Annotated in this window: 55 protein-coding genes, 1 tRNA gene and 1 pseudogene (1 of these 57 cut by a window edge); 38 read left to right on the top strand and 19 right to left on the bottom strand. The window is 32.4% G+C overall.

Annotated elements, in window-relative coordinates; all coding sequences use genetic code 11:
• Positions 1-121 precede the first annotated feature (121 nt).
• The 8 genes from ACFSSB_RS02885 to ACFSSB_RS02850 all read left to right on the top strand — a co-directional run bounded on the left by ACFSSB_RS02885 (position 122) and on the right by ACFSSB_RS02850 (position 9,360).
• On the top strand, positions 122-5,125 hold the full coding sequence (locus tag ACFSSB_RS02885) for a DUF4132 domain-containing protein (protein ID WP_379900763.1): 5,004 nt from the start codon (positions 122-124) through the stop codon (positions 5,123-5,125).
• 119 nt (positions 5,126-5,244) lie between these two features.
• Complete coding sequence (locus tag ACFSSB_RS02880; RefSeq protein ID WP_379900761.1) at positions 5,245-5,658, top strand: hypothetical protein; 414 nt, start codon at positions 5,245-5,247, stop codon at positions 5,656-5,658.
• A 9-nt stretch (positions 5,659-5,667) separates the two neighbouring features.
• Positions 5,668-5,985 carry a hypothetical protein gene (locus tag ACFSSB_RS02875; protein ID WP_379900759.1) on the top strand — a complete coding sequence of 106 codons (318 nt, stop codon included), beginning with the start codon at positions 5,668-5,670 and terminating at the stop codon, positions 5,983-5,985.
• A gap of 24 nt (positions 5,986-6,009) precedes the next feature.
• Positions 6,010-6,495 carry a phosphoribosylaminoimidazolesuccinocarboxamide synthase gene (locus ACFSSB_RS02870; RefSeq protein ID WP_379900757.1) on the top strand — a complete coding sequence of 162 codons (486 nt, stop codon included), beginning with the start codon at positions 6,010-6,012 and terminating at the stop codon, positions 6,493-6,495.
• Positions 6,496-6,559: 64 nt separating this feature from the next.
• On the top strand, positions 6,560-7,291 hold the full coding sequence (locus ACFSSB_RS02865) for an SIMPL domain-containing protein (RefSeq protein ID WP_379900755.1): 732 nt from the start codon (positions 6,560-6,562) through the stop codon (positions 7,289-7,291).
• Between the two features lie 180 nt (positions 7,292-7,471).
• The gene (locus ACFSSB_RS02860; RefSeq protein ID WP_379900753.1) at positions 7,472-8,086 is read left to right on the top strand and encodes a hypothetical protein; all 615 of its coding nucleotides are present in this window, start codon (positions 7,472-7,474) and stop codon (positions 8,084-8,086) included.
• Between the two features lie 121 nt (positions 8,087-8,207).
• The gene (locus tag ACFSSB_RS02855) at positions 8,208-8,537 is read left to right on the top strand and encodes a hypothetical protein (RefSeq protein WP_379900751.1); all 330 of its coding nucleotides are present in this window, start codon (positions 8,208-8,210) and stop codon (positions 8,535-8,537) included.
• A gap of 148 nt (positions 8,538-8,685) precedes the next feature.
• Entirely contained in the window at positions 8,686-9,360 is a 675-nt protein-coding gene (locus ACFSSB_RS02850; protein WP_379900749.1) for a hypothetical protein, read from the top strand.
• A gap of 81 nt (positions 9,361-9,441) precedes the next feature.
• Here the strand turns inward: ACFSSB_RS02850 and ACFSSB_RS02845 are convergent, their stop codons facing one another.
• The 7 genes from ACFSSB_RS02845 to ACFSSB_RS02815 form a co-directional block, all read right to left on the bottom strand.
• Positions 9,442-9,873 carry a hypothetical protein gene (locus ACFSSB_RS02845; protein ID WP_379900747.1) on the bottom strand — a complete coding sequence of 144 codons (432 nt, stop codon included), beginning with the start codon at positions 9,871-9,873 and terminating at the stop codon, positions 9,442-9,444.
• A gap of 19 nt (positions 9,874-9,892) precedes the next feature.
• Positions 9,893-10,402, bottom strand: a complete 510-nt coding sequence (locus ACFSSB_RS02840; protein ID WP_379900745.1) for an endonuclease V — start codon at positions 10,400-10,402, stop codon at positions 9,893-9,895.
• Between the two features lie 37 nt (positions 10,403-10,439).
• Positions 10,440-11,195 carry a DUF2314 domain-containing protein gene (locus tag ACFSSB_RS02835; protein ID WP_379900743.1) on the bottom strand — a complete coding sequence of 252 codons (756 nt, stop codon included), beginning with the start codon at positions 11,193-11,195 and terminating at the stop codon, positions 10,440-10,442.
• Between the two features lie 69 nt (positions 11,196-11,264).
• On the bottom strand, positions 11,265-11,972 hold the full coding sequence (locus ACFSSB_RS02830; protein WP_379900740.1) for a DUF1963 domain-containing protein: 708 nt from the start codon (positions 11,970-11,972) through the stop codon (positions 11,265-11,267).
• A gap of 111 nt (positions 11,973-12,083) precedes the next feature.
• On the bottom strand, positions 12,084-13,025 hold the full coding sequence (locus ACFSSB_RS02825; RefSeq protein ID WP_379900738.1) for a hypothetical protein: 942 nt from the start codon (positions 13,023-13,025) through the stop codon (positions 12,084-12,086).
• 345 nt (positions 13,026-13,370) lie between these two features.
• Entirely contained in the window at positions 13,371-13,907 is a 537-nt protein-coding gene (locus ACFSSB_RS02820; protein WP_379900736.1) for an HD domain-containing protein, read from the bottom strand.
• A gap of 20 nt (positions 13,908-13,927) precedes the next feature.
• Entirely contained in the window at positions 13,928-14,833 is a 906-nt protein-coding gene (locus tag ACFSSB_RS02815; RefSeq protein WP_379900734.1) for a DUF6892 domain-containing protein, read from the bottom strand.
• A 163-nt stretch (positions 14,834-14,996) separates the two neighbouring features.
• Between ACFSSB_RS02815 and ACFSSB_RS02810 the strand changes: the two genes are divergently transcribed.
• From ACFSSB_RS02810 to ACFSSB_RS02765, 10 genes are all read left to right on the top strand, one after another.
• The gene (locus ACFSSB_RS02810) at positions 14,997-15,347 is read left to right on the top strand and encodes a hypothetical protein (protein ID WP_379900732.1); all 351 of its coding nucleotides are present in this window, start codon (positions 14,997-14,999) and stop codon (positions 15,345-15,347) included.
• A gap of 2 nt (positions 15,348-15,349) precedes the next feature.
• Positions 15,350-16,216: a hypothetical protein gene (locus ACFSSB_RS02805; protein ID WP_379900730.1), complete on the top strand. Its 867-nt coding sequence runs from the start codon at positions 15,350-15,352 to the stop codon at positions 16,214-16,216.
• Entirely contained in the window at positions 16,217-17,350 is a 1,134-nt protein-coding gene (locus ACFSSB_RS02800) for an adenylosuccinate synthetase (protein WP_379900728.1), read from the top strand.
• A 61-nt stretch (positions 17,351-17,411) separates the two neighbouring features.
• On the top strand, positions 17,412-17,828 hold the full coding sequence (locus ACFSSB_RS02795) for a hypothetical protein (protein WP_379900726.1): 417 nt from the start codon (positions 17,412-17,414) through the stop codon (positions 17,826-17,828).
• Positions 17,829-17,919: 91 nt separating this feature from the next.
• Positions 17,920-18,966: an SMI1/KNR4 family protein gene (locus tag ACFSSB_RS02790; RefSeq protein ID WP_379900724.1), complete on the top strand. Its 1,047-nt coding sequence runs from the start codon at positions 17,920-17,922 to the stop codon at positions 18,964-18,966.
• A gap of 22 nt (positions 18,967-18,988) precedes the next feature.
• Positions 18,989-21,541: a hypothetical protein gene (locus ACFSSB_RS02785; RefSeq protein WP_379900722.1), complete on the top strand. Its 2,553-nt coding sequence runs from the start codon at positions 18,989-18,991 to the stop codon at positions 21,539-21,541.
• 4 nt (positions 21,542-21,545) lie between these two features.
• Positions 21,546-22,205: a DUF1266 domain-containing protein gene (locus ACFSSB_RS02780; protein WP_379900720.1), complete on the top strand. Its 660-nt coding sequence runs from the start codon at positions 21,546-21,548 to the stop codon at positions 22,203-22,205.
• On the top strand, positions 22,202-24,445 hold the full coding sequence (locus tag ACFSSB_RS02775) for a tetratricopeptide repeat protein (protein WP_379900718.1): 2,244 nt from the start codon (positions 22,202-22,204) through the stop codon (positions 24,443-24,445). Before ACFSSB_RS02780 ends, ACFSSB_RS02775 begins: the two co-directional genes overlap by 4 nt.
• Before the next feature lie 23 nt (positions 24,446-24,468).
• Positions 24,469-26,436: a tetratricopeptide repeat-containing sensor histidine kinase gene (locus ACFSSB_RS02770; protein WP_379900716.1), complete on the top strand. Its 1,968-nt coding sequence runs from the start codon at positions 24,469-24,471 to the stop codon at positions 26,434-26,436.
• 6 nt (positions 26,437-26,442) lie between these two features.
• The gene (locus tag ACFSSB_RS02765; RefSeq protein ID WP_379900714.1) at positions 26,443-27,078 is read left to right on the top strand and encodes a response regulator; all 636 of its coding nucleotides are present in this window, start codon (positions 26,443-26,445) and stop codon (positions 27,076-27,078) included.
• A gap of 68 nt (positions 27,079-27,146) precedes the next feature.
• Here the strand turns inward: ACFSSB_RS02765 and ACFSSB_RS02760 are convergent, their stop codons facing one another.
• Positions 27,147-28,139 carry a hypothetical protein gene (locus ACFSSB_RS02760; protein ID WP_379900712.1) on the bottom strand — a complete coding sequence of 331 codons (993 nt, stop codon included), beginning with the start codon at positions 28,137-28,139 and terminating at the stop codon, positions 27,147-27,149.
• Positions 28,140-28,290: 151 nt separating this feature from the next.
• Here ACFSSB_RS02760 and ACFSSB_RS02755 point away from each other — a divergent pair, with 151 nt between their 5' ends.
• Complete coding sequence (locus ACFSSB_RS02755) at positions 28,291-28,686, top strand: hypothetical protein (RefSeq protein ID WP_379900710.1); 396 nt, start codon at positions 28,291-28,293, stop codon at positions 28,684-28,686.
• A 161-nt stretch (positions 28,687-28,847) separates the two neighbouring features.
• Here ACFSSB_RS02755 and tssD read toward each other — a convergent pair whose 3' ends face one another.
• Entirely contained in the window at positions 28,848-29,240 is a 393-nt protein-coding gene (gene tssD, locus ACFSSB_RS02750; RefSeq protein ID WP_379900707.1) for a type VI secretion system tube protein TssD, read from the bottom strand.
• Positions 29,241-29,257: 17 nt separating this feature from the next.
• Entirely contained in the window at positions 29,258-29,947 is a 690-nt protein-coding gene (locus ACFSSB_RS02745; protein WP_379900705.1) for a hypothetical protein, read from the bottom strand.
• Between the two features lie 382 nt (positions 29,948-30,329).
• On the opposite strand from ACFSSB_RS02745, the pseudogene ACFSSB_RS02740 reads away from it, so the two are divergent.
• The 9 genes and pseudogenes from ACFSSB_RS02740 (at position 30,330) to ACFSSB_RS02700 (ending at position 41,741) form a co-directional block, all read left to right on the top strand.
• Positions 30,330-32,264 (top strand): annotated as a pseudogene (locus ACFSSB_RS02740) (oleate hydratase).
• Positions 32,265-32,626: 362 nt separating this feature from the next.
• Positions 32,627-33,496, top strand: coding sequence for a helix-turn-helix domain-containing protein (locus ACFSSB_RS02735; RefSeq protein ID WP_379900703.1), 870 nt, complete (start codon positions 32,627-32,629; stop codon positions 33,494-33,496).
• 91 nt (positions 33,497-33,587) lie between these two features.
• Positions 33,588-34,484 carry a 3-hydroxyacyl-CoA dehydrogenase gene (locus ACFSSB_RS02730; RefSeq protein ID WP_379900701.1) on the top strand — a complete coding sequence of 299 codons (897 nt, stop codon included), beginning with the start codon at positions 33,588-33,590 and terminating at the stop codon, positions 34,482-34,484.
• 191 nt (positions 34,485-34,675) lie between these two features.
• Positions 34,676-35,335, top strand: coding sequence for a spermine/spermidine synthase domain-containing protein (locus ACFSSB_RS02725; protein WP_379900699.1), 660 nt, complete (start codon positions 34,676-34,678; stop codon positions 35,333-35,335).
• Positions 35,336-35,408: 73 nt separating this feature from the next.
• Positions 35,409-36,380: a bile acid:sodium symporter family protein gene (locus ACFSSB_RS02720; RefSeq protein ID WP_379900697.1), complete on the top strand. Its 972-nt coding sequence runs from the start codon at positions 35,409-35,411 to the stop codon at positions 36,378-36,380.
• Between the two features lie 232 nt (positions 36,381-36,612).
• Positions 36,613-38,091, top strand: a complete 1,479-nt coding sequence (locus tag ACFSSB_RS02715; RefSeq protein ID WP_379900695.1) for a carbon starvation CstA family protein — start codon at positions 36,613-36,615, stop codon at positions 38,089-38,091.
• 263 nt (positions 38,092-38,354) lie between these two features.
• Positions 38,355-39,980: an AMP-binding protein gene (locus ACFSSB_RS02710; protein WP_379900693.1), complete on the top strand. Its 1,626-nt coding sequence runs from the start codon at positions 38,355-38,357 to the stop codon at positions 39,978-39,980.
• Positions 39,981-40,009: 29 nt separating this feature from the next.
• Positions 40,010-40,759 carry a YoaK family protein gene (locus ACFSSB_RS02705; protein WP_379900691.1) on the top strand — a complete coding sequence of 250 codons (750 nt, stop codon included), beginning with the start codon at positions 40,010-40,012 and terminating at the stop codon, positions 40,757-40,759.
• Positions 40,760-41,042: 283 nt separating this feature from the next.
• Entirely contained in the window at positions 41,043-41,741 is a 699-nt protein-coding gene (locus ACFSSB_RS02700) for a hypothetical protein (RefSeq protein ID WP_379900689.1), read from the top strand.
• A gap of 120 nt (positions 41,742-41,861) precedes the next feature.
• On the opposite strand, the gene ACFSSB_RS02695 is transcribed toward ACFSSB_RS02700, so the two are convergent.
• The 7 genes from ACFSSB_RS02695 to ACFSSB_RS02665 all read right to left on the bottom strand — a co-directional run bounded on the left by ACFSSB_RS02695 (position 41,862) and on the right by ACFSSB_RS02665 (position 47,050).
• A complete protein-coding gene (locus ACFSSB_RS02695) occupies positions 41,862-42,857 on the bottom strand; it encodes a hypothetical protein (RefSeq protein ID WP_379900687.1) in 996 nt (331 codons plus the stop codon).
• On the bottom strand, positions 42,832-43,878 hold the full coding sequence (locus ACFSSB_RS02690) for a cytochrome-c peroxidase (RefSeq protein WP_379900685.1): 1,047 nt from the start codon (positions 43,876-43,878) through the stop codon (positions 42,832-42,834). Before ACFSSB_RS02690 ends, ACFSSB_RS02695 begins: the two co-directional genes overlap by 26 nt.
• 68 nt (positions 43,879-43,946) lie before the next feature.
• Positions 43,947-44,750 carry an MbnP family protein gene (locus tag ACFSSB_RS02685; RefSeq protein WP_379900683.1) on the bottom strand — a complete coding sequence of 268 codons (804 nt, stop codon included), beginning with the start codon at positions 44,748-44,750 and terminating at the stop codon, positions 43,947-43,949.
• Positions 44,751-44,920: 170 nt separating this feature from the next.
• On the bottom strand, positions 44,921-45,316 hold the full coding sequence (locus ACFSSB_RS02680; protein WP_379900680.1) for a hypothetical protein: 396 nt from the start codon (positions 45,314-45,316) through the stop codon (positions 44,921-44,923).
• A gap of 68 nt (positions 45,317-45,384) precedes the next feature.
• Complete coding sequence (locus ACFSSB_RS02675) at positions 45,385-45,582, bottom strand: hypothetical protein (protein ID WP_379900678.1); 198 nt, start codon at positions 45,580-45,582, stop codon at positions 45,385-45,387.
• Between the two features lie 145 nt (positions 45,583-45,727).
• Positions 45,728-46,528, bottom strand: coding sequence for a TIGR00266 family protein (locus ACFSSB_RS02670; RefSeq protein ID WP_379900676.1), 801 nt, complete (start codon positions 46,526-46,528; stop codon positions 45,728-45,730).
• Between the two features lie 60 nt (positions 46,529-46,588).
• Entirely contained in the window at positions 46,589-47,050 is a 462-nt protein-coding gene (locus ACFSSB_RS02665) for a DUF4442 domain-containing protein (protein WP_379900674.1), read from the bottom strand.
• A gap of 144 nt (positions 47,051-47,194) precedes the next feature.
• Here ACFSSB_RS02665 and ACFSSB_RS02660 point away from each other — a divergent pair, with 144 nt between their 5' ends.
• The 4 genes from ACFSSB_RS02660 to ACFSSB_RS02645 all read left to right on the top strand — a co-directional run bounded on the left by ACFSSB_RS02660 (position 47,195) and on the right by ACFSSB_RS02645 (position 51,012).
• On the top strand, positions 47,195-47,641 hold the full coding sequence (locus tag ACFSSB_RS02660) for a DUF4870 domain-containing protein (protein ID WP_379900672.1): 447 nt from the start codon (positions 47,195-47,197) through the stop codon (positions 47,639-47,641).
• 91 nt (positions 47,642-47,732) lie between these two features.
• Positions 47,733-48,077, top strand: a complete 345-nt coding sequence (locus ACFSSB_RS02655) for a PadR family transcriptional regulator (protein WP_379900670.1) — start codon at positions 47,733-47,735, stop codon at positions 48,075-48,077.
• The gene (locus tag ACFSSB_RS02650; RefSeq protein WP_379900668.1) at positions 48,070-49,884 is read left to right on the top strand and encodes a PspC domain-containing protein; all 1,815 of its coding nucleotides are present in this window, start codon (positions 48,070-48,072) and stop codon (positions 49,882-49,884) included. The genes ACFSSB_RS02655 and ACFSSB_RS02650 overlap by 8 nt, the downstream gene beginning before the upstream one ends.
• Positions 49,885-50,163: 279 nt before the next feature.
• Positions 50,164-51,012, top strand: a complete 849-nt coding sequence (locus ACFSSB_RS02645) for a GIN domain-containing protein (protein ID WP_379900666.1) — start codon at positions 50,164-50,166, stop codon at positions 51,010-51,012.
• 81 nt (positions 51,013-51,093) lie between these two features.
• Here ACFSSB_RS02645 and trxB read toward each other — a convergent pair whose 3' ends face one another.
• Positions 51,094-52,077 (bottom strand): thioredoxin-disulfide reductase, encoded by a 984-nt coding sequence (gene trxB / locus ACFSSB_RS02640; RefSeq protein WP_379900664.1) that lies wholly within the window; start codon positions 52,075-52,077, stop codon positions 51,094-51,096.
• A gap of 163 nt (positions 52,078-52,240) precedes the next feature.
• Here trxB and ACFSSB_RS02635 point away from each other — a divergent pair, with 163 nt between their 5' ends.
• Entirely contained in the window at positions 52,241-53,605 is a 1,365-nt protein-coding gene (locus ACFSSB_RS02635; RefSeq protein WP_379900662.1) for an NAD-dependent succinate-semialdehyde dehydrogenase, read from the top strand.
• Positions 53,606-53,654: 49 nt separating this feature from the next.
• Here ACFSSB_RS02635 and ACFSSB_RS02630 read toward each other — a convergent pair.
• Positions 53,655-53,729 (bottom strand) — tRNA-Pro (locus ACFSSB_RS02630).
• A gap of 97 nt (positions 53,730-53,826) precedes the next feature.
• Between ACFSSB_RS02630 and ACFSSB_RS02625 the strand changes: the two genes are divergently transcribed.
• The 5 genes in view from ACFSSB_RS02625 to ACFSSB_RS02605 are tightly spaced (at most 35 nt apart) and all read left to right on the top strand, a layout consistent with a single transcriptional unit that may run on beyond the window.
• Entirely contained in the window at positions 53,827-54,933 is a 1,107-nt protein-coding gene (locus tag ACFSSB_RS02625) for a PQQ-dependent sugar dehydrogenase (protein WP_379900660.1), read from the top strand.
• A 35-nt stretch (positions 54,934-54,968) separates the two neighbouring features.
• A complete protein-coding gene (gene udk, locus ACFSSB_RS02620) occupies positions 54,969-55,577 on the top strand; it encodes a uridine kinase (RefSeq protein WP_379900658.1) in 609 nt (202 codons plus the stop codon).
• Positions 55,577-55,879: an FtsB family cell division protein gene (locus ACFSSB_RS02615; protein WP_379900656.1), complete on the top strand. Its 303-nt coding sequence runs from the start codon at positions 55,577-55,579 to the stop codon at positions 55,877-55,879. Before udk ends, ACFSSB_RS02615 begins: the two co-directional genes overlap by 1 nt.
• On the top strand, positions 55,872-57,239 hold the full coding sequence (locus ACFSSB_RS02610) for a methylmalonyl-CoA mutase subunit beta (protein WP_379900654.1): 1,368 nt from the start codon (positions 55,872-55,874) through the stop codon (positions 57,237-57,239). Before ACFSSB_RS02615 ends, ACFSSB_RS02610 begins: the two co-directional genes overlap by 8 nt.
• 3 nt (positions 57,240-57,242) lie before the next feature.
• Positions 57,243-57,671: the 5' portion of a hypothetical protein gene (locus tag ACFSSB_RS02605; protein WP_379900652.1), read on the top strand. The gene runs 237 nt beyond the window's last position; only the first 429 of its 666 coding nucleotides appear in the window; its start codon is at positions 57,243-57,245; the stop codon falls past the right edge of the window.

The raw sequence follows: 57,671 nt of genomic DNA, 5'->3' as shown, positions 1-57,671 counted from the left end.
AAATCACTAAATACCGTGAGTTTAAACAAACAGATTTCTTTTACCTTGCCATCAGTAATTCAGTTTGTTTAGAAAAAGACAAATTATTGTTAATGACCATAGTTAAAAATATTTAAGAGATATGATCCCTATAGAAGATGCTAGAAAACACTTGGAGCAATACGCAAAACCAGCCGTAGACCGGTTTGAATTTCGTGCCTATTCTGAGCCTTATCGTGTTTTAGCAAAAGTACTTGGTAGTATAGAAAAAGAGAAACGCGTCTATTATAATCAGCACGATTTTATTGCCGCCTTTGAAGATCCATTCAATATAAATCCTTGGACCACACCAGAAGGGATGCGTTTAGGGATGCAATTATATGGTGTTATTCAAGCGCCATATTTAGCAGCAATGTGGGATTTTATAAACACCTTACCCTATCAAGATTCTTATAACAGGCAAGCCTTTAGATCGCGAGATGGTGAAGATGTGATACACAAAAAAATAGTCAGTTTTAGAGCATTTCTGAATTCCAGCAGAATGGGATTTGGTGGCTTATCCTTAGTAGAACACTTTCAATACAATACGTATTTTTCTGGGAACCAAGACCTTTTTCTAGCCATTGTTTTACACAATGCAGAAGGCGCGTTTGATGCCCTGCTAGACGATATTATTCAGGGAGAAGATGAGATTGGTGGCGTAAGTTCAGATATTATCAAGGCCTTGTTGTATTCCGAAGAGGAGAAACATTGGGAAATGGTTGCTAAATTACTACTTGCAGCGCAACGTCAAGAAGGTTTACGTCAAACTATAATAGAAGCGTTAGATAGCTGTAGCCTTGCTGCATTTAAATATATGTTACAGGTTATTATAGATAATGACTTAGCCCGTTTTAGTAGTGTGAATAGAGCGGTTTGTACCTGGTTTAATTTGAATTGGGAAACCCCTAAAAAAGCGCTTATCAATCGTATATTAACGCTTGCGCAATCTTTAATTTTCAACTTAAAAGAAGTAGATACTTATTTAAAAAGTAAAGATAATATTGAAGTGCTTGTTGGACTTTGGGCTATTGGTATTTTAGATGTCGATACAGCTAATAGAAAAGCATTAGACATTGTATTTGACCACGACGACCGAAATAAAAAGATACTCGCCTTGTATTTTATGAGTCAAACTGACAAAACAAACGATGCGCTAGTCCCTTATTTCATAGAAAACATAGGAAAAGATTACGCCTTAGACCATTGGATGGCGGTAAACCTACCAGAAACGTCTTTAGATGATAACACTTTTGAAAAACTACTTACTGTCGCTAAAAATGCTTCAGAAAAAGGGAAAGTGTACGAAAGTAAAATATTCTCGTGGTGGAATTTTATCCCAAGGTCAGACTATTTCTTCAATTTTATTATGAATAGTGCTACGGAAGCACAATTAGAATTAATGGCGCCTGATTTTGAAGACTTTCCTTCAGAATTTAGAGAAGCTTATTTTAGAAAGGTATTCCCTAAAAACTACAGCTATTCGTTATACTACAACAAAGAACAAATAAAGCACAAAGTAGAATTAAATTACGACAAAAATTCTTGGAAACGCGCTTTAGCAAGACGCGCCATTTACAACAGAAACGAACTGGTAATGTCTACAGGATTAAGTCTGTTCTTTAAAATGCATTTGTACGATACCGAATTAGAGATTATTGAAGATTTATTAAGGCGAAAAAGTAAAATGCTACGCACTTCGCTAATACAGTTATTAATAAACTTACCTGTAGATACTTTACGCCATAGCACCACTAATTTAATTCAGGCTAAAAACATAGAACAGCGTATCGCTGCTTTAGAAATTTTAACAATTTTACACGATAATAACAGACAATCTAATTTTACTGAAGAGCAAATAGCGCTTTATAAACAGCGCCCTAAAATCACTAAAAACGAACAAGTTTATCTCGATAAATTTTCTGATAACACCGAAGAATACAACTACAGTAACGGTTTTGGCGCTATAGATTATGATAATTTATCACCGCTTTACATCCCACAGTCGCATTTTAAAACCAAGACCAATATTTTTGATAAATTAGGAATCACCACTTCAGAGACTTCTGGGTTTAAGTTCAAAGATTTTATTAATGTAAAGAAAATTGTGACTCAAGTCAATCAGTTAATTCATTTGGTCGCAGAACATCGCAATCACGAATACCAAATGTTAGCCTATGATGGTGAAATGCACACCACGTATCTTAATAAAGGGGTTCACGATATGAAAGCGTTAAGTGAAGATGCTACAGCTTTAGAGCAACTGCATAACTTACCACTAGCCGACCTTTGGATTTCTTGGTATGAAAAAAGCGAGCTTAACGATTTTGAAATGTATTCGGTTATTCGCTACATCAATAATCGAGAAGCACCTTTTGGAGACTATACCATTCTTCAGCCGTATTTACAGCAATATTACCCAGATTTGGCGGGCTTAAACTTAGGAGAAGTAGAACGTTATTATTCAAAATCTAAAACCTATAACAAAATTTTAAAACGTTTGTTTTGGGCTTTTGCAGACCCTAAAATGGTGGGTGATTTTAAGTTTAAGATGTATGAGGATATGATTGCTAATTTCCCTAAAAAACACAAACTCATCCAATTTCAAGAGCAAAGAACGTATTACAGCACAGTAACTCATAATTGGACAACCATAATACAAGAATACACGCCAAATTTTGGTTTAAATCATCTAGACCAATTAACCAACGAGCAACTGTATAAATATTGGGCGATTCAAATGTATTTATCGGCTCAAAATATGGAACATCCTAGTGAAGCCACTACCATTAAAGTGCTTACAGAAGAGAATATCAATAAGAGAACATTAAAGTTTCCAGAGGTAGAAATTACCCTAAAATTATACAAAGCCGGTTTAATTAATGATGACGATTTATTATTTCAATCACTAAACAATCATTCTATAATGAGCATTATGGATGGTGGTTTTAATTACAGAATGAACTTTAAAAAAGGCATAGAACGTAATAGCATCCCAAAACACGTGTTTCTTCCTTTAAAAACGAACCTTTTAGAAACAGAATTAGAACGTGGTGATTTAGCAACACCAGCTTCTAGGTATATTAGTAGTATTCACCGTGTAGAAGGTGTCGATTATGTTTTTCGCGTATTAGAACGTTTAGGAAAAGATACGTTTGAGCGTGGTTATAGTTATTATGGCGACAGTAAAAAATCTAAATTCAGTACCATTCTTAAACGAACGGCCTTTAAAGACACAGAATCTTATACCGATTTTGCCAAACTAGCCGATGCCTCTAAAGTGAGTAAAAAACGCTTGATAGAGTTAGCGTGTTACGCCACGCAATGGGCCAATGTTGTAGGTGAATATTTAAACATTGAAAACCTAGAAAATGCCGTTTGGTGGTTTCAAGCACACGCTTCAGAATATATGAATAGCGAAAAAGAAACCATTATCGCGCGTTATTCTAACATTCCTAAAAACGACTTTGCACTTGGAGCTATAGATATCGATTGGTTTAATAAAGTGTACAAAAACTTAGGAAAAACCAATTGGAAACTGCTTCACGATGCCGCCAAATACATTACCGATGGAAACGGACATAGACAAGTAAAACTTTATTCTAGCGTGATGCTTGGTGAAGTAAAAATCACGGAAACGCTTAAGAAGATTAAAGACAAACGGGATAAAGATTACGTGCGTGCTTTAGGATTAATCCCGTTGAGTAAAACCGTACCCGAAAAAGATTTATTAAAACGTTACAACCTATTGCAAACCTTTTTAAAAGAAAGCAAACAATTTGGAGCACAACGTCAAGAAAGTGAAGCGACTGCTGTAGAGATTGCATTAGACAATTTATCTCGTAACGCAGGGTATAAAGACCGTGTGCGTTTCAGTTGGGCAATGGAAGCCAAAGCCACACAAGCCATTATGGAAAATGCGGTGGTCACTATAGATGAAACAGTTATAGAACTTGGTATTACAGACTTAGGTAAAACCACGATTAAAGTTACCAAAGCCGGTAAAACTTTAAAGAATATACCAGCAAAACTGCGTAAAGACAAGCAAGTGGTCGCTTTAAAAGACAATAAAAACTACCTGTCTAAACAATACAGCAGAACGCGTTTATCACTAGAAAATGCAATGGTTAATGAAGATGAATTTTCGGCTAAAGAAATTCACGAGTTAATGCAACATCCTATTGTAAAAGCAATGTTGCAAAACTTAGTATTGTATGTTCCAGAAAAAGAAATCTCAGGATTTTACAAGAATGGCGCATTGGTAGATACCGATGGCAAAGTACAAGCATTGGCAGAAGACGATGTGTTGCTTATTGCACACGCCTCTCATTTACACCAATCAGTGGCTTGGGACTTGTATCAGAAATATGTGTTTGCAGAGCGCATTACACAACCCTTTAAACAAATTTTTAGAGAGTTGTATTTAATCACGAACGACGAGCGTGAGCATAGTAATAGGTCAGAACGTTACCAAGGACATCAAATTCAGCCTAAAAAAACCGTCGCTTTATTGCGTGGTCGTGGTTGGACGGTGAGTATGGAAGACGGATTGCAAAAAGTATATCACAAGCAAGGTTTTATTGCTACGATGTACGCGATGGCAGATTGGTTTTCACCTTCAGATGCAGAAGCACCAACTTTAGAAGTGATTCAGTTTCACTCCATAGACAGCTATAAAAACATTCCGCTTACAGAGATTCCGCCAGTAATTTTTAGCGAAATTATGCGCGATATCGATTTGGTGGTAAGCGTTGCCCACGTTGGTGGTGTAGACCCAGAAGCCAGCCATAGTACAATGGAAATGCGTGCTGCATTGGCCAAAGCTTCGGCTCAATTATTCAAACTTCCAAACATCACGGTTAAGGAGCGTCATATTTTTGTAAAAGGAACTTTAGGCGAATATACCATCCATTTAGGAAGCGGTTTAGTCAGCAAAAACGGATTGGCATTATCCATTATTCCGGTGCATAGTCAGCATCGCGGACGTATGTTCTTGCCTTTCGTAGACGAGGACCCAAAATCGGCAGAAATTATTTCTAAAATGAAATTACTGTCAGAAGATAATAAAATCCAAGACCCAACCATTTTGGCACAAATTAATAGTTAATACAAGCATTAGGGCGTTACCTCGCTTAGGCGAGGTCGGGCTTTCTGTTGCAAGTCCTCGTGCTAGCGCACTGTGGGCTTTCCACGGCAATCCCTAACGCAAAAAAAATCCGTATACCAATGGAACTGACATTACAACTTAAAAGATTAGGAAAGAAAAAAGTAAAAGAAGTGCCTTTTACCTTAGAATCACATCCTAAAAATCTAGAGGAATTATTAATTGGCTGTGTTAAACATCAAGTAGAGGCGTATAATAAAAAACGAACCGAAGTAAATGTCGTTGGGTTTTTAAGTCCAGCCGAAATACAAGAACAAGCCCAAAGTGGTAAAGTCGATTTTGGCGAGATTACCAATACAACGCTTGCCAATCATCAACAAGCTATAGACAATGTCTTGTTAGCCTTTAAAGACGGATTATTTGTGGTTTTTGTAGACGACGAGGAAATTACCGATTTAAATGCATCACTACAACTCACATCTAATAGTGTCGTTGCCTTTATCAGGCTTACATTTCTAGTAGGTACGTATTGGTAAATTGTAGCTATGGAAATATTTCAACACGATTTAGCAGAACAAATCACGAATGAGCATTCAGTCTGGTCCGCATTATTAGCCAATACTAATTTTGGGAATTATGCTTCAAGCTTATGGAACGTCACTTTAATACCAGAACATGTTACAATAAACCGTGATGAGAAAACATTAACATTTAAAAATGCCAAATTTATATGCGATGTAAATTCTGGTATTTCTTATGGAGATGATGTTAGCATTTTCACGAAACACGTTTCCGGTAAAGGAAGTTATCAATTTAGAGATTGCAAAACAATTCAACTTACAGAACTAACAATTGTAGCGTAGGATGTAGAAACAAATAAAAAATTAATGGAAAAACAATTTAAAACTAAAACAGGATTTTGTCATATTTTACAAGATAAAATTATATTAACAAGAGATGGAGTTATTGGAAATGTGGCAAAAGTGGCTGTCGGAAAAAGCATCACTCGAGTTTTAATAATTTATGGAGGAATGTCTGCTTTCTTACTTTATTTAGCATTTGATAGCTTTCAAACAGGTCAAGTTCCGATATCCATATTTTATTCAATAATTGGTTTATTTCTTATGTATGGAATATTTACAAGCATTAATAATTCTGCAACACCAATAATCGAAAGAAAAGATATTAAAAGTATTAAATTTAAAAAAGCAATATTGGGAATAACGCGTTCTCGATTTGAAGTCCTTTTTAAAGATGAAAATGGAAAAATTAAGAAACGTATAATAATGTTACCTGGTGCAATGCATCAAGGAAAAAAAGAAACAGAAATTGCAATAAAAATAATGAAAGAAGAGCATTTATTAAATCAATAAAATGTGAAGACCACATTTAAATAAAGCTTTTAAAACATCAAAATAAATAAAAACACTAAATACTATGAAACAATACTTAAGCGCCATTATTTTTGGAATAGCAATCGTTGCTTCTTCCATTTTCTTAGGAAAGGCTTACACCGACAGAAATAAAAAAGACGGTAAAATAGAAGTCACCGGTTTAGGAAAAACCGATTTCTCGTCAGATTTAATTGTTTGGGAAGGGAGTTTTGGTTCTGTAAACATCGATTTACAACAAGCCTATATTTCTTTAGAACAAAAAAAATCGACCATAAACAACTACCTATCACAAAAAGGTATAAAACCTGAAGAACTTGTTTATAGTGCGGTTTCTACACATCAAAAAACGAAGTCTCTATACACCATAAATGGCGATTATGCAGGGGAAGAATTTGTAGGTTACGAGCTTACACAATCCCTAGAAATAGAATCTAAAGACGTCGATAAAATAGAGAAAGTCTCTAGAGAAATTACCGAATTATTAAATCAGGGTGTTCAGTTTTATTCGCAAGCGCCACGCTATTATTACACCAAATTAGCCGACCTTAAAATTGAAATGATTTCTAAAGCAACCGAAGACGCGAGATTACGTGCAGAAAATATTGCAAAATTTTCTGGGGGTCATTTAAGCGATTTAGAATCGGCTAAAATGGGAATCTTTCAAATTACAGGACAAAATTCAGGCGAGGATTATTCTTGGGGTGGTACGTTTAACACCAGCTCTAGAGAAAAAACAGCTTCTATTACCATGAAGTTGGTTTATAAAGTGGACTAAACCCCTACCCTTTTATGTATTAAAAAAGGTATTCTTATCCATGAGAATATCTTTTTTTTTTGATGAATTAAAAAAAACACGCTATTTAGATAAACCATTATATCTCCAAATGGCTGAATACCGTGATAAAAAAAAAGGAGTGTTGCTCTAATTTTGTAATAAATCAAAACATTAATAATTATGAGCAATACCATTTACGGACCAGAAAAAACACCTGAAGAAATAGCTAAAATAGTAGAACAAACTGAAAATAGCGATCAAAAAATCTATCCTATTTTAAAACCTGGCGACTGGGTAGGATTAAAAGCTGGAGCTTTGAGTTCAACTTTAATTCCGTCTGAAGATGGCGCTGAAGTCGTGATAGGTTACGGTATGGATACACCAGACAACTTTGTATTTTTAACTAAACAGCATTTAGAAACTATGGATGCTAAGCAAATTACCCAAGAAGCCTTTACCAATTTAGCAAACATTGATACAGGATTAGAATTTGTTGGTGCTCTAGATAATAAAGCAGTTGGTGCTAACGGAAACGATTTTTCTAGTGAAACCATTCTTTCTAGAACACATATGCTAAAAGCACACGCCATGCTAGAAGCCGAAGAACTACTAGTTTCAATTCCTAGAAGAACGTGTATGACAGTGATTTCAAGACAAGCAGATGAAGACACAATTAATAAATTTGCTTATTTACACAACTATACTTGGGAAGATGATAGTTTTGGTAACGCACCTATTACAAATTCATTTTTTATTGTAAAAGATGGTGTTATTGTAGGACACATCCCTTTATAAACTTCAGAAACTAAAAAGAAATAGTTACTAGTGTACAAACATTGGTAACTATTTTTTCAACTTAAACACACAACAATTGAAATATCTGGACTTCAGCATTAACGGTAGAGTACAAAATTTAATGGTAGACATTTTTGAAGCTATAAGCACTCAAAAAGAAGCCGAAATAAAAATCAGTGAACTTTTAGATACCCGAAGCATTTTTGAACTCATTTTTGAAATTGTAAGAACCACAGGGTTTTACAGTGAAGATGAAAACTTCAACTTAATTAAAGCTTTAAACATTGATACAGACGAAACTTCCAATGAAGAAGCGTTATACAACACTTGGATGACTATGGGCACTAACCTCAACACGTCTAAAACCCAAGAAGAATTTAATGCCAAATTCGCTTTATTTGTGCCAATTATTTTAAAACGTATGGAAGCCATTAACCGTATGTCGGCTTAATATATAATTTCGTTTATAGACCTTCTAGCTACCAATCGCCCAAAACAAAACTATGAACATAGAAAAATTAATTAAAACTCGGGAGCCTTACCAAGAAAGATTATTTGAGAGTTTCTTAATCGAAAACATAAAGTCGTACGAGGAACTTATGGACGTTTATCAAACTTATAAACAAAATCATCCTGACAAGACTGTAATCTTAACCCTTGATGATTTAGGTCAAGCTGAATATACCAGTGGTCACGCTTGTGATTACAATTCTCTGCTAGATACAGACGGTTATGATTTATCTGGACTAGATGAAGCTTGTTATGATGAAGATAACGATCATTTGGGACATCTTTCTACACCATCAGAATATTTCATTATCCGAGAAAACTTTTTAAAACAAACAAAAGGGATCGACTTTAAAACGGTTTGTGAAAAAGGCATAAGTAATTCTGAAGACGATGTTTTAGATTTAGAAAACATTAATGAATCTCCTTTAGTCTTTTTAGACCAACAGGTGATTCTTAAAATTCTTCCTGTTGAAAAGCCATACGAAGGACTTACTGGCTTTCCAAATGGATATTTTGACGCCGACTTCAGTCCTTTTGAAAATTACGCGCTATCAAAACACCTATTTGACACCTATAATCTTGAACTTTTTGGCATAGGGGCTTCCTTTTTAGGATTTATTAAAAATGAGCCTTTAAAAGACAATGAATTAAAAGCATTGTTAGCCGACTTGGCAAAATTGTACAACACCACAGAATCAGAATTTGAAAAATTAGCAAACATCATTAAAAATAAAAACCATTTATTTTTAAGATACACCGAATAAGTTCTGTCTTTAAAAAACTAAAAAGCCCAATTACAAATGTATAATTGGGCTTTTTTATTATTTAGAATGCGTATCTAAAATTTACTCAGAAAATTGTTTTATAATTTCAAACAAGGTTAATTTAGTTCTCTTTATACTGCCATCGTCGTGACGAAATAAATGCACTTTAGTATTATCATAGCAACCAAAAAATAATAAATCACCTTCAGAATTAGCGCCAATAGCTTTGCCTAAAGCTAATTTTTCTAAACTCCACCTGTACCCATCTAAATCTTTAAATGTCGGGTTCATAAATTCACTTAACGTTTTAACATACGGATTTAATGCGTAAATACGGCTAACTTCCATTCCATCTATGTTGGTACGCTCCATCATCTTTTCAAAATTATACAAGGTAAATTCTTCTTCCTCAAAAATTACAGTCCTTGGTTTTTCTGCAATAAACTCCCTGTAATTTTTTCTAAACATTGGTTTTAGTGCATCTACCGAGGTTATGATTAAATTTTCATTCATAGTTGTAACTTTTAAAATATTAGTTCTTAGTATTTTCTTTTGTTTTAGTATCTACAATCTGTAGTAATGTTGGCATTCGGTATTTACCGTGCATCCGTTCTATGGCGTTACAAACCTCATCTCTATCCGTACCAATAGTGGTAACATACAATGGTTTTTTACTTTCGCCACGAAACACTTCTTTAAACACCGCTGTTTTAGACACAAACTCAGATTTTGCAATGCCTACAACCGGAATTTTATGCTCTAAAGCTTGATACAAATAGCCACCTAAGCCCAAGTGTTTTTCTTCTAGAATCACGTAACCATCTACAATAATTAATTCTACCTCATCTAAATTCACTTGTTTTAGTAAACTTAAAATACACGGTAATTCGCGTTTGTAAAAAGATCCTGGTTCGTACGGTTCTACACCTTCAATAATATCTGTGTAAATTTGCGTAGGAGCTTCATCTTCCCAATCGTTAAAGCTTACCGCTATGGTTTTGGCTTTTCCGTCGTAATAATAAGTATCAAAAGCGAGTATCATAGAGTATGAGTTTAAGGATGACATTTCAAAATTAGAACTAATCTAAAACCGGAATAATATGCTCCCAATTCAAAGCAGTCGCATAATCTAAGGCTGTTTTTCCGGTATTGCTTTTTGCCTTTTTATCGGCACCTAATTCCAATAAAATCTCAACAGCGATTTTGTTTCCCGCAATAGTTTCTGTGTGTAATCTTGTAACGCCATTTTCATCTGCGGCTTTAACCACATCTAGATTTGCTTCAAAGTAATCTCTAGCCGGTTGTTCCATCACTTTACTCATTGGATGCTCAATAAGGTTTTCTTCATGTTCTTCCTGCTGATAAGCCACTAGAATATTGTTAAAGTCTCCAAAATCTAATCCCCAAGCCTCGTCGTGTTGTTTTCTTGCTTCCTCTGTCATATTAGAACGTAAGACTTGAATGGTGTAACCTCCATAAGTTTTGCGGTCTATGGCTAGCATCCAATCTGATATTTCAGAGACTTTTCTATTTACGGTATCGCCTTCCGCAATATTGGTTAATAGGTTAGGTGAATTCATTAAAACACCTGTAATATATTCTCCATCAAAAGCTATTTCACTAATCCACATGTGTTCTACTAAAGGTTGTTCTCTACCTTCAACTTTTTGTAAAAAAGGAATTTTCACTAACGCTAAATCGTGAGCAGGAACCACACGTTTTGCTTCCCAATAAATTTCTCTCCAGAAATAGTTAAATGTTTCTTGTGCTTTAAGGTAAGCTGCTTTCATTTTTTGATTTTGTTCAGTAAAAATGATGTTCTTGTCTTGACTCATTGTGTTTTAATATTTTAAATTAGTTATATTTTTAGAATTGGATTTTCATCCGAAAATAAATAGTTTTTTTTAATAAAAATCATAATACAAACTCCACTGTTTGGTGTCGTTATTTTTAGCAAACATTAAGCTACCGCCATCTACTACGTTGAAATTTACCTTATAATCTGAGGTAATTTGAAACACAAACTGAAAGCCTTCACCAAAACCATCAGTATCACCAATTCCAGATTGACAAAAAGAAGGATAACCTCCTATTTTATGATCGTAGATATGATCTGTAATATCAAAATAATCTTCAATAACACCTTCATTTTCTAGTTTTAAAACTTCAGCTTCATCTTCAATAGACAAACCGCCACCATCCCATAAAGGAAAATCATTTTCGTCTAATTCTGCCTGTAACGGAAAGGGTTTTAAGAATGAATTAGGGTTTTCTAAATTTTTAATTTTAACAGTATCTAAACTTTCATACTCTCTTATCACCCAATGGTCTCCCATTGGATCAAAACATTCTGGCAATTCTGCAGCAACAAAAACCGTAATTAGTTTTGTGTTTTTTAGATTAGGATGAACATAAGGCAAGTTAGGGAGATAAAATTGTGCTAAAGGTAACATCTCTTCACCGTTTTTATCTAACGGAATGTCTTCATCTTCGTGATACGCAAAGACTTTACCTATCCAACTTTCGTCTATGGTGTTTTTGGGCCTGAAACCACCGGTCGTAAATTTAGTAACCGGTTTAGAAATTTTATTTTTTAGATCTTCTACAGTCATTTTTTCAATTTTATCGAACAATCATCTCGTTAAATTTAGCATATCACAAAGGTGTAGTTACATTTGTGGTTTTTGATAACAGTTTTCAGTGATATTTTGATTTCCGTTAGTTTAAAATGCCGCTTTTCTAGCTTTAAGACTTTCGATAAGTAAATCGATATTTTTAGATTTTTCTTTATAAACCTTCTGAATAATTCTTTGTGAAAGAGCACTGATTTCAGCAGAATCGAAATCTATACTTTTAATATGTTCTGAAAAACTAGGAACTAAGGGTCCCATAGCTGTAGATCGGTTTTCCTTAAATAACATAAGGCCAGATGTTTCTCCCGATTGAATATCTTTAACCGACGTGCTTTTAAATGCGCCCAATTGCGTTAATGCTACAGTATCCTTAGTTAAAGTAGTATTGTTAACTGCAATTTCTAAATTAAATGGAGGTGTGTCTCGGTATACAATACCTTCTACCTGTTCTGTATTTACCAAATTTTGTAACTGGCCTACTTCAGGTTTTGTTACTTTTACGGTTATAATGTCTTGCAAATTGCCTTGTTCTGCAAGAAGGTGTTCTGGAAAAATAGAATGATGAACCGAATTACCTTCAAGACTAGACCAATTCCCATCTTTAAAATAAAGTAATAACGGATCGATAACAACTGTATACTTCAATTTATACTGTTTAATGTACGGTTGAAAATCTTCATTTAATATGGTATACTGGCTCTTATAAAGTGAAACAACTTTTAGCGCTAGATCAACATCTTTAACAGTTTCAATTTTAGATATATTTTGCTGTAATTCTAGCACAGCTCCATAAGCTTCTGTTTCTAAATCTGATGTCGTTAATGCAGAATAATCTAAAGCATTAAACTCACGCCCATCTATCGATGTACTTGGTACATGCTCTGTAATCACATTTTTTGGATTGGCTCCCATATTAACAAAACAGGTATCGGCCAACTGATATCCTTTAATTACAAACACATTAGTAGTGTCTGGTATAGACAGTTTTGTTACTTTAATCGGATCGGCTATTGTAATTTTTGAAGATCGCATCTTTAGAGCCTTATCTACTATCCCCTTTTTAAACCGTGGTTCATTTACCGTATAGACAATCTCTAATTGTAATAAATTTTTAGGTAAATAATACTTAGTATCTTCAGCTTCTAAAGTGATATTATCATTGTATAAAGCCGTGTAAGTCTTTTTACTACAAGACGTAAATAAAGCAAATATTAGTAAAAAATAAAGTATAGTTGTTTTCATTTTGGTTGTATTTATTTTACACTTCAAAATTAGAACTAACAACGCTTTCTTTTATCCCTGAAACTAATGAGATTTATACCTAATGAATATAGGTTAATCGATTATAACTACCGTTTATAACAAAAAAAGCACACACTAATTGGCGTACTTTTTATAAGCTTCAATTCTCTTTAGAAGTCTATTATTTAGGTATTTATTTTTATTTTGAAGTGTTTCTGCAATCAACACTGCTTCTTCGGCATAGGCTTTTATCTTGTCCGGTTTCCAAGTGCTTGGTGGCTGTTGAAGATTTGTTATTCTATCGGCTAATTTCACTAAACCAACTTCTTTTCCTAAATTATTTATCCGCTTTAAGCTATCCAGCATACGTTCTCTTTTTGTAGAAAACGTTTCATCTTTAGTCAACGCCTGAACCCCTTTAGCTACGGCTAAACCGAACTCATTTGTAAGAGCTTCAAACGTCGTATCGGTGTCTTCTAAAGTATCGTGTAACAACGCTAATTGAACAGCAAAAACCAAGTCGAAATCGGGCTTGTCTTGGTGAGCCACTAAAACTTCCATAGCAACATTGGAGAAATGTAAAACATAATTCGCCGAACTTCCTGGTACGTTTTGCTTACTGTGTTTTTCTCCTGCGAATTTTATGGCTTTTTGATAGTGTTCTTGAATCATACCGAAAGTATTATTTAATTCTATAACCACTCCGCTTCAATCCCCATCTGTTCAAACTCCTTATAAGCTTCATCCGTAGCATAACACAAAGTTACTTTTTTTAAGTTAGGAAATTGCTTGGCATCTATAGCGGTTTTAATATCCCAATAGTCTACAGCCCCTCCTGAAAATGGTGACAAATTCATATAAATATCATTTCCGACATCTTGGTAAAAATCGGTGATTTCAGAAGCCAAGCGTTTTGGTATGGGTAGATCTTTAAAATATTGGGTGACTTCAGCTATCGGTTCGTAACCTTCTTCATCAATATCAATCTCACGAGCTTGATACCAATCTGCAAATTCATATAAATCAAATACTGGCTCCATCAACCCTTTTATATACATTAACTCTTCAATCACAGATAATTTAAAACCAAAGTCTTCAAAAATCAAAATATCTTCATTAAGCGGTTTAATTATGTATTTGTCTTCTGGTAACCCCGCGCCTCGCTCATATGGGATATAATTATTTATTTGAATCGCTGAAATGCAATCGTCCTCTTTACTAAACCAAGCACTAATGTCATTGACTACCAATGCACCACTTCTATCACCTTTAAATAATTTAACGTGCTGCTGTTTATGCGACTTATAGTACCGTACAATATCTTGATTGTTAAAATAAAATATACCACCAAAAATCTGCTTCGGACTAAATTCATAATCCTCCAATTCTAAAGCCACAGTAATAGACTCTGCAACATTCCCATCTTTAGAATACGCCATAATTCCTAAATCAGACCAAGTAAAAATGGTACTAAATTTTCTTTTAAATATTTTAACATCATCATTTAAGCATTGTTTTAAAGTATCTATAGATACTGGAAAAGTGATGGTTTCTGAATTCATTTGGAATCCTTTAGACGATAAGTGTAATGCAATCATAATTTCGGTTTTATACGTTTTCAAAAGTAAGTCGCTTCCAGAAATAACTGATGCCTGTATTCCGTGATTTTTTCTTCGGAAGTAGTCCTCATAAATTAATATCACTGTTATCAGGGATAAAAACTAAGACCTCGCCCACTAACTTTGTAAAAAAACTTTTTTTATGGAAGATAACACCAAAACGGCTGCGTTTTTAGACTCTTTAAAACGCAACAACGATAAAATAAGAGACGACCGCGCTCACGCTATCGCAGAAGATGCACAATTGATGTACAAACGTGAAACGGAAGATTTAGCCTTGGCTTTAAAACGTTTAAAACGCGAACAAGAAAATATGCTAGATATGAGCCCGACAGATGCCAATAGTTTGGTTTTAGCCTCTGATTTTGATGCGAAAGACTATGTGGCTAAAGACTTAGAAATGTCGGTTAAAATAAGAAACTTAGAAATTAAATTAGAACTAGCCAAAAAGCGTTATGCGCATTTATTTGGTGGCACAATAAACGAATTATAATTATGGGAGGAGGAAGATTTAGTCACGATGCGTATGCAAAATTGCGTCGCTCTAAAGGCTACAGCAATAAATCTAGAGAAGAGATATTTACATCGAGAGCAATAGATTCTGAAATGGACCCGACAGAGGTGATTTTTAGAGAATCTAGAGATTCTGAAGAACATCCAGAAACGGTATCTATAATTGTAGCTTTAGATGTTACTGGCAGTATGGGATTTGTACCCGAGCATATTGTTAAGGAAGCTTTACCCGATTTAATTGGCTCTTTAATGGAAGCTGGAATCGAAGATCCGCAAGTCTTATTTTTAGGGATTGGCGATTTTATATACGACAGAGCGCCTTTACAAGTCGGACAATTTGAATCGTCTGCCGAACTACTAGACCGTTGGTTAACCCGCGTTTACCTGGAAGGTGGCGGTGGCGGAAACAATCAAGAAGGCTATAATTTAGCACATTTATTTGCGGCGAGACATACAGCAATTGATTGTTGGGAAAAGCGACAACAAAAAGGCTTTTTATTCACTATTGGTGATGAACCTGTGTTTCCTACCATTCCTGCAGAAATCATTAAACGTTATACCAGCGCCGATGAAGCGGCAACCATCACTACAGAAGCGATTATTGAGGAAGCACAAGAAAAATACAATGTCTTTCATATACATTTAGAGCATAACGATTGGTCTAAACAAGAAAGTCGTAAAGGAAACTGGAAAGCGCTTTTAGGAGATAACTTCCTTGAAGTTGCAGATTATAAAACCGTTGCTAAACGCATTGCAGACGTGGTGATTCAGAACCATAAACCTAGTGCAACAACATCTACCAATACTTCTACTGGAAGCACTTCTATAAATGTAGAAAATATGCTATAAATGCCAAAATGTAGCTTAGTTATAGATTTAGGATTTGGTGATGCTGGAAAAGGGTTAACGACCGATTTTCTAGCATCGCAACATCCTGAACAAAGCCTTATAGTTCGGTTTTCTGGAGGCCATCAAATTGGGCATACCGTTAGTACGGAAGCACGAACCCACACCTTTAGTAATTTTGGTTCGGGAACGTTTTTAGGTGTGCCCACGTATTACTCGGAACACACCACGCTGTTTCCTCCTGCCATTTTAGATGAGGGCGAGTTTTTAAAAACATATCAGCCCAAATTGTATATTCATCCTTTAGCGATGATTACCACGATTTATGATATTGCTTATAATCGTGCTTTAGAAAAGCAACAGCATCACGGTTCTTGTGGCTTAGGTTTTGGAACGACCATTGCGAAAAACAAAGCTGAAATTTTCTTTTACGCCAACGATTTACAGTTTGATTGGGTGGTAAAACAACGTTTAAAAAGTATTAAAAGCTACTACAAAACCTGTTTAGAAAATCAGCCAAAAGCAGTACAAGACTATTATAAAAACGAACTCAAAGATTACAACGAAGATTATTTTATAGACAGTTGTTCGGCTATAAAAAAGCTTTACAATATTGCTTCATTATCTGATTTAGAAGATAAATTTGAGCATTTTATTTTTGAAGGCAGTCAAGGCATTTTACTCGATACCCAACACGGGTTTCATCCCCATACAACTTGGAGTTACACCACTTCTAAAAATGCGATTCAGCTTATCAAATCGCATTTAAAAACGATTTTAGAAATCGATATTTATTATGTGACCCGCTGTTATCAAACGCGTCACGGCAATGGCCCAATGTCGGAAACCGAAGCTGTAATCCTTCAGAATCATGAAAATGAAGCGAATGTCACTAACGAGTTTCAAGGTGCATTTAGAACACAAACTTTAGATCCCGAATTACTAAATTATGCTTTAAGTTGCGATGCCATTCATCATCAAGATTTGGACTGTAAAAAACATCTTGTCATAAGCTGTTTAGACCAATTACCTCGTTTTTCCTATGTTAATTTGCTTCAAAAATTAGATTTTAAATTCAACAAGGTGTATGGAAGTTATGGCCCTCGACGAGACTGTATTCAGAAGCTTTTACACTAAAGGGTTTAAAGAATTCAGCACAACGTTAAATCATTACAGAAAAAAAACACTAAAATTTATTATGACCAAAACAGACAACGCCTCTGGGATTGAATTAAGTTCTCAAGCAAAATATAAACCCTTAGTTTTTGCACTATTTATGATAGGGCTTTGCCTAATTTCCTTACAAGATATATCTATAGAATCAGTGATTCCTTTAGTCGGTGCTATCGTATTTTTTGGCCTCTATGCCTTTAATAAAAAGCTTAAAGTTTTCAATTTTTTTGAGACTCATTTTGTGTTTCAACCAGGAGTTATTGGTAAAACAACGGTGCCATATAGCGCACTTAAATCTTTTGCGGTTGAAAAAAAAGTCATCGTAATTACGTATGAGAATTCAGACGGAAAAGAAAAGAAAATTAAATGTCTTGTGAGTCAGATTGAATCTAAGCAATTTCCCATATTAGAGAGCACATTGAAAAGTAAAATTAGCGATTAAAGAAGTCGCTTCTTTTACAAAATCACTAGTTTCAGTGATAAAAACTACGAGGTTCCAAAGTATCTTAGCATTCTAAATTTACACGCGTAAAATGACTAATTACACCGCATATTCAGACGAGTTTAAAGATTTACGATGGACAGATTTCAATTTTGAAAGTATTCAAATTGATACCTTTCCCGTACTTGACAATCCAAAACATCACAGTAATTCTTTTACGTTTCGAGATACCCTTTTAGGCGCTGTAGAAAAAGCATCTGGAAAGCCGTTATTACAGCTCATTCTTATTACACCAGATTATGAAACCATCCATAAATTCTATGCTGTTGGGTATTTAGAGGACAAAACGGTTTTTACTGTTGATATAGAAAATACTGCCGAATTTAAGGCTTGGTTTACCGTTATTCACGATGAACATCACAAAAACGCTACAGTGTATAATTTTAGTGCGAATGGTTTTAGTTCGCAACCCATTTCAAACTTAAAAGACATTCCGTTTTTAGAACACACAGGCGCTTTTATAAATAATTTTATTCCGAAAGCCTTTATAGCAAAACAATTGGCCAAAGAAAAATCAGACTTTCTAGCACCACATATTCAACTTGATGCAGAAATAGATATGAAAGCCTTGGTTGCCTCTTTTATCGGTTTAATTTCAGAAAAAAGATTAACGTTTCATCCGCCTACAAATAACGAGGCCATTTATAAAACATTTGAAAAAGAAGCCGGCTATCCGTTTCCACAACTTATTAAAGATTATTTAAGCCTTCATAATGGCATAGACCGTTGCGCTATTATGGGCGCAGAAGATATTTATAATGAATGGAAACAGTGGAAGGATATTTATGACGATTGGACGCAAGAAGACTTGTTGGACACCTACTCTACCAACCAAGGAAAAGCCTTATTAATGTACACCACACCGTATTGGATTCCGTTTTTCGATTTAGAAAACGGGAATTTTCTAGCCTTCGATTTTGCGCCAAATACTAAAGGAAAAGCAGGACAAATTATTCGTTTTGGTGCCGACCAGGAAATTGGATATATCGAAGCAGACGACCTTGTTTCATTTTTTGAAAATTTAAGAAAACCAGATAGCGAAATTGAAGACAACGAATGGTTTTATATCGCTCAATAACCTTCGTATAAACCTATAAATTTTGAATACCACTCAGCATATGTCTGCCATTTTTAAAACACATATTATCCCAAATCTAAAGCTCGATGCTTTAGAAGCTTCAGAAACAAAAGCCCTACAGCAGGTTTTAGAAATATTGGAAGCCACAGATACGGATGTTTATAAAAACATACAAAACAACAGTGATTTCAGCGGAATTACTGCTAGTTTCACAACACAAGTTGCGCAACAAATTTACTTTCATCCGAAACGTTATGCCGACACCGCAGAAGGGATTGCTTTTGTAACCGCCTGGTTGCCTTTATTAGAAGAAGGAATTTATCCAGATGAAAAAAACGTAAACAAGCTAGTCGAATTTTTGACATTTAATCTGGGGTATTTTCAGTCGGAAGCCTTTTCTGAAGCAACAGCACAGCAACTTTTTCAAGTGATAAAGATTTTGGTTGAAAGTCCATCGGAAGCCGCACTGCCTATCGCTCAGTTTTTAATACAACGTATTTTTGATATTCGTGATGTGTTGAGTTCTGAGTATCTCATTCAGAATTGCTTAAAGCACAATTTACTTTCTGTAACTTATGCCGTAAAGCAAGACGACGAGACTATAAGTACGTTTCCTTTCACCATAGATTTCAACTTTATTAATTACTTTTTTGAAGGGAATTGGGAACTGTTTATTCATCAATTCCATCAATTATTACCAGTTGGTCGTGTGTATGAGAAATCAGCTTACGATATTATGACACCTTGGTTCAGTAGCGATTTGGCCAATTTTTACGAAGCCAATCCTAACAGTGCTTTGTCAGCAATTGAAGCTTTAAAAGATCGTTTAATTTGGGCAGATGCTCAAAGTGACGCCCTGTTACACTTAACTACAGCTGAAGGCAACTACCCGTTAATGCAAACATTGGCGAACAAAAAATGGAATTCGGGAGATGTGTTATTATTCAATACGCGAGACACAAGCCTTCCGAAGCAACAACAAGATGCAGGCTATATTAATTTTTTAGACTGGTTAATTGCCGATAGTGGCGCCAATTTAAACTCGGAAGCCTTTAAAGATTATGGTATTAAAATTTTAAGCGAAAATACCGCCAACAATTTACCTATAGAATGTATTCCGTTTTGGTTTCAAATTGCACATCCGCAAACAGGTTTTAAAAATCATTCTGAAACCTTCAACGCTCTTTTTTCTAAATTATTTTTAGAAGATGACAGTTTCGGTTTACTACCAACAATGCGATTAAAAGGTGAAGATGTGCAGGTTACAGGACCGTTTGTAATTCGTACTATAGCACAATCGCATTCAAACGTATTGCTTTGGTTTGAACGTTTACAAAATGATGGTCTAAAAAACCCTTTAAATCAGTTTTTAATTAGAGCCTTTTGCGATGCTGGCGAAGCCTTATTAGAATTATTTACTGCAGAGGAGCAAGAAAACTTACAACGCTTATTATTAAATTTAGCTTACGCTACACGTGATGCAAGCGCTATTGTTAAAGCAAAAAACATTCCGCTTATTGCAGAAACTTTAGGGTTCTTATGTGTAGAATCAGGAAACTTTACACGCGTTAACGAAATTTGGGCACTTAAAGATTTAGATGCTAATGCGACTGATGTTTGTAACCAATTTGCACGCAAACATTATATCAACGAAAATCGTCCGCTAACCCTAAATACTATTCAAGCTTTGTTTAATTATTTAGGCGATTATTATTACAGCTTAACAAAAGAAGCCGTTTGGGTTCCTGAAGCCTTAACCACGCAAGGCACACGCATAGCGCAGTACTTTAACCCTCATAATGAAGATGTTGGTTTCTTTATACACCGCTTGATAGACCGTGTTCTTAGTTTTCATAAACGTTGTAAAAGTAAGGAAACATCTAATCCTATTTTTAAATCTATTTCCGCAGATATTGAAGTCTTTCTAATTGATTTTCTAGGAAAATTAAATAACGAAAAACTTCACCTAAACACCATCACACAACTATACGAATACAGTAATAGCGACGATTCTCGTTTCAGTACTAATGATGCTTTATACGACCAAATTGAAAGTTACAGTCAGTTTGTTTTAGAAACCGAAGCAACCAAATCTGAAGAAGCCACAGAACAAGACGCTGAGGACACTCAAGAATCAGAATCCGCAGAAGGTTCAGTAGACACTGTTCCGACTTCAAAAATTGATATAAATGCTATTGAAGTGAATCAGCATTATGTGGAGGCGCTACTTACCAATTTAGAAACTTATAAAACGGCAGGTTGCGAAACCGAATTGTTAGACTTTTTCAACACGCATATCGAAAATTTAAAAACCTGGTTAACAAATGATAAAACAGGTTTAGAAATGCGATTTGGTCAAACATTATATATGACTTTATTAGATACCGATTTAGCACCTGGAACCGCATTAGAAACTTACGGTAACCTTAGCAAAAACATTTTTGTACACTTGGTAAAAGGGAGCAATTTAGCCACCTCTTACGCTATGGGATTAAAGACAATTGCAAAATCTGGAGCCTATTCAGACCCACTAGCCAACGCATTATTGCAAGTGGCGGACCAATTAAATGCTTAACATAATGACACAAGATATCACACCCGAAATTCAAGACCAATTAAATTTATCGGCCTTGATTTTAAAGAAAAATCATAAGCAAGCCAACTTAAGCAGTTGGTCAGGCTTTAACTTAGACGATAAAATGCACGTGAAGCAAGCCGAAAGATTATTGACCATTTTAGGTATAAAATCAGGCTTACATTTGCGCAATAGTTTAATGCGTTACGAAAGCGGATTAATGGTCTCTCAAGCTTTTGAAAAATTAGCTTCTGAATTTAGAAGAGATACCACAAAAACGTTTGAAGCCAAATACCAAGCGTTAAATAACCCGCAAACACAAAACACCTACAAAATGGTGTGGAAATACCGTTTTAGTTTAAAAAAACAAAAACTAACGGGGTATGAAATGGCGATGTCTATTTTTCAAATGCGCTTAGGCTTGGTCTTAGGTTTTATCACTACCGAAGAAATAATTTTACGCTTAGAAGAAGTCAATGCCACCGTAAAATCTACATTTTCAAGTTGGGGAGAATTTCATAGAAATGTGTGTATAGGAGATGAATTTATTTTAGGCGCTACAGAACAAGACGTTAGTGCATTTCCTAATATGACCACCTTATGGGACCACTATCAACGCTTACATATTGAACACGCCGATTGGTTTAAAAACTGGAACAAATGATTATATCATCAAACGACATCATCAGCTACATAGAGCGTGCAGAAACGCATTATAAAAATAATCAGTATCAGGCCTTAAAGTCGGTAATTGATGATATTCAAGAATATGTAACCTTACTAAGTGAACCCGAAGATTTTGCAAGATACTACCGCATTTATATGCTGTATTTAGGCGTATACGAAGAGATGAATATGCCGGTCTTAAAGTCGTATTTACAAGCTTTAATCGATAACGGACAAGTACAAGCATCAGATTTTGAATACGTCTGTAGCTTTTACGATGAATGTGAGCAAAGTGTCTACGAGGATGCTTTAGTTCGCTATCCGTATAACGATACCATACAATTGCATTATGCTTTTAAATTGCAAAATGAAAAACGCTACCAAGACGCCATTTTGGTTTTAAAGTACCTTTTAGAGTGCTATCCAGCCTTAACAGAAGCTCGTTTTTTACTTTGGGATATCCAAGCTGCGCAATTAGAACACATTTGCGATTCTGATGAAGAGGCAGATTGTAATGAATTGTTAGATTTAGCTTCGGCAACGCATAATAAATCCGTTTTAAAAGGTTTACAACTCGATGAGCGTTTAGATTTACCCAGCCAAACCTTAGCCAATATGCACGTGGCAATGTGGGAAAACAAATCTATAGACAATAAAGCTTTGTGGAATTCTGAATGGAAACATTTAGAGATTACCGATAGAACCCGAATGTTGTTGGTTGATTATTTTCAATCGTTTATGAGGTATGATATGGTGGCTCAAATTATAAAATACCCTGGCGAGCCACAGTTACCAGAAGAAGACTATAGTAATTTTGAAGAGTTTAAAATCTATATGCAAGATTTTGCAAACTCGGGATGGCAATTGGCACAGCATTATTACTTACGCTATGGCGATTCTGCTTACTATCACACTAAAGACAGAAATGTTTTAAATCAATGTGTACAACAAGGCTTAACCTTAAATCCTAAAAACCCGAACCTATTCGTTTTAAAAGCCCGCGCTTTTTTCTTTGTTAAAAATTACAAGCAAACCGGAGAAGCATATCACGAAGCCTTTAGAAACGGCCTTAGAATGAGTGAGTATCTATTTTATTTACTAGAAGTGAATAGCCGTATAGAAAGCTGGCAAGGGATTTTAGATATTGTGGAACAATTTCATAGAAGACAGCCTGCAACGCTTAAAACCTTATTTTTTAAAGCACGTGCTTTGGTGAAATTTTCCCGTTTTGATGAAGCGCTCGTTGTTTTAAATGAAGCCTTAGAAGATTTTCCGTTACCATCACATTCTTACGCGCCTTGGTTGTATAACTTAAGGATGGTTGTTCATATGAATAACCAAAACTACACAGCGTTTTTTGAAGATATGCAATCTGAAATCAACTATTATAAGATTGGCGATATAAATTACTGCAGCACTATGAATTTATGTGTGGAAGCGCTTTTAGAAATGAACGATTATAAAGAATGCCATAAATACGCCATTTATAATCACGAACAAGGGCAATTAGCACCAGAATTGTATCCTGTTTTTAAATGGATTTGTTATTATGATTACCTACCAAAACCTGATGATTTAGCTCCAGCCTCTGAAGACAATTTGGTTAAAAACCCAACTACGTTTATTGAGTTTAGAAATAATGGATTAATCCACTGGATTTTAAATAATTTTGATGCTGCCATCGGGAATCTTAGTCAAGCTGCACATATGGCCACTAACAAAGCCTTTTACCTTAAAATGGTAGCGAGTTGTGCCGAAGATAGTTTTGATAATTCAGAAGCTTTATCAGCTTACAAAACCGCAAAAGAACAAGCTCCAGAAGCAAGCGATTATAAAACATTTTTTAAGTTATACAGTTTTTATAATGATGAAAATGAACCAAAAAAAGCCTTAGAAACACTTCAGCATTCGATTCAAAGTTATCCCGATTACACCTTTTTTGATTTTCCGAGGGACGAATTTAATATGATGTTGAGAAGCCGTAAATTACTCGCTCAACAATTAGAAGATGTAGACGGATTTACCAAATACAGTGCTATGTTTTTAAGTAAAGACCAACCTTCAGTTCAGGCCTTACATGACCATTTAACACATATAAAAACCCATTTTGCATCGGATGATTTTTTACTTCATAATATATTAGAAGAGCTTTCTCAACGTGATGAGGACTTTGACGAAGCGCATTCAAAAATGTTAAAAGCCGTGAAAACGAAAATAAGAGATGCTTATTTCACTTAAAGGTATTAATTTTACATGATTTAATGAAGCTATTTACTACTCCTTTTATTGTTGCTATTATCCTTATTTTAGGATCAACTATGTCGTCTTTTTCTCAAGATCTAGATAGCACAGCTAAAATAGACTCGCTTTCAAACGTATATGCAGAGCATGTTAATACCAAACCGCAAGAAGCAAAAAATGCCGCATTGCTTTGGCTTGAAGAATGCAGACGTTTAGATTTAAAAATTCAAGAAGCAAGAGCTCTATATGCTTTAGGAAATTTAGGCAATATTACAGGCGATTATAAAAGCACCATAAAGTATACCAATGAAACCATTACACTTCTTAAAGAATCAAACATAAAAAAAGGCTTAGCTGCTTGCTATAACATATTGGCTTCTGCTTATAAAAGTTTAGGCGAATACCCAAAATCTATAGATAATTTCATGGAATGCTTGAGTTATTCACGACTAACAAATAATCAAGCGCAAGAAGCTAACGCTTATCAAAATATAGCCACATTATATCTGCTTCAAAAAGACTATAAAAAATCTGCTGAAAACTTAGATCGTGCTGCTAATTTGTATAGAGCCATTGGTGATGATGATGGTGTGCTTACTACTCTATTCAATTTTGCCAATATCATGAAAGAACAAGGTAAATTTGACCAGGCTCGCAAACATTACCAAACGGTTTTAGGTTACAGATTAAAAGAAGGCAATAAAGCGGTTGTAGCCTACGTAAATATTAACCTGTCGCAAATGTTAGTACTAGAAGAAAAATGCGAAGAAGCAGTAGTAACTCTAAAGAAAACATTGGCCCTTTTAGAAGAATTAAAATTTAACTCAGATATAGCTATTGTATTGAATGATTTAGGATTATGCGAAACCAAATTAGGTCATACCAAATCTGCCATAAATTACTTTCAACGTGCATTAGCTATTGGTGAAAAACAGTCTTTATTACATTACAAATCTGACATTTATAAAAACTTAGCACAACTTTACCAAAAAGAAAACAATTATAAAAAGGCATTAGAATTCTATCAAAAAGGAGTCACAAGTGTGGCTAATCAAAATTCTATAGACAAAGAAAAATACGTTGTTAAAATACAAGAACGTTATGAAACAGAGTTAAAAGAAGCCCGAATTCAACTGTTAGAAAAAGAACAAAAATTAAGTGAAGCCGAATTACAAAAAGTAGAACTTACAGTAAAACGTCAGCGATTAATAAGAAATGCCTTAATTGCTGGTTTCATTTTGGTATTCACCATTTTAATAATTCTTAGACTTTCTTATGTGAAGCGTTTACGTATTCAAAAGGAATTAAGTTTTCAACAGGAAAAAAATGCCAAACAGAAAATTTCTGAGATGATGAAAGACCACAAATTATCTGTGATTGAGCGTTATCAAGAAGGACAAGATGAAGAACGATCTCGATTAGCTCGAGAAATTCACGATGGTATTGGTAGTGATTTAGCAAGCATAAAAATAGCTTTTGAACATTATACAGAACAATACAAAGAAGATGCACAATCTAAACGTATTGCAACAGCTATTGATAATGCCTGCGTTGATGTACGTAGTCTGTCTCATCAATTACATCCATTACCATTTTCAAAAATAGGATTTACTAGTTTCTTAGGTGATTTTGTGGATCAAATCAGTAAAAAATCAGACCTAAAAATTCAAACCTTTTTCTTTCCTGAAGAAGACATTGATAAGTTACCTGATGAACTTTTGGCAGACGCTTATCGTATTGTTCAAGAATTAATTAATAATATTTTAAAACATGCTGAAGCCAAGAAAGTAGATGTACAGCTTACCAAACATACAGATCATTTAAATATTGTAATCAATGATGATGGTAAAGGGTTTCAAAAAAACAAAAAACAAGGAATAGGACTCCGAAATATTAAAGAACGTTTACAAAAGTTAAAAGGTACTTTAGAGATTGATAGCAGTCCTGGGCATGGTACCTCAATAACTATAGATATTCCAATAAACTAACACATTATGAAGAAAACAAACATAATAATAGCAGACGATCACTTAATGTTTCTTGAAGGTATAAACACCATATTAAGCGACATGGAAGAAATAGGCGAAGTACATTTAGCTACCGAAGGAAAGCAAGTGATTAGATTACTCAATCAATTTAATATTGATTTAATTATAAGTGACATTAGTATGCCAAAAATGGATGGCATTGAGCTACTTACAGAAATTAAAAAGAAGCATAGTGGTGTAAAAATCATTATGTTGAGTATGTTAGACAATCATAGAACGGTACATAAAGTAATTCAAAAAGGAGCCGATGGTTTCGTGCCAAAATTTACGAGTAAGGAAGAATTACAAAAAGCAGTTAGAACGGTTTTAGGTAACGAACAATATTTTTCTGAAATTATTAAACAACGTTATATGGAGAGTGTTTTTGAGCGTAAAAAATATAAAAACATTGAGTTGTCGCCACGTGAAAAGGAAGTTTTAAAACTTTTAGGCGATGAGCTCACTTCTAAAGAAATATCAGAAAAGCTGTTTATTTCAGTAAACACAGTAGAAACACATAGAAAAAATATTCTGCTAAAAACAGGTTCTAAAACCACCACTGGCGCTGTAAAATACGCCATTGAATCTGGTTTATTTGATTAATAAAAAAAAGAGACTTTAAAATATTAAGGTCTCTTTTTTATTATCTAAAATTTAAAAGATGAAATTCTTTATTTCGTTCTTATGCCTTCAGCTTCTATAGTACTTATAATTTGTTTTAGTTCTTCTGAGTAAGACGTGGTATCATTTTCATCGGTTAATAACTCTCCATGATAAATAAATTGGGTGTCTAAATCAAAATACACCACATAAATTCCAGTTTGCGGGTTTCTCCATTTACCTTTACCGTTATTTGTAATTCGTTTATCCTCTAAATATTGAATCCAAGCACCTCTAGACAACGTCGATTTATCCATATAAATTTTCCTGTTTTCAGTAGCTTTAAAATATGGATACGATGCTGCTAATTTAACATGTATATTTTTTAAAATCATAGATTTTAAATTTTCAAACCCCTTTGCTTTTTCGGATAATACCATAGGATTCTGAACTCTTTTACTATCTTCAATATCTAACGGAATTACAATAAAACCATCCCGATGACTACTCGTTTTAATCAATAAACGAAATTGATATCCTGTGTTTAAGACATCATAATGTTGATTTAATCGATCTATAAAACGTGTAACCACATCGTCTAGAACTTCTGATTTTACATCACGCTTAAAATCTAAATGAATGGCTTCTGTAGAAAATGTTATTTCAGGAATTTCGTTTTTAAAATCAGCTCTAACAGCTTGTCGGGTTTCATAACGTTTTAAAGCATCTTGATATAAATTATCCACAGTCATGTTATCAGAAATAGGATACATTGGTAAGGTGTCGTTTTCTAATATATGCTTTAAATTTAAATGGGTATAAAATGCAATTTCAGGAATTTCCTTGTCATAAATAAGTACACCATACATATTTGGGTCCATTGTAGCAGCGTTAAAAAATAGTGTTAAATCGCTAAATACTAGTTTTCCATCATATTTTTTCTGTAGATATTCTTCTAAATTTTGTTTTGCTTTTTTTTTAGGTATTCCTATATAATTGGCACAGCCTTTAACAATAAGCAGTGCTATTAAAATGCAAATGATGGATAAAATTGTAATTTTCATAATACTCTAATATATACCATAAATGTAGCGTAATATACAAGCTAAGCCCTCACTGAATTCCGTGAGTTTATAGTTTCCCTTAAAGAGGTTGCTTCCCCTGTAAATACTTCTAATACCTTTGATTTATATAAATAATATTAAAATATCAATCATGGGATTAAAAGAAAAAAGAGCTGCAAAATCAATAGAAGATCAATATTTAGCCAATTATCAAAAAGAAATTAATGATATTGTAGGTAAACAAATTCCTATTAACATTAATTGGGATACTTTTGAATTTGATTATATAAAATTTGTACCAAGTGTATGTTTACAACGCCTAACAGATGGGATAAAAGAAGTTTGTAAAGATGATATGGGAAAAGAAGCTATGCAAGAAAGTGTAAATTCTATAGAAGTTTTTTGCATACCAAATGAAGGTGCCGAAGATAAAAAAGAATTAAAATTAGAAGATGGTGTATTTTCTTTAACAGCTTGTTGGGGAGGACACCACAGTGGTTATTTTATAGATTTAACTTTTCGTGAATTTTTAGAAAATAATTTATAATACACCTGAATTGCACCTACTACGCATTCTACATCATAAAAAAAAGGAAACAGTAATAGGTTTCCTTTTTTTTATGCCTTGAATTATTAGTTCAAAATTCAACTAAAAAAAACCTTTAAACATCACATTTAAAGGTTTTAAATTTAAGAGGTTACACTAAATTAGTTCAATTTTACAGCATTGAAGGTCACACCTTTAAGTATTAAGCTAAAATACGCATCACTATGAGCATTGTACTCTGAAAACGATTGACTAAAACTTACAACGGTCGCTTTATCAAACTCTAAAGAAATTGAAGCCGCTTTTTGATCTCTGTGATACACTTTTGCAATTCCCGACCAATCTCCTGGCTGGTTAGAAATCCACTCAATAAATAACGGATCGTTTACCATTTTAGTAGTTCCTGAGAAATTTACATCTATTGGTTTGCGTTCTTCTGCATAAAAATCATTGTTAAAACTGTAATCACACTGACTTAACACTAACGTTTGTTTTGTGTTATTATCTTTTTTAATAACTAACTCTATTCGGCTTACTACATTATTATCTTGCATATTATTTTAATTAAGAATTATAAAAATTTTTCGATTTGTTCTTGTAATTGATTGGCTTTAGGAAAGCTTTTTAAACCTTTAGTAGTATTTACTGTAACAGTAAGTTCTCCGTTTTCAAAAGCTGATGTATTATCACTACCTAAGCTAAAATTTACTGCAGATACAGCTTCTGTAAAGGCTGATTTTGCTAAAGAGTCTGCTGCCACATTAGAAAATGTTTTTTGTAATAATTTTATCACTTTAGAAGCATAAAACTTATCTAAATTTTCTAGAGTACCTTCATATTTAAATGTTAGTGAAATCTCTTTTTCTAAACTAACTTGTAATACTTCTTCTAATGCTTTTATGTCTTTTTTAAGCTGAAGTACAGTAGGTATTTCATCATCTTCTGGAACAAAAGGAATGTTTCCATCTGATAATAAATATCCATATTTATCTACATTTCTTAAAGATATAGAAGAAATAGCATGAGATTCTATATATATAAATTGAGCTTTACGATCATACATATCACACAACAAAATAGTTTTCTTTTCTGAATCGTAATTAACAAAAAAACCAGAAGCATTATCAGCATGTGTACTTATTGTAACTTGTGGCATTTTAGGGCGTTCTTCATGGCGCTCTATATCTGCAATTTCTTGAAGTATATTTATCACTGTATTTGTATCTAATACAGGTAATTGTAACATTGTTTTAAAATCCATAATTGTACGTTTTTATTCTTTACAAAATTGATTATTTAAACACATGTTTTTCTAACTGTATTCAGGGATATTATAATACTATCGATGACCACCAAAAAGAAACAAACACCACCTAAACAATTAGAAATATGCACACTACACATATCAAACGTTTTTTACATTCCATTTGTAATTATGAAATTAGTTGTACAAATATGCTGGTATTAATTAAAAAATTAGATTAAATTCTTAAAAACAGTATAACAATCACAGATTAAAATCAAGCAGTATAAAGTAAAATTTAACGCTCTTAAAAATTAAGTATAGAAATACTGAATTTGGGGACACAGCCCAATTTAAGCATAAAACTACCTTTGTTATCTAGTAATCAAACACGTCTAAAATGAAAAAGATAACAGAAAAATTCGATTCTTTTTTATCGAATTCAAAAGAATACGGAAACGTAAATCATGAGCCAGATTCTAGCAAAGAAGTGCAATTGAACACGAAGCAAAAATCAATGCCTTTTTCTGACCAAATAGGAAATTATCAAAGAAATATTGGTATTCCTCCCAAATCTTACCAAAACAGCAAAATATATATTGTAGGTACTGGTATTGCAGGAATGTCTGCTGCATATTATTTTATACGCGATGGAAAAATCCCTGGAAAAAACATCGTTTTTTTAGACCAATTACAAATTGATGGTGGCTCTTTAGATGGAGCGGGAAATGCAGAAGAAGGTTACATTATTCGAGGAGGAAGAGAAATGGATATGACCTATGAAAACCTTTGGGATATGTTTCAAGATATTCCTGCCAAAGAACTTCCTGAACCCTACAGCGTATTAGATGAATATCGATTAATAAATGATAACGACCCTAATTATTCTAAAGCACGATTAATTCACAACCAAGGAGAAATTAAAGATTTTAGCAAATTCGGTTTAGAAAAAAAAGACCAATTAGCCATTGCTAAATTATTACTAAAGAAAAAAGAAGATTTAGACGATTTAACAATTGAAGATTATTTTAGCAAAGAATTTTTAGATAGTAATTTTTGGTTCTTTTGGCGCACCATGTTTGCTTTTGAAAATTGGCATAGCCTATTAGAATGCAAACTATACATGCATCGTTTTCTTCACGCTATAGACGGAATGAAAGATTTCTCTTGCTTGGTTTTTCCTAAATACAACCAATACGACACATTTGTTACTCCATTACGAAAACATTTAGAATCAAAAGGTGTAGAAATTAAACTGAATACCTTGGTAAAAGATTTAAACATTCACAGCAATACTGAAGGTAAAATAGTGGAGAGCATCATTACCGAACAAGATGGAAAAGAAGTAAAAATTCCTATAGAAAAAGACGACTTTGTGATTGTAACTACTGGATCTATGACAGAAGATACATTTTACGGAACAAATAAAACGGCTCCAATTATAAAATTAGATAATAATACAAGCGGAAAAAGTGCAGGTTGGAAACTTTGGAAAAATCTAGCTTCAAAATCTGAGATTTTTGGTAATCCTGAAAAATTCTGTGGTAATATTGAAAAATCTTCTTGGGAATCTGCAACATTAACTTGTAAACCATCTGCATTAACTAAAAAATTAAAAGAATATACAGTAAACGATCCTTATTCCGGAAAAACAGCAACTGGAGGTATTATAACCATTACAGATTCTAACTGATTAATGAGTTTTACTTGTAACCGTCAGCCACACTACCCTAACCAACCCGATGATGTTTTAGTACTTTGGGTGTATTCACTATACATGGATAAAGAAGGTAATTACATTAAAAAAACAATGCCACAATGTACAGGTAACGAAATAGTAACAGAGCTTTGCTACCACTTAGGTATTGTTGACCAAATTAAAGATGTTACAGAAAACACTATTGTTCATACTGCATTTATGCCATACATTACCTCTATGTTTATGCCTAGAGCAAAAGGAGACAGACCACATGTAGTTCCTGAAGGTTGTAAAAATTTAGGTTTGGTCGGACAATTTGTAGAAACCAATAATGATATTGTTTTTACTATGGATAGCTCTATAAGAACAGCACGTATTGCTGTTTACAAATTACTAAACTTAAACAAACAAGTGCCTGATATTATTCCTTTACAATATGACATCAGACAGTTATTAAAGGCTATCAAATCATTAAACGATTACAAACCAATTCCTGGAGAAGGTATATTAAGAAAATTTTTAAAAGACAGTTATTTCGAGCATATCTTACCTGAAGGCGAAACATTAGAAGAAGAACACGAATCTTTCTTTCAAGAACAATTTCATAAAATTCAAGGATGGTTAGTAAATAAATAAAAGGAGTTATAAAAACATCCCTCCTATTAAGTTAAACTCCTAAATAAAAATACAAGTATATAGTCACTGCTTGCAAATTCATTTTCTTCTCATAAATCTAGAAAATGATATTTGCAAGTAGTTTTTTTATAGCATAACCAAAAAGTGTATTTACTCCATTTTCTTACCACCATTTTACAAAACACCATTAAGAACCGAAAAATATACAAACCGAAAACTAGAAGAAAATTAAAAGAAAAACATCTACTAACAAGACACAAATTAAGAGGAATATATAACAGATAAAAAATGGTGTTGCTAATCACAAAAAAAGCACTTAACTTCCCAAAATAATTATAGTAGCACTCTTTAAAAAGATTTACTTGTACACCAACTTAAAACAGATACTTTCTCTTTATAATATTGCATGTAATCATCCTTATTACATTGCTATTGCAAGTGATGTTCTAGAAGTGATAGAAAAGCCATTCCGAATAGATTTTTATACCTTATTGATCTGTACACATGGTAAAATCACAATTGAAGTAGACAACCAAGAATATACTATTGCCAAAAACAACATTCTTATTGCTGCTCCTTCCACTACATTTTCTATTAAAAAAGTATCTAAAAACTTTAAACTAAACCTGTTACTTTTCGAGACTAATTTCTTACTAAAAAATGTTAGTGATCCATTTATTATTGAAAAAATCATGAGCTTTCAAAATGGTAACTATTCTTTAATTAATACAGATGCTTCAGCAATAAAAAACCTAATTAACTTATTTAAATACCTCAAAACTAAATCTGCAAAAAACAGCAAATTTACAGATGAAATTATTCGAACGATTATCTTCAACATCCTTTTAGAGATTGCTGAAATAACAGAGGTAAATCATTTAATAAAAACAGAAACAAATAATCCTATTCCAGGTTTATTTTTAAAATTTAAAGAGCTTATTACTAAGAATATTTTAGAACATAAATCTGTTGATTTTTATGCTAAAAAACTGAATATTTCTAATAAATATTTAATAGAAATTGTTAAAAAATCTAGCGGAAAAACACCACATGAAATTATAGATGAAATGCTATTAAAAGAAGCCTATACTTTATTAGGTAACACAAGTTTGAGTGTTTCTGAAATATCTTTTAAACTACAGTTTAATTCGGTATCTGCATTTGGCAGATTTTTTAAAAAACACACTTCTATTTCTCCTACTAGCTACAGATTAAAAGAACACTTGTTATAGTAAAATTTAAGGACACAAATACTGAGTTTAAGGATAGTGTTTAACCTATAGGTATCGTTAACTTTGTTAATAAACAAAAAAACGGAATAAAATGGCCTATAAAAATGTAACTGTAGCAGGAAGCGGAGTTTTAGGATACCAAATTGCTTTTCAAACTGCTTTTCACGGATTTAACGTAACGGTTTATGATATAAATGACGAAGTTCTTGAAAAAGCAAAGGCTAAATTTGCTGAATTGTCTGAAGCTTTTCAAACAGATTTAAATGCTACTCCAGAACAACTAGATAAAACCTTTAAAAATTTAAATTATACTTCAGACTTAAAGGCATCTGTTAAAGATGCAGATTTAATGATTGAGGCTGTTCCTGAAAACCCAACAATTAAAATTGATTTTTACAAAAAACTAGCTAAAGTAGCTCCAGAAAAAACCATTTTTGTAACAAACTCGTCTACGCTTTTACCAAGCCAGTTTGCTCATGCTACAGGAAGACCTTCTCAATTTTTAGCTTTGCATTTTGCAAATAATATTTGGAAACATAATACTGCAGAAATCATGGGACACCCAACAACAGATACCAAAGTATTTGATGATGTAGTAGCATTTGCTAAAGCTATAGGTATGCTAGCCTTACCTCTACACAAAGAACAGCCTGGCTATATATTAAACACCTTATTAGTGCCTTTATTACGTGCAGGTTTAGAGTTACTTATAAAAGGCGTTGCAGAACCTGAAACCATTGATAAAACATGGATGAAAGCTACAGGAGCACCAATTGGTCCTATTGCTATTTTAGATACAGTTGGTATAACAACAGCATATAATATTTATAAACTCTCTGCAGAAAAAACAAAGAATCCAGATGCTATAAAAACAATAAAATACTTAAAAGAAAATTTTATTGATAAAAATAAATTAGGCGTTTCTACTGGAGAAGGTTTTTATAAATATCCAAATCCTGCTTACAAAGATCCTGATTTCTTGAATTAAAAACATAATTTTCTTAGTGTGTATGTTAAGCGGTGAAAAAGCTCAAGTTACCTATTGCTTTTAGCCGCTTTTTTAATCAACAACTAATATTGCGCAACATAGCAACATTAATTTAAAAAAATTCTACTACTACTTATTGTTCTTTAAAAACACACTGTAATTAAATATATAAGTACACGATACTCTGTACCATGAAAAAACGCTTAAGCTATATATGGCCTCTAACCTGTAATACTTTTGATTCTGAAACCAATGGAAAATTAGAAATAATCTATTACAACGGCAAAAAAATGCTTAATACTAAAGATGCTAATTACTCGTATGGTTCGCTTCAAAAAATTCTTGAATATGCTCTTAATAAAATTGAATTAAAAGACCTGAAACATGTTTTATTATTAGGATTAGGAGGTGGAAGCGTTATTTATTCTTTACGCGAAAAGTTTGGATTTAAAGAACATATTCATGCTGTAGAAATTGACGATAAAATGATATCTATTGCCAAAAACGATTTTAATATTGCTTCTTCTCAAAATTTAACCATAAGCAAATATGATGCCTATAAATTTGTTCAAGAAAGCAAGAAAAAACAAGACTTAATAATCATTGATTTATTTATCAATAACAAGGTTCCTAGTCAATTTTACTCTTCTGTTTTTTGTGAAAACGTTGCCAAACTAATTAACAAGAATGGATATTTCATTTTTAATCTAGGCATAAAAGGAAAAATGTCTGAGCAAACAAATGAGGTCATTGGTTTTTTTGAAAAATCTCCTTATTTTGAAACTTCATTCCTTAAAAATATTGAAAAATCAAACAACGTTCTTATTGGTAAAAAAATTAGTGACCACTAAAAAGGAAGTTCAATTTATTAGACATCAAGTTTACAAATCTTTATTTTAGCCATTCTAAACAAAGAATATTATTATGAAAATAAAGATTGATAAGTTTGTTCTATCTATTTTAATAGTAATTGGCTTAGCCTATATTTTTCCGCAATGGGGAACTGCTGAAAGTAAAATTCCTATAGATACAATTAGCAGTATAGGTATTTCGTTGATATTCTTTTTTTACGGATTAAAATTGAGTCCTTCAAAACTAAAAGAAGGTATTAAAAACTGGAAACTACACCTTTTAATACAAACGTCTACCTTTTTAATATTTCCTTTGTTGGTTTTGGTGTTTCAACCCTTTATTCAAAATAAAGAACAAGAAATTATCTGGCTGGCATTTTTTTTCTTGGCAGCATTGCCTTCAACTGTTTCTTCATCTGTAGTAATGGTTTCTATTGCAAAAGGCAATATTCCTGCAGCAATATTTAATGCTAGTATTTCTGGTATTATTGGTATAGTTCTTACACCATTATGGATGGGTTTATTTGTTAAAAATCCGCAAGCCGATTTTAATTTTGTAGATATCTATATAAAACTTATTGTACAAATCATTTTGCCTGTTCTGTTTGGTGTTGTTTTACAGCGTTATTTTGGAGCACTTGCCCTAAAAAACAGCAAAAAATTAACCTTGTTTGATAAATCTATTATTCTATTAATCATTTATAAAAGTTTTGCTAATTCGTTTAATGACAACATATTTAGTTCGGTTTCTATTTTAGATCTACTACTACTCTTTGTTTCGGTTTTAATCTTATTTAGCATCCTGTTTTATCTTATAGGCTTTTTAGCAAAGAAGATGCAATTTAATATAGAAGACCAAATTACAGCACAGTTTTGTGGTACCAAAAAATCACTAGTTCACGGAACTGTTTTTTCTAAAATAATCTTCGGAAACATGGCAACTATAGGTATTATTCTCTTACCTATTATGCTATTTCATGCTACACAAATTTTAATTATTAGTATGGTGGCTTCTAAGTGGAGTCGTAGAAATCACACTACCTAATTTCATTAAAGCTTTAAGCAACAAAAAGATAGCTTCTAGAGAACATATTTTAACACATTTCTAATAAATAAGTAATTACTTACAGCATAGGTCAAATATGTATTTTAACAAAAATACATTCTTAAACTTTTGTACATTTGCGCCTTCATTTACCACACAAACGGTTTTCAACAATGTAAAAAATAGTATTTCTAAATAGGTACAATACTATAAGTCTGTTCCTGTTTAAAAAATGAAATCTAAGCTTAGAAAACTAGGTGGTAATATTTATAGCTCCAACAAAATAGCAATTATGATTACTTTTATAACCGCTTTAATTTTATTACTTATTGGATATCTTACATACGGAAAATTTGTAGATAAGACCTTCAAGTCTGACGCCAACAAAACAACTCCTGCGCATTCTTTATCAGATGGTGTTGATTTTGTTCCTATGAATAGCAATAGAAACGCTTTTATTCAAATATTAAATATTGCAGGTGTTGGACCAATATTTGGTCCAATTCTAGGTGCTTTATATGGTCCTTCGGCTTTTTTATGGATTGTCTTTGGGTCTATATTTGCTGGTGGAGTGCATGATTATCTTACTGGTATGATTTCTATTAGATATGGAGGTGCACACTTACCTGCTCTAGCGTCTAGATTTTTAGGAAAATCGTTTAGCCACGTAGTTAACTTCTTTACATTATTACTTTTAGTATTAGTAGGTACTGTTTTTGTTACTGCTCCTGCTAAAATGATTAATGAGCTAATTGGTAATGAAACCAATGTTTTAAAAATAATTATTTTCTGTATTTTTATATATTATATTATTGCTACTATTTTACCAATAGACAAAATAATAGGTAAAATTTATCCAATATTAGGATTTTTACTAATTGTTAGTGCTATAGGTATTTGTATTGGTATGTTTATGTACGGAAACCCGTTACCAGAATTAACCTTAGAAAATTTACATCCTAAAAACACACCTTACTATCCTGTTATCTTTTTAACTATTTCTTGTGGTGCTTTATCTGGTTTTCATGCAACACAATCTCCTATTATTTCACGTACTATTGATAATGAAAAAGATGGTAGAAAAGTTTTTTATGGTATGATGATTCTTGAAGCTGTTATTGCCATGATTTGGGCTGCTGCTGCCATGAGTTTATTAAGTACAGACGAACTAAGTTCGCTTTTAGCAAATGGAGGTCCTGCTGCTGTGGTTAATAAAATTGCTGTGGTACTATTAGGTACTGTTGGTGGTACTATTGCTGTACTAGGTGTTATTGTTTTACCTATTACTTCTGGTGACACTTCTTTTAGAGCAGCACGAATGATTATTGCAGATTACCTAAAAATAGATCAAAAGGCCTTAAAAAACAGATTTGGTGTTGCAATCCCTTTGTTTTTAATTTCTTTTATTCTTACTAATATGGATTTTCAGCTACTATGGAGGTATTTTTCTTGGTCTAATCAAGTAACAGCTTCTATAGCATTATGGATAGGTACTGTGTATTTATACCAAAACAAAAAGTATTATATGCTTGCTTTAGCTCCTGCATTCTTTATTACTTCGGTTATTTTTTCATACATTTTTTACGATCCAACTATTGGTTTTAACTTAGCTGTAGAAACCTCTAACTGGATAGGTTTAGCACTAACCTGCCTTGTAACCGTTTTATTTTTTATAATAATGAAAAAGAGAAAAGAACAAACAAACGCTTAATCTTTTTAAAAATTATTTTTTTTTAAGACCACAACTTCTAGATTAAAAAAAAGCAATTTATTTTGCTCCATTTCAATATACGTTTAGTCTAAAAACTCGTAAATTGCAAAAGGAAAGATATTACAACTCCAAACACTTATCTGGTAAATAAACCAGATACCAATTACGTATACAAAATTTTAAATGCTATAGTTAGTATACCATTTTAATTATTAAAATAAAACCTCATCTATCTATAGTATATGTTTTTAAATAATTAGTAAATGAAAAGATTGTCCTATACTACTATTAACTCTACAGCACCTTTACTTGGAGAAACTATAGGTGAAAACTTAAGAAAAACAGTTGAGAAATACCCAAACAATGACGCCTTAATTAGTGTACATCAAAACTATAGAGCTACCTATAAACAATTTTATCAAGAGGTTATTCATTTAGCAAAATCGCTTCTTGCAGATGGCGTACAATTTGGAGATCGTGTTGGTATTTGGTCTCCTAATAGATATGAGTGGACTTTAGTACAATACGCAACCGCAGAAATTGGTGCTATTTTAGTAAATTTAAATCCTGCGTATAGAGTACACGAACTAAAATTTGCCATTAATCAATCTGAAATATCGTATGTTATTTGTCCTGTAAAATACAAGACAAGTGCCTACAAAAAGATGCTAGAAGAAGTAGATGAAAATTGTATTTCTTTAAAAAAAGCAGTCTATCTAGATACAGCAGATTGGGAAAATTTATTAAAAAAAGGACATACTATTAGTGATGCACAACTAGAAGAAGCTATTGCTAAAACAGATTTTGACCAAGCCATCAATATACAATACACTTCTGGTACTACAGGTTTTCCTAAAGGAGTTACTTTAAGCCACCATAATGTATTAAACAACGGTTACTTTATTGCAAGACGTTTAGAGTATACAGATGCAGATAGAGTTTGTATTCCTGTACCATTTTACCACTGTTTTGGTATGGTAATAGGTAATTTAGCATGTACTTCGCATGGTGCATGTATGGTAATACCAAATGATAGTTTTAATGCAGAAAAAACCTTATCTGCTGTAGAAAAAGAAAAATGCACCTCACTTTATGGTGTACCAACTATGTTTATTGCAGAATTGTCTCTTGATAATTTTAAAGACTATAACTTATCTAGTTTACGAACAGGTGTTATGGCTGGCGCTACTTGTCCTGAAGAAATTATGAAACGTGTACAGTCTGAAATGAATATGAAAGATGTAACCGTTTGTTACGGAATGACAGAAACCTCTCCTGTATCCTTACAAACAAAAATTGGTGCTCCTTTAAAAAAACAAGTCGCTACTGTAGGAACAGTAATGGAGCATCTAGAGGTTAAAATTATAGATCCTGAAACCGGAAAAACACTTCCTATTGGTAAAGAAGGAGAGCTTTGTACTCGAGGCTATTCGGTAATGTTAGGCTATTGGAATAATCCAGAAACTACCCAACAAGTAATAGATGCTTCCAGGTGGATGCATTCTGGCGATTTAGCAGTTATGGATGCCGAAGGTTATGTAAGTATTTCAGGTAGAATTAAAGATTTAATTATTCGTGGAGGAGAAAATATTTCGCCTAAATCTATTGAAGAATTTCTATACACACATCCTAAAATACTTGATATACAAGTAATAGGTGTGCCAAGTGAAAAATATGGAGAAGAAATAATGGCTTGGATTAAATTACACCAAAATGTACAATGTACAGAAGCAGAACTATTAGCTTTTTGTAAAAATCAAATTGCGCATTATGCAGTTCCTAAATACTGGAAATTTGTAAATGATTTTCCTATGACTGTTTCCGGAAAAATACGAAAAGTAGAAATGAGAGAAATAGCTATTAAAGAAATAGTAACCATAAATAGTTAAGCTAGCAAAGGCAACCCAATAAAAAAAGAATGTTTAGACACCAAGGCAAAAGCAGAACTTTAAAGCACAACCTCAAAATTGCTACAATTTTGTCTTTTGTAGCTGGTATAGTTAATGTTACTGGCTATTTAGCCTTTAAACAATTAACCACAAATGTTACTGGCCACTTTGCTCTTTTTATTAGTGATGTTGCTAATTTTGACTTTTGGATAGGAACCATTTATTTTCTGTATATTTTTTCGTTTCTCTTTGGTTCTTTTGTTTCAGGTTTTTTAATTGAAAAATATAGAGAAAACAAAAAGCTTAATGTTTTTGTAGTACCTACAATTATTGAGTGCGTAATTTTAATTAGCATTGCAACCTTTAGTAATTTTATGGAAATAAAATATCCAGATGCAGTGGTTTGCCTATTGCTTTTTGCTATGGGACTTCAAAACTCATTTGTTACAAAAATTTCGAATGCTATAGTAAGAACCACACACCTTACAGGACTTTTTACAGATTTAGGAATAGAACTTTCTCAATTATTTTTTCCGCAATCTTTTCCGCAAAAAGAAAAACTAAAATCCACCATAAAGCTAAGAATATATATTATTTGTTTTTTCTTTCTTGGCGGATTAACAGGAGGTTTTCTTTATTCAAGAATAGGCCTAAAATTAAACACGCTTACTATTGGAGCCATTATTTTATTTATAAGTTTAATTTTTGACGATTTAAGATATGGTTTGATTAGAACCAAAAGAAAATACCGAAAAAAAACCACACACAAAACTCCTTAAATCATTGCTACAAAACACAAGCTTCTTACTACAATTTACAATAGCTTTGAGTGTCACTTGGTAGTTCTTTTTTGTAATAGGAATATAGCAAAACCAGAAAAATGCTTCGGTAACAGATTATCAAAATAACTTTATTTTCCTTAAAATTTTTAAAGATTAAAAATATAACTAGCCTTGTATAATTAATTATTAAAAATGGCTAAAAAACACAACAAGTATGATAAATACAGTTGTCATTACGCTATATTTAAAGCTAAATCTATCTTTAAATTAAAAGCATTTTATGAAAAAACTATTTTTATTAAGTATTCTATTTAGCGGTATTATTTTTACTAGTTGCACAAAAAAAACCAAAAAAAACATAGTAATAGAAGCCAAACAAGAAATTAAAAAAGAGGTGAAAAAAGAACTAAAATTTACCAATGAGCAATTTTATGATGCAGAAGGTAATTTTTTAAAAGAAAAAGCAAAAGATGCATTAATAGAAATGCTAGAATACCATAATTATCCTGTTTTTGAAGGATTAAGAGAAAAAATATGGCTTACCGATTATAACAAAGGGAATTATGCCGAATTAGGTTTAGCTTCTGTAATGTTTGTAAACAACAAAGAAGATAAATATATGCTAATGGATATCTTTTTATTACCAAACCAAATGCTAGGAGAACACATGCATTTTGCTGCAGAAGGCAATCCTGTAAAAATGGAAGGTTGGCTAGTAAGACATGGTAAAAGCTATATTGTTGGTGTTGGCGAAAACAATCGCAATCAATTTCCGCAAGTTGTAGTGCCAAAAAGCCATTGGGATGGTAAAGTAACTACCAATCATATTATAGAGGCAAACGAAGGAGACTTTGCTTCTTTAGCTAAAGCAGAATCGCCACATTGGCAAATGGCAGGACCTGAAGGTGTTGTTATTACTGAAGTAGGAAATGTACATACAAATTCTGGAGTACTAAGGTCTGATCCTGAAATGAATTAACCTTCCTGTAACTACATGCTATTTTTAAGACTTTTACTTTAAATAAAAGTTATAAAAAAAACAGATTGCTTTTGCAATCTGTTTTTTTTTATACATGGTCCTTAGTAAAGGCTAACAGTACTATAATGCAAAATTTACATATACAGAAACACGTTGCTTAGACTCTACATTATCACCAAATAAGCTTTGACTTACGGGTAAGGTATAACTAGCACCAAAAATAAATTTTTCAATGGCTAGTTCAGAACCTATAGATGCATTAAAAATGCTTCCGTCTGTATCTGCTAAAGTTTCACCATACTGTGTAATCTTATCATACACATCACCTGAAACACCAACAAATGGCATAATATTCATTTTTTCGGTTGAAAAAGATCGGTATAAATTGGTTGCATAACTAAACTGGTTACCAAATTGATAATCGTTTTTATTTTCGCCTTTTAAATAATAGCTAAACAGCGTATTTACTCCGTATTTGTCTCCACCATAATTATAACCTAGCGAAAAAATACCATCTACACTTCCTGTTCCTACTTGAAAACCAGGATTTATATTATCTGCAAGTCTTTCTTCAAACGTACCTGTTGGTAATTTAATACCTAAACCAAATTGTAAAGAATGTCCTGAAGCTTCTCTTTCTGCATTAAAATCTACTTTATCAGCATCGCGTTTTTTATAAAATGGTAGTTTGTACCAACCAATAACACTTGCATCTCCTAAGCCATTAATGTTTTCTTTCACGTTATTAAAATCTCTTGTTAAATCTTGATAAGGCAAATTTGCACTAACATAAAAAGACTTATTAATTGGTATTTGCGCCCATAATTGGTAGGTATTAAAAGACTCTTTACTTGTTGGTGAGTTTTCAAAAATTCCGTTTTTAGATTCAAAATTTTGATATATATAACGTACACCAATAAAATTAGCATTGCTTAAGGTACCAAAACCAAAGCTTCCGCTACTAGTTGAGCAACCACATAAATCACATAAAACCTTAAAAGGTTCGTGATTATTACATGGTTTTTCTATGCTATGTGCATGTATAAAACCTGTTTGTAATAACACGGTTACAAGTATTATAATTCTTGTTTTAATATTCTGAGAAACGTTCATCATTTAAATATTCGTTGTCTGTTAATGTTTTTAAGAAAGCTATTAAACTTTCTTTTTCGTAATCACTAAGCGTTATACCATAGCTAGCGTCTTCTCTTAAAAGTAAAGGATCCACGTTGCCATTATCTACTGCTCCAGCATCATAAAAATCTAAAACCACTTCAAGAGTAGCAAACCTACCATCATGCATATAAGGACCAGAAACCTCAACATTTCTTAAACTTGGTACTTTAAACTTGTATAAATCATTAGGATCTTCAAGAACCTCATAACGACCTGTATCATTTAATAAAGGATTTACTGGTAAGCCATTATTTCTAAAAGTATGATCGGTAAACAAATCTGTTGCATGGCATGTTGCACATTTTTCTTGAAAGGTATTTAATCCGTCTAGCTCTATAGTTGTTAAGGTAACATTGTCTTCTTGTCTCACATACTTATCGTATTTAGAGTTAGAAGAAACCATCATTACCATAAACTGTGATAGTGCTTTAAGCATATTTTCGGTACTTACTTCACCATCTTCAAAAGCTCTTGCAAATTTTTCTTGGTACTGTGAATCTGCACTTAATTTAGAAATAACATTACTTAAAGTTTCTCCCATTTCTACTTCTGCTGTAATGGGTAAAATAGGTTGTAAATCTAAATGCGAAGCTGCACCATTCCACATAAAAGAGGTTTGGTATGCTAAGTTTTGTATGGGTTGTGCATTTCTAAAACCTACTCCTCCATTTACACCATGACTTAAATTGTGTCCATGATGTGTAAATGCAAAAGCTTGTTCATGACAAAAAGCACAAGGAATAGCGTCATTTACAGATAGTTTTCCTTCATAAAACAAATCTTTACCTAGTTCAAAACCTGCTTCTGTAACAGGATTATTGTCTAAATTATAGACCATATCCGGAAAATTATCTGGCAACTCTACTTCTAACGGAATTGCTTCATACGCTACAGTATTAGATTCTTTAGTACACGAAAAAATGAGTAAGCATCCTATTAATAAAAGGCTATACTTTTTCATAAATAGTTATTTTATTAAAATTCAAGGAAAGCAATTTACTTTCCTTGAATTTATATTTATAATTATAATTAATCGTTGTGTACGTGGTGTACAGAGAACATTCCGCTAACGTTATCTGCAATAATTGGCGTTTCTACATTATCTGTATGTACTTGATCATAACCATCTGCAAAGTTTACAGTTGTTGTACCATCAAATACTTTAGCAATATCTGCTTTAATATGAACTTCTGGAGTTGTAGTTTCTCTAACTAAAACAGTATTAGGAAAAGGTAAAGTCACCTCACGATAGTTATCTAATGAAGTACCAACACTTCCCATATGAATGTTTACAGGCTCATCTGTTACTGTATCTGAAGAATATGTACCATCAAGTCTAACAAATCTATAACCAGTAGCCCAACTCCATAGCATACCTTCTTCTGAAGCTTCGTCTAAAAAAGCACCTTGACCTTCTGCTCCTAATAAAAAACGATCTTGGTCTATACCAATACCAAAGGTTACAGAAACATAATCTGCTGCATCTACATCATTTAATGTTACATAAATTTCACCTGCTGTATTACCATCTAATTCATTTATAATAAATGCATTTTCTTCTGTTGGGTACATAAAAACATTACCTTCACTATCTGTAAATCTTACATTACTTACAATGTATTTTAATGTTTCTAGTTTAAAAGATTCGTTATTAGATTTGTTATAAGAAGTACCAAAGATAAAATCTTGATCTCCTACACCATTATCAAATTTTAAAGTTAATTCTCCTGTTTGTCCTGATAAGTCTTCAGAACTGTTATCATCATTATCTGTAGAACATGATGCCACTGTTACGCTTAATAATAAAGCAAATGTATATTTTAATAATTTCATTGTTATAATTTTAAATTTTATGTATTGATGTTGCGTACCAAGCCTCTATTATTATTGTTACCATACAATACAAGTAACTAGCTACATTACAGATACACTGAAATGTGCTTAAATAATAATTAAAAGCAATTTTGGTACAGGCCAAAAAGCCTATATTCTAAAAAATAAAATTATACCATTGGAGGTTTAAAAGGACTATACGCGAAATTATAAGTATAGTTTTGATTGTGAAAAATAGATTTTTCGTTTCCTTCTATTAAGAAATCAGGACGAAATACTACGGAAGGATACTCATTAAAATAAACAAAAGAAAATGCTTCTATTAAACTAGAAATTGCATCGCTACTTTTGGTATCATTAGAAACAGATTGTAGTTGTTTTGCTAAATGACATTTACCATTACATTTTAGTTCTGGTTTATCGGTATTAATACAATAGGTTTCTACTATATAATCTACATTAAGCTCATAGTAAAGTACTTGACCTACATAATACATTGGCTTTAAGGCAAATGCTATAAATACTATATATAAAAATACTTTTTTCAGCTTAATTATTTTTTGCAAATATAGAGTATTGTAAAAAACAATTTAAATTAATTCATAAAAAAAAGCGACTTGAAAGTCGCTTTTTTTTATTCTTTTAAATAGATTAAACATTGATTTAACTGTGGGTTTTGCTGTACAAGCGACTGAATAAAGATTCTTAATTCTTCTAGCTCATAAGGTAGTAATCTTTGAACCGCTTTTTGTACTTCTTTACAAAACAACGCAGCATCAAAACTCACTTTATTGAGTACCGTTTTGGTGTACTCAAACATTGCTCTTGCCATAATATTAATATAGTATTAATTAAGTTTAGTTTTAAATAAAAAGTAGATTTGTTTTATAAGCTATGTTTTTTAGTTTGATTAAATATACTAAAAAAACCAATTGGTATTTCTATTTAAACAAAAAATTAACAAACAAAAGCCTTTACTAAAACCTATTATCACCATCTAGTAAATCGCCAATTCCTCCTAGAATACTGCCTTCTCCTTTGTTATTTCCTCCTGCTCTTGGTGCACTAGCCAATACTCTTCCTGCTAATCTGCTAAAAGGTAAAGATTGTACAAAAACAGTTCCTGGACCTTCTAGTTTAGCAAAGAAAAGACCTTCACCACCAAAAACCGTATTTTTTATTCCACCAACAAACTCAATATCATAATGTACCGTTTGATCAAAACCTACAATACAACCTGTATCTACACGTAGAGTTTCTCCTGCTTGTAATTCTTTTTTAGCCATAGTACCTCCTGCATGCACAAAAGCCATACCATCACCTTCTAGTTTTTGCATGATAAAACCTTCGCCACCAAACAAACCACGACCTAGTTTTTTACTAAACTCAATGCCAACACTCACTCCTTTTGCTGCACATAAAAAAGCATCTTTTTGGCAAATAAACTTTCCGCCAAACTCGGTTAAATCTATAGGAATAATTTTTCCTGGGTAAGGAGAAGCAAAACTCACTTTTCTTTTACCTACCAAATTATTATAAAAGGCAGTCATAAATAAACTTTCGCCTGTAAGTATACGCTTTCCTGCTCCTAATATTTTTCCTAAAAAACCAGTATCTTTTTGTGATCCATCCCCAAAAATGGTTTCCATACTTATACCATCATCCATCATCATAAAACTACCAGACTCTGCAACAACACCTTCTTGAGGGTCTAATTCAATTTCAACGTATTGCATTTCTTCGCCATATATTTTGTAATCTATCTCGTGTGCTGTCATTTTTTTATGATTTTTTATTACTATGCTTATGAGTTGCTTGGTTTTAAAATTTGTTACAAATTATTTTTTTTGCTTCACTTTAATACTCCACTCAAAATTAAAAACAGAAACCTCTACTCCATCTGTGTTGGTTCCTATAGATTGCATCCAAACCGTTTGCCCTTCACCTGTCTCTATTGCTTTTGTAATAGCAGCATCTATTTTATTTCCATCTGTACAAGTAAATGTAATTCTACCAGTTGCCTTTTTTGTGAATGTAGCATTATTATTAGCTACAAGCATAGAAATATTCTTTCCGCTTTCTTTAATTTTCATCAGCATTAATGCGCCTGTAGTTAATTCTGCAGCCATACCTTGAACTGCCCAAAACATTGACTTAAAAGGGTTTTGATTTATCCATCTGTGCTTTACTGTTGCAGTACAAGAAGTATCTGTTATAGTCTTTACGCGAATTCCTGTAAAAAAAACAGATGGTAATTTTAGTAGGTTAAAAGTATTTATCTTTTTAGGTGTTAGCTTCATAATATATGTAAGTTTCTTCAAAACTATTGAAAAATTTTGACAAATCAATTTGTTAAAATTATGTTAATTTTTAGTACTATGCGTAACATAATACCTTTTTAAAGACATATATTTGTATAAGAAACTATTATATACTTTTAAATCATGGAGAGTAACCATCAAAAAAACATTGCAACTTTTATACATTTATCTACCTTTTCTAGATTTATAATTCCTTTTGGAAACTTTCTAGGACCAATAATACTTTGGGTTACCAACAAGGATAAATCGGCATTTATAGATGCACATGGTAAGCAAGCCATAAATTTTCAAATAAGTATTTTACTGTATAGCATAGTAATAGGATTATTAACGGTTCCGTTTTTCATTTTTAATATTTTTAAACAGATAGACTTTATAAGTATTAATGCATTTGAAAACATAAGTATAAACTTAGACAAGCCTTCTCCTTTATTATATCTAGGAGGAGCTTTTGCAGGATTTGCCATTATAGCATTTTTACTAGAGCTTGTTTTTATTATTAAAGCAAGTTTAACTGCAAGAGAAGGTGAAATGTTTAACTACCCATTAACCATCCCTTTTTTAAAATAATAACACGCGAACTAATCACTCGTTACCAATAATTTAATCATTCATCAAAACCATCAAAAATGAACAGTTATAATAAAATTAAAAGGAAACTATGAAGATAGAAAACACAAAAGCACAAATGCGAAAAGGTGTTTTAGAATACTGCATACTCTCTGTCTTAAAAGACGATGATGCGTATGTTGCAGAAATTCTAGGAACATTAAAAGACGCAAAACTACTAGTAGTAGAAGGTACTATTTACCCATTACTAACTAGATTAAAAAACGCAGGACTTCTTAATTATAGATGGGAAGAATCTACCTCAGGACCTCCAAGAAAATATTATGGTTTAACAGAAACTGGAAAACTTTTTCTCAATGAATTAACCGCTACTTGGAATGAATTACAAAACGCAGTTAATATAGTAACAAGTCAAAAATCAACAAAAAATGAATAAAACAGTCAACATAAATTTAGCAGGTATATTTTTTCATATAGATGAAGATGCATACTTAAAACTACAACGCTATTTGGAGGCTATTAAACGTTCGTTTACAGACTCTCAAGGTCGTTCTGAAATTATTTCGGATATAGAAGCAAGAATAGCTGAACTTTTTAACGAACGCGTTAAACATGATAAACAAGTAATTGGTATTAAAGAAGTAGATGATGTAATCACCATCATGGGACAACCTGAAGATTATATTGTAGATGATGAGATATTTGAAGATGAACCTAAGCAATATACTACCAATAAAACAGCATCAAGAAAACTTTTTAGAGATACAGACAACTCTTATGTTGGTGGTGTTTCTGCAGGATTAGCACATTATTTTGGTATTGATGCCATATGGATTAGACTTATTTGGATTCTATTAATCTTTGGTGCAGGAACAGGTGTATTACTATATATATTATTATGGATCTTACTTCCAGAAGCCGTTACTACAAGTGATAAGCTAATGATGAAAGGAGAACCTGTAAACATTAGTAATATTGAAAAAAAGATTAAAGATGGCATAACAACGGTTACAGATACAGTTACAGATGTAGCTAAAAATGTATCAGACTCAGTTAGTGATGCTGCTAAAAATGTAGATTTCAAAAAAAAAAGTAACTCCTTAAAATCTACATCTACATCGTTCTTTGACACTATAGGAAACGTTTTTATGTTTTTGTTAAAAATAGTAGCAAAATGCATAGGTGTTTTCTTAATCTTTATTGGTGCTTCCACATTAATTGGGTTAATAATAGCCATGTTTACCGTTGGTATTTCAGACGCTATAAACGTTCCTGGATTTGATCTTGTAGACACAGCAAATGCGGCAGGAACTCCTGTTTGGTTAGTATCATTATTAGCTTTATTTGCTGTAGGAATTCCGTTTTTCTTTATCTTTTATTTAGGGTTAAAGATTTTAATCAACAACCTAAAATCTATAGGTAATATTGCCAAATATTCACTACTTGGTTTATGGTTTGTATCTATAATAGGTCTTATCATTATTGGTATTACACAAGCAACAGAACACGCTTTTGATGCTACTGTAAATGAAAAAATGGAATATTCTATTACTACTAATGATACCTTAAGTATTAAAATGATAGACAATAATGCATACAACAAAAGCATGCATAAAAATGGTAACTCTTTTCAGATTGTATATGGAGATAATGATGAAAAACATATTTATTCTTCAGATATAGAATTGGTTATTAAGTCCACAGAAGACACTTTAGTAAGCTTACATGTTGAAAAAACAGCAGATGGTAGAAGTTTTCAGTCTGCTAAAGAACGTGCTGAAAACATAAATTACAACTACACTATAGTGAATAATACTGTAGAACTAGACAAATATTTAACAACCAATGCTATAAACAAATTTAGTGATCAAGAAGTTATTTTAATACTGTATGTGCCAGAAGGTATGGTAATACATTTAAATAAAAACACAAGATCTTTTTTAAACCACTACACATCAAGCAACAACCTTGTTACTTATAAAGATGCTGGACAGTTATTAAAAATAAAAAATGATGAAGCTGTTTGTTTAGATTGTACCGAAAAAGAAGCCGAAGAAGAGTATAAAGTTAAAATAAATGTAAATGATGAAAAAGGAAGCATTAACATTAATAACGATGGCTTAGAAATTAAAACGGAAGATTCTAATGTAAAAATCAACAAAAATGGTGTTCGTGCAAATACAGATGAAGTAAAAGTGCATATAGATGAAGATGGTATTCAAATAAACCAAGAAGAAGAATAACAACGCATCCTTAAAAATAAACAGTTCAGGTATTTAAGTTATTAATCACTAACAAAAAATATAATATTTGAATCATTAATCAATTAAAAAACAAACCGTTATGTTCTATTTAGTAAACACAATAATTACAATGTTGTTAGATGTACTTTTCTAACAAAAAATTAAAACCAACCAAATTATGCAGACTAGATATCTGCTAAAAAAAACCATTCTAAACTTAAAATCAGGTTTAGGATGGTTTTTGTATATATTTGTAGATAATAATTAACCAGAAAACAAATGTTGAAAAATTGGGTTTTAACACTATGTATTGCTATTACAGCTAGTACAAGTTTTGCACAAGAAAAAGTAAAGGGAAATAAAATTGTTACTACTGTACAAACAATGATAGACGATTTTAACACCATAACTTTTGGCGAAAAATTTGAGATAGAACTTATTCAAAGTGATGCCGCTTCTGTAGAAATTGAAACAGATGAAAATTTACACGAAATCATTCAGTTTTCGGTTAAAGACAGTGTTTTAAGCTTTAGCACCTTAGCAAAAATTCAATCTAGTAAAAGATTAAACATTGTTGTTAATATTACAAAATCACTTCGCTATATAGAAATTAATGAGGATGCAGAACTTAGTGCTGCAAACACATTAAAAAACGATTCTTTAGAATTAAAAATTAACGATTACGCCAAAGCCTTTTTAAACATTAAAAACAAAAACTTTACCCTTACAAACAATAACAAATCTAATTTTGGTTTTAGTTCTAAATCTAAATTAAATATTGAAAGCGATAAAGTTAATATAGAACTTAATGAAAATAGTAAAACCGAAGCTTTAATAGAAACAGACAGTTTAAAACTATATATGTACCAAAGTGCATTTACTAAAATTGAAGGAGAAATAGAACATTTAGATTTAACAGCAATAAATTCATCAAACTTTTCTGCTAAAAACCTAACAGTAAACACTTGTAATTTAACAACAGAAGATTCTAGTGATGCTACTATACATGTACTACGCGATTTAACTTTAAACACCTCTGGTAGTAGTGAGGTTTATTTATATGGTAACCCAAAAATTACCATTAATGCTTTTAAAAACACTGCTACTCTACATAAAAAAGAATTATAACAACAATTCCTTTTTACAATAAAAAAGTGCCTAGTATTATATATAACACTAGGCACTTTTTATATTTATTTATACTACAGTTTAGTTGTAGTTAGAAGTACTTACTTCAAACTCAGCATCTTTTGCTGCCAAGTAACGTTCTGCGTCTAAAGCAGCCATACAACCTGTTCCTGCTGCAGTAATTGCTTGTCTATACACATGGTCTGCTGCATCTCCAGATACAAAAACACCTTCTACATTGGTTTTAGATGTTCCTGGTTTAGCATGAATAATATAACCCGTTTCATCTAAGTCTAAATAACCTTTAAAAATATCTGTATTTGGCTTGTGTCCTATAGCTACAAAAAATCCTGTTGCAGGAATTTCATGTTTTTCATTGGTTTTATTGTTTACTACTCTAACACCAGTTACTACTTGTCCGTCACCTAAAACTTCATCCGTTTCTGTGTTAAATAGTATTTCAATATTTTCAGTATTTGCAACACGAGTAGCCATAATTTTAGACGCTCTAAACTCATCACGTCTTACTAGCATCGTTACTTTTTTACAAAGCTTAGATAAGTAATGTGCTTCTTCACAAGCGCTATCTCCTGCTCCAACAATTACTACTTCTTGGTTTCTGTAGAAAAATCCATCACAAACAGCACAAGCAGAAACACCTCCACCAAGTTTTAAATATTTTTGTTCAGAATCTAAACCTAAATATTTAGCAGAAGCTCCTGTAGATATTATTACCGTATCACAATGAATTTCTTTAGTTTCATTTACCCATACTTTATGTACATCACCAGAGAAATCTACTTTAGTTACCCAACCATCACGAACATCTGTTTCAAAACGTTCTGCTTGTTTTTGTAGTTGCATCATCATTTCTGGCCCTGTAATTCCTTCAGGATAACCAGGAAAATTCTCTACTTCATTGGTAGTAGTTAATTGTCCTCCAGGTTGTGTTCCTTGATAAAGAACAGGTTTCATATTAGCTCTGGCTGCATAAATTGCTGCAGTATAACCTGCAGGTCCAGAACCTATAATTAAGCATTTTACTTTTTCTATTGTATCAGACATAATTTTAGTATCTTATTATCTATACAAAAGTAGGATTTTTGATAGAAACCTAACACTTAAGTTATCAACAGTTATAATATCAATATTAGATTTTCTTATAACAAACCTTCTGTAATAAAAATCTTATCTAGTAACTTAGTAGTAATTTTTAAAACTTATAATCATGTCAAACACCATAAAATCCATTAACCCTTACAATCAAGAACTAATTGAAACCTATACCTTAGAAACCGAAACGCAGGTATTTTCAAAATTAAAAATGGCAGATAAGGCTTTTAACGATTGGAAAAATGAAGACATAGAACACAGAACCCAATTACTAATTAATGTTGGAAATATTTTAGAAGAACGCCTAGAACCATTAAGCAAGTTAATTACACTTGAAATGGGAAAACCCATTCAAGAAAGTAGAGCAGAAATTAATAAATGTATCTTTCTGTGTGATTTTTACACCACTAATGCCGAAGAATTTTTAGCCGATCAAATCATTAAAACAGATGCACAAGAAAGCTTTATAAGTTATGATCCTTTGGGTGTTATATTGGCTATTATGCCTTGGAACTTTCCGTTTTGGCAAGTTTTACGTTTTGCCATTCCTACGCTAGCTGCAGGAAATACGGTTGTAGTTAAACACGCTTCTAACGTTACAGGATGCGCCTTAGCATTACAAACTATTTTTGAAGATGCTGGTTTTAATCCTGGATGCTTTCAAACCTTAGTAACCAATCACAAGGTTATAGAAAAGGTTTTAGAAGATCCTATTGTTAAAGCAGTTTCATTAACAGGAAGTGAAAAAGCAGGAAGAAGCATTGCTAAAGTTGCTGGACAGCACCTTAAAAAAGCTGTTTTAGAATTAGGTGGTAATAATGCATGTATTGTTTTAGATGATGCCAATTTAAATAAATATATAGATACTATAGTAAAAGCAAGAATGCTAAACACAGGGCAAAGTTGTATTGCCGCAAAACGTTTTATTGTTACTGAAAATATCTATGATGCATTTGTTGATAAATTTACCGCTAAAGTTAAAACACTAAAATATAGCAACCCGCTAAACGAAGAAACAGAAATAGCAACTCTTGCTAGAGAAGATCTTGCCACAGATATACAAAAGCAAGTAGATGACGCTATACAAAAAGGAGCCAAAGTTGTTTTAGGTAACCAAAGAGACAAAGCTTACTTTGCTCCAACAATACTAACAGAGGTTACTAAAGATATGGCTGTATTTACCGAAGAGACCTTTGGACCAGTAGCTCCTATTTTTAAAGTAAAAAATATAGAAGAAGCATTAGAGCTTGCTACAAATTCTAAATTTGGTTTAGGTACTATGCTATTTACCGAAGATACAGAAACAGCAACAGAACATATTTCTAAAATACCTGATGGTGCCTTTTTTATAAACGAAATGGTAAAATCGGATCCAAGATTACCTTTTGGTGGCACAAAAGCTTCTGGTTATGGTAGAGAATTATCTGTAGAAGGAATACACGAGTTTGTAAATGTTAAAACAGTGTATATCAACAAATAAAAAAGTAGGTGTATAAAAAAAGCTCAACTAAAAAGTTGAGCTTTAAAAGTCGGGGTGGCAGGATTCGAACCTGCGGCCTCCACGTCCCAAACGTGGCGCGATAACCGGGCTACGCTACACCCCGAAAATGTATTATCATTTAAGGACTGCAAATATATAATTTTTATTTAAAAACAAGCCGCAAATAAAAATAAATTGTAAATAATTTTTAATTAGTACTTATGAAGCATCTTTTTTTTCTTTTAACCACACTAATCTCTATTAGTTTTTACTCTTGCGCACAAGACAAAAACCCTGTAAATACAGAGCATACTTATGAAATTATTGTTCCTGATTTAAAAATTCCTTGGGGATTTGTATTTCTTCCAGATGGCTCCATTTTAATTAATGAAAAATCTGGAAAAATGATTCTTTTTAAAGAAGGCGCTAAAACAACGGTTTCTAATTTACCAGAAATTAAAGTATTAGGTCAAGGAGGTTTAATGGATATTGCACTACATCCAGATTACAAAAACAACGGTTGGCTGTATATTTCTTATGCTTCTTCTAATGATGAAAACCAAGGAGCACATACTTCTATCCTGCGAGCAAAACTAAAAGAAAACAAACTTGTACATCAAGAAGTACTCTATAAAGCCTTACCAAATACTACTGCTGGGCAACATTTTGGTTCCAGAATAGCATTTGACAATGCTGGCTACTTATATTTTTCTATTGGTGAACGTGGAGAACGCGATATAAACCCTCAAGATATTACTCGCGATGGCGGAAAAATTTATCGCTTACATGATGATGGCACCATTCCTATAGATAATCCTTTTGTGAATACGCCAAATGCTAAAAAGGCAATTTATTCTTATGGTCATAGAAATCCGCAAGGCATGATAAAACATCCTATTACAGGTAAAATATGGATTCATGAGCATGGTCCTCGTGGTGGAGATGAAATTAATATTATTGAATCTGGTAAAAATTACGGATGGCCAAAAATAACCTATGGCATTAACTATCATGGTACAAAAATCACTAATAAAACAAAATTACCAGGTATGGAACAGCCCATTCATTATTGGAGTCCTTCAATAGCACCAAGCGGAATGGAGTTTATAACAAGCAACATCTATCCTAATTGGAAAGACAATTTATTGGTTGGTTCTTTAAAATTTCAGTATTTAGATAGATGTGTTCTTGAAAACAATAAAGTAGTGTTTGAAGAAAGATTATTAAATGATTTAGGCAGAGTTCGTAGTGTTTGTCAAGGTCCAGATGGTTATATTTACGTTGGAATAGAAAATGTTGGAATAGTTAAAATAATTCCGAAGAAATAATCTTAAATTTGCCTATCAAATCAAAAAAAACATAAATGCTTATTATAGGAATTGCAGGTGGAACTGGTTGCGGTAAAACAACCGTTGTAGACCAAATACTTAACGAATTACCAGAAGGAGAAGTTGGTGTAATATCACAAGATCATTATTATAAAGATACCTCTCACCTAACCCTTGACGAAAGAACCAATATAAATTTTGACCATCCTAGAAGTATTGATTTCGATTTAATAGCTAAACATTTAAAAGAATTAAAAGACGGAATACCTGTAGACCAACCTGTATATTCTTTTGTAAAGCATAACAGAACTGGTGACACTATACGCACCATGCCTAGAAAAGTAATGATTGTTGAAGGTATTTTAATACTTACCAATCGTGAATTAAGAGACATGTTTGATATTAAAATATTTGTTCATGCAGATAGTGATGAACGTTTAATACGTAGATTAAAACGTGATATTGCAGAACGTGGTAGAGATTTAGACGAAGTATTAACGCGTTACCAAACCACACTAAAACCAATGCATCAACAATTTATTGAACCAATGAAAGAGTATGCAGACATTATTATACCTAACAACAAGTACAATACTGTTGCTGTAGATATAGTTAAAACCATTATAAACGAAAGAATTAGTTAATGCTAAAGTATTTTAAAAACATATTCCTTATTATATTTACAATATTCGCCATTTGGATGCTGTTTTTTGATGCAAATTCATTACTCATTCACAACGAATTAAATAATGATATTAACGATCTAGAAGACGAAAAAGATTTCTACCTTAAAGAAATTGAAAAAGATAATAAAGAACTAGAAAAATTAAGTACAGACGAAGGTCTTGAAAAATTTGCACGTGAAGCGTATTACATGAAACGTGATAAGGAAGAAATTTATATTATTGAATACGAAGACAGTTTAAAAAACAATACAGATGACTAAAAAATTATTTAATGATTTTGAAAGAGTATCATCAAAACAGTGGAAACAAAAAATACAAGCAGACCTTAAAGGAGCAGATTATAATGATACCTTAATCTGGAAAACCAATGAAGGCATTGATGTAAAACCGTTTTATCATGCAGATGGATTTAAGGAACCTTTTACTAGTATTTCTAATTCGCAAAAATGGTCTATCTGCCAATCTATTTTTGTTCAAGATGTAGCATTAAGCAATAAAAAAGCAACAGATGCTATAGAACGTGGTGCAGAAAGTATTCAATTTACACTTCCTAACAACACTATTATACTAAGTGATTTACTAAAAAATATAGATCTAGATAAAACTACCTTATATTTTAATTTGCAGTTTTTAGATGCCGATTTTGTAAAAACACTTTCGTTACTTCCTACTAAAGCAGGAATACACATTAACACAGATATTATTGGTAATCTTGCCAAAACAGGAAATTGGTTTACAAACTTAAAAGAAGACCACCAACAGTTTGATGCTATTGTAAAAAACACCAAAAGTTTTAGTGTAAATATAGACCTATACCAAAATGCAGGAGCAACTATTACACAACAGTTGGCTTATGCTTTAGCTCACACAAATGAGTATTTAAATCATCTAGAAAGTACAGAAAAACAAACACTACAAGTTACTTTTTACGCAACAGTAAATACCAATTACTTTTTTGAAATTGCTAAACTTCGCGCTTTACGCTTACTGTTTCATAGCCTAGTTAAAGAATACAATACAGAAGCCAATTGTAATATTTTTGTTACACCAACAAAACGCAACAAAACTATTTATGATTATAATACAAACCTGCTACGTACCACTACAGAATGCATGAGTGCTATTCTTGGTGAAGCAGATACTATTTGCAATTTAGCTTATGATGCCATTTACCATAAAGACAATGAGTTTGGCGAACGTATTGCAAGAAATCAATTGTTAATTTTAAAGCACGAAAGCTATTTTGATGTGGTAGAAAACGCTTCAGAAGGCTCTTATTACATAGAAACGTTAACCAATCAACTAGCAGAAAAAGCCTTAGAATTATTTAAAGACATAGAATCTAATGGAGGATTCTTAAACCAATTAAAAGAAGGCACTATCCAACGAAAAATAAAAGAAAGTGCAGCTAAAGAACAAGAGCAATTTGATGCAGGAGAAATTGTTTTATTAGGGACCAATAAACATCCTAATGAAAACGATAAAATGAAAGACGATTTAGAACTCTTTCCTTTTGTAAAAACAAATATTAGAAAAACTTTAATACAACCAATTATTGAAAAAAGATTGGCTGAAAACTTAGAACAAGAAAGATTAAAAACCGAAAATTTAACAAATTAAACCATGAAAAAAATTAGTATTAAACTTTTAGTAGTAATCTTAACTTTCAACTTTTTAAGCTGCAAAAAAGAACAACCTTCATTTACAGATTATCAATTTGCCGAAAAAACACCAGTAATTACTTGTCCTGATACAGATAACAAATTACTAAATGAGGCTTTATACTCTTTTGAAAAAGATATTGTAGCGCATTTTGATAAGAAACAACTTAACGAAAATCGTGCTTATAATTTTTTTGCAAAACAAGCTATGACCAGAAAAACAGACGTTACAAAATATGCCTCTAAACATTCTGTAGATTTAGCAACTGCCTTAAAAGATGCTGGATTTATAGCAGAAAAAGGTGTAAATTATAGCAATCCTTTAATTCCTTGTATTGCAGAAAACATGAATAAAGACGATATTAAAACTACGTTTAAAGCTTTAGTTTCT

Source organism: Lacinutrix gracilariae, from assembly GCF_042684485.1.
Taxonomy (GTDB): domain Bacteria; phylum Bacteroidota; class Bacteroidia; order Flavobacteriales; family Flavobacteriaceae; genus Oceanihabitans; species Oceanihabitans gracilariae.
This window is presented reverse-complemented; position numbering and strand designations above follow the sequence as displayed.

Excerpts from the sequence above, each read along its gene's own strand:
- ACFSSB_RS02885 (WP_379900763.1), top strand. The coding sequence starts at position 122 with ATGATCCCTATAGAAGATGCTAGAAAACACTTGGAGCAATACGCAAAA.
- ACFSSB_RS02880 (WP_379900761.1), top strand. The coding sequence starts at position 5,245 with ATGGAACTGACATTACAACTTAAAAGATTAGGAAAGAAAAAAGTAAAA.
- ACFSSB_RS02875 (WP_379900759.1), top strand. The coding sequence starts at position 5,668 with ATGGAAATATTTCAACACGATTTAGCAGAACAAATCACGAATGAGCAT.
- ACFSSB_RS02870 (WP_379900757.1), top strand. The coding sequence starts at position 6,010 with ATGGAAAAACAATTTAAAACTAAAACAGGATTTTGTCATATTTTACAA.
- ACFSSB_RS02865 (WP_379900755.1), top strand. The coding sequence starts at position 6,560 with ATGAAACAATACTTAAGCGCCATTATTTTTGGAATAGCAATCGTTGCT.
- ACFSSB_RS02860 (WP_379900753.1), top strand. The coding sequence starts at position 7,472 with ATGAGCAATACCATTTACGGACCAGAAAAAACACCTGAAGAAATAGCT.
- ACFSSB_RS02855 (WP_379900751.1), top strand. The coding sequence starts at position 8,208 with ATGGTAGACATTTTTGAAGCTATAAGCACTCAAAAAGAAGCCGAAATA.
- ACFSSB_RS02850 (WP_379900749.1), top strand. The coding sequence starts at position 8,686 with ATGGACGTTTATCAAACTTATAAACAAAATCATCCTGACAAGACTGTA.
- ACFSSB_RS02845 (WP_379900747.1), bottom strand. The coding sequence starts at position 9,873 with ATGAATGAAAATTTAATCATAACCTCGGTAGATGCACTAAAACCAATG.
- ACFSSB_RS02840 (WP_379900745.1), bottom strand. The coding sequence starts at position 10,402 with ATGATACTCGCTTTTGATACTTATTATTACGACGGAAAAGCCAAAACC.
- ACFSSB_RS02835 (WP_379900743.1), bottom strand. The coding sequence starts at position 11,195 with ATGAGTCAAGACAAGAACATCATTTTTACTGAACAAAATCAAAAAATG.
- ACFSSB_RS02830 (WP_379900740.1), bottom strand. The coding sequence starts at position 11,972 with ATGACTGTAGAAGATCTAAAAAATAAAATTTCTAAACCGGTTACTAAA.
- ACFSSB_RS02825 (WP_379900738.1), bottom strand. The coding sequence starts at position 13,025 with ATGCGATCTTCAAAAATTACAATAGCCGATCCGATTAAAGTAACAAAA.
- ACFSSB_RS02820 (WP_379900736.1), bottom strand. The coding sequence starts at position 13,907 with ATGATTCAAGAACACTATCAAAAAGCCATAAAATTCGCAGGAGAAAAA.
- ACFSSB_RS02815 (WP_379900734.1), bottom strand. The coding sequence starts at position 14,833 with ATGATTGCATTACACTTATCGTCTAAAGGATTCCAAATGAATTCAGAA.
- ACFSSB_RS02810 (WP_379900732.1), top strand. The coding sequence starts at position 14,997 with ATGGAAGATAACACCAAAACGGCTGCGTTTTTAGACTCTTTAAAACGC.
- ACFSSB_RS02805 (WP_379900730.1), top strand. The coding sequence starts at position 15,350 with ATGGGAGGAGGAAGATTTAGTCACGATGCGTATGCAAAATTGCGTCGC.
- ACFSSB_RS02800 (WP_379900728.1), top strand. The coding sequence starts at position 16,217 with ATGCCAAAATGTAGCTTAGTTATAGATTTAGGATTTGGTGATGCTGGA.
- ACFSSB_RS02795 (WP_379900726.1), top strand. The coding sequence starts at position 17,412 with ATGACCAAAACAGACAACGCCTCTGGGATTGAATTAAGTTCTCAAGCA.
- ACFSSB_RS02790 (WP_379900724.1), top strand. The coding sequence starts at position 17,920 with ATGACTAATTACACCGCATATTCAGACGAGTTTAAAGATTTACGATGG.
- ACFSSB_RS02780 (WP_379900720.1), top strand. The coding sequence starts at position 21,546 with ATGACACAAGATATCACACCCGAAATTCAAGACCAATTAAATTTATCG.
- ACFSSB_RS02775 (WP_379900718.1), top strand. The coding sequence starts at position 22,202 with ATGATTATATCATCAAACGACATCATCAGCTACATAGAGCGTGCAGAA.
- ACFSSB_RS02770 (WP_379900716.1), top strand. The coding sequence starts at position 24,469 with ATGAAGCTATTTACTACTCCTTTTATTGTTGCTATTATCCTTATTTTA.
- ACFSSB_RS02765 (WP_379900714.1), top strand. The coding sequence starts at position 26,443 with ATGAAGAAAACAAACATAATAATAGCAGACGATCACTTAATGTTTCTT.
- ACFSSB_RS02760 (WP_379900712.1), bottom strand. The coding sequence starts at position 28,139 with ATGAAAATTACAATTTTATCCATCATTTGCATTTTAATAGCACTGCTT.
- ACFSSB_RS02755 (WP_379900710.1), top strand. The coding sequence starts at position 28,291 with ATGGGATTAAAAGAAAAAAGAGCTGCAAAATCAATAGAAGATCAATAT.
- tssD (WP_379900707.1), bottom strand. The coding sequence starts at position 29,240 with ATGCAAGATAATAATGTAGTAAGCCGAATAGAGTTAGTTATTAAAAAA.
- ACFSSB_RS02745 (WP_379900705.1), bottom strand. The coding sequence starts at position 29,947 with ATGGATTTTAAAACAATGTTACAATTACCTGTATTAGATACAAATACA.
- ACFSSB_RS02730 (WP_379900701.1), top strand. The coding sequence starts at position 33,588 with ATGGCCTATAAAAATGTAACTGTAGCAGGAAGCGGAGTTTTAGGATAC.
- ACFSSB_RS02725 (WP_379900699.1), top strand. The coding sequence starts at position 34,676 with ATGAAAAAACGCTTAAGCTATATATGGCCTCTAACCTGTAATACTTTT.
- ACFSSB_RS02720 (WP_379900697.1), top strand. The coding sequence starts at position 35,409 with ATGAAAATAAAGATTGATAAGTTTGTTCTATCTATTTTAATAGTAATT.
- ACFSSB_RS02715 (WP_379900695.1), top strand. The coding sequence starts at position 36,613 with ATGAAATCTAAGCTTAGAAAACTAGGTGGTAATATTTATAGCTCCAAC.
- ACFSSB_RS02710 (WP_379900693.1), top strand. The coding sequence starts at position 38,355 with ATGAAAAGATTGTCCTATACTACTATTAACTCTACAGCACCTTTACTT.
- ACFSSB_RS02705 (WP_379900691.1), top strand. The coding sequence starts at position 40,010 with ATGTTTAGACACCAAGGCAAAAGCAGAACTTTAAAGCACAACCTCAAA.
- ACFSSB_RS02700 (WP_379900689.1), top strand. The coding sequence starts at position 41,043 with ATGAAAAAACTATTTTTATTAAGTATTCTATTTAGCGGTATTATTTTT.
- ACFSSB_RS02695 (WP_379900687.1), bottom strand. The coding sequence starts at position 42,857 with ATGATGAACGTTTCTCAGAATATTAAAACAAGAATTATAATACTTGTA.
- ACFSSB_RS02690 (WP_379900685.1), bottom strand. The coding sequence starts at position 43,878 with ATGAAAAAGTATAGCCTTTTATTAATAGGATGCTTACTCATTTTTTCG.
- ACFSSB_RS02685 (WP_379900683.1), bottom strand. The coding sequence starts at position 44,750 with ATGAAATTATTAAAATATACATTTGCTTTATTATTAAGCGTAACAGTG.
- ACFSSB_RS02675 (WP_379900678.1), bottom strand. The coding sequence starts at position 45,582 with ATGGCAAGAGCAATGTTTGAGTACACCAAAACGGTACTCAATAAAGTG.
- ACFSSB_RS02670 (WP_379900676.1), bottom strand. The coding sequence starts at position 46,528 with ATGACAGCACACGAGATAGATTACAAAATATATGGCGAAGAAATGCAA.
- ACFSSB_RS02665 (WP_379900674.1), bottom strand. The coding sequence starts at position 47,050 with ATGAAGCTAACACCTAAAAAGATAAATACTTTTAACCTACTAAAATTA.
- ACFSSB_RS02660 (WP_379900672.1), top strand. The coding sequence starts at position 47,195 with ATGGAGAGTAACCATCAAAAAAACATTGCAACTTTTATACATTTATCT.
- ACFSSB_RS02655 (WP_379900670.1), top strand. The coding sequence starts at position 47,733 with ATGAAGATAGAAAACACAAAAGCACAAATGCGAAAAGGTGTTTTAGAA.
- ACFSSB_RS02650 (WP_379900668.1), top strand. The coding sequence starts at position 48,070 with ATGAATAAAACAGTCAACATAAATTTAGCAGGTATATTTTTTCATATA.
- ACFSSB_RS02645 (WP_379900666.1), top strand. The coding sequence starts at position 50,164 with ATGTTGAAAAATTGGGTTTTAACACTATGTATTGCTATTACAGCTAGT.
- trxB (WP_379900664.1), bottom strand. The coding sequence starts at position 52,077 with ATGTCTGATACAATAGAAAAAGTAAAATGCTTAATTATAGGTTCTGGA.
- ACFSSB_RS02635 (WP_379900662.1), top strand. The coding sequence starts at position 52,241 with ATGTCAAACACCATAAAATCCATTAACCCTTACAATCAAGAACTAATT.
- ACFSSB_RS02625 (WP_379900660.1), top strand. The coding sequence starts at position 53,827 with ATGAAGCATCTTTTTTTTCTTTTAACCACACTAATCTCTATTAGTTTT.
- udk (WP_379900658.1), top strand. The coding sequence starts at position 54,969 with ATGCTTATTATAGGAATTGCAGGTGGAACTGGTTGCGGTAAAACAACC.
- ACFSSB_RS02615 (WP_379900656.1), top strand. The coding sequence starts at position 55,577 with ATGCTAAAGTATTTTAAAAACATATTCCTTATTATATTTACAATATTC.
- ACFSSB_RS02610 (WP_379900654.1), top strand. The coding sequence starts at position 55,872 with ATGACTAAAAAATTATTTAATGATTTTGAAAGAGTATCATCAAAACAG.